Source organism: Hymenobacter canadensis, assembly GCF_027359925.1.
Classification (GTDB): domain Bacteria; phylum Bacteroidota; class Bacteroidia; order Cytophagales; family Hymenobacteraceae; genus Hymenobacter; species Hymenobacter canadensis.
The window spans coordinates 1093813-1151483 of record NZ_CP114767.1 but is presented as its reverse complement, the minus strand read 5'-3'; the positions used below and the strand labels follow the sequence as shown (position 1 = coordinate 1151483).

Annotated in this window: 54 protein-coding genes (2 of these 54 only partly in view); 35 read left to right on the top strand and 19 right to left on the bottom strand. The window is 61.0% G+C overall.

The annotated features are described in order from the left end of the window. On the top strand, positions 1-847 hold the 3' portion of the coding sequence (locus O3303_RS04955; protein WP_269560961.1) for an ABC-F family ATP-binding cassette domain-containing protein. The gene continues 776 nt to the left of window position 1, outside the view; only the last 847 of its 1623 coding nucleotides appear in the window; the start codon falls outside the window, past its left edge; its stop codon occupies positions 845-847. 17 nt (positions 848-864) lie between these two features. After that, entirely contained in the window at positions 865-1698 is an 834-nt protein-coding gene (locus tag O3303_RS04950) for a hypothetical protein (RefSeq protein ID WP_269560960.1), read from the top strand. Between the two features lie 114 nt (positions 1699-1812). Here the strand turns inward: O3303_RS04950 and O3303_RS04945 are convergent, their stop codons facing one another. After that, positions 1813-1983: a lmo0937 family membrane protein gene (locus O3303_RS04945; RefSeq protein WP_269560959.1), complete on the bottom strand. Its 171-nt coding sequence runs from the start codon at positions 1981-1983 to the stop codon at positions 1813-1815. A gap of 354 nt (positions 1984-2337) precedes the next feature. On the opposite strand from O3303_RS04945, the gene O3303_RS04940 reads away from it, so the two are divergent. Both O3303_RS04940 and msrA read left to right on the top strand, forming a co-directional pair. Next, positions 2338-3228 (top strand): 3-hydroxybutyryl-CoA dehydrogenase, encoded by an 891-nt coding sequence (locus tag O3303_RS04940; protein WP_269560958.1) that lies wholly within the window; start codon positions 2338-2340, stop codon positions 3226-3228. A 238-nt stretch (positions 3229-3466) separates the two neighbouring features. After that, complete coding sequence (gene msrA / locus O3303_RS04935) at positions 3467-4009, top strand: peptide-methionine (S)-S-oxide reductase MsrA (RefSeq protein WP_269560957.1); 543 nt, start codon at positions 3467-3469, stop codon at positions 4007-4009. An 87-nt stretch (positions 4010-4096) separates the two neighbouring features. On the opposite strand, the gene O3303_RS04930 is transcribed toward msrA, so the two are convergent. Both O3303_RS04930 and O3303_RS04925 read right to left on the bottom strand, forming a co-directional pair. Then, positions 4097-4894, bottom strand: coding sequence for a hypothetical protein (locus O3303_RS04930; protein ID WP_269560956.1), 798 nt, complete (start codon positions 4892-4894; stop codon positions 4097-4099). Between the two features lie 150 nt (positions 4895-5044). Continuing rightward, entirely contained in the window at positions 5045-5869 is an 825-nt protein-coding gene (locus O3303_RS04925; protein WP_269560955.1) for a 2,3,4,5-tetrahydropyridine-2,6-dicarboxylate N-succinyltransferase, read from the bottom strand. 153 nt (positions 5870-6022) lie between these two features. On the opposite strand from O3303_RS04925, the gene O3303_RS04920 reads away from it, so the two are divergent. From O3303_RS04920 to O3303_RS04900, 5 genes are all read left to right on the top strand, one after another. Beyond that, positions 6023-7168 carry a glycosyltransferase family protein gene (locus O3303_RS04920; protein WP_269560954.1) on the top strand — a complete coding sequence of 382 codons (1146 nt, stop codon included), beginning with the start codon at positions 6023-6025 and terminating at the stop codon, positions 7166-7168. A 94-nt stretch (positions 7169-7262) separates the two neighbouring features. Then, the gene (locus O3303_RS04915; RefSeq protein ID WP_269560953.1) at positions 7263-8273 is read left to right on the top strand and encodes a 3-oxoacyl-ACP synthase III family protein; all 1011 of its coding nucleotides are present in this window, start codon (positions 7263-7265) and stop codon (positions 8271-8273) included. Between the two features lie 136 nt (positions 8274-8409). Further along, the gene (locus O3303_RS04910; protein ID WP_269560952.1) at positions 8410-9069 is read left to right on the top strand and encodes a metal-dependent transcriptional regulator; all 660 of its coding nucleotides are present in this window, start codon (positions 8410-8412) and stop codon (positions 9067-9069) included. Between the two features lie 91 nt (positions 9070-9160). Continuing rightward, positions 9161-10552, top strand: a complete 1392-nt coding sequence (gene mnmE, locus O3303_RS04905; protein WP_269560951.1) for a tRNA uridine-5-carboxymethylaminomethyl(34) synthesis GTPase MnmE — start codon at positions 9161-9163, stop codon at positions 10550-10552. Positions 10553-10784: 232 nt separating this feature from the next. Next, positions 10785-12077 carry a citrate synthase gene (locus O3303_RS04900; protein WP_269560950.1) on the top strand — a complete coding sequence of 431 codons (1293 nt, stop codon included), beginning with the start codon at positions 10785-10787 and terminating at the stop codon, positions 12075-12077. Between the two features lie 84 nt (positions 12078-12161). Here the strand turns inward: O3303_RS04900 and O3303_RS04895 are convergent, their stop codons facing one another. The 7 genes from O3303_RS04895 to lepA all read right to left on the bottom strand — a co-directional run bounded on the left by O3303_RS04895 (position 12162) and on the right by lepA (position 19353). Continuing rightward, entirely contained in the window at positions 12162-12521 is a 360-nt protein-coding gene (locus O3303_RS04895; RefSeq protein ID WP_269560949.1) for a hypothetical protein, read from the bottom strand. A gap of 302 nt (positions 12522-12823) precedes the next feature. Continuing rightward, positions 12824-13186, bottom strand: a complete 363-nt coding sequence (locus tag O3303_RS04890) for a hypothetical protein (RefSeq protein ID WP_269560948.1) — start codon at positions 13184-13186, stop codon at positions 12824-12826. A gap of 302 nt (positions 13187-13488) precedes the next feature. Next, on the bottom strand, positions 13489-15429 hold the full coding sequence (locus tag O3303_RS04885) for an OmpA family protein (protein WP_269560947.1): 1941 nt from the start codon (positions 15427-15429) through the stop codon (positions 13489-13491). 11 nt (positions 15430-15440) lie between these two features. After that, positions 15441-16022, bottom strand: coding sequence for a 7-carboxy-7-deazaguanine synthase QueE (locus O3303_RS04880; protein ID WP_269561877.1), 582 nt, complete (start codon positions 16020-16022; stop codon positions 15441-15443). A gap of 314 nt (positions 16023-16336) precedes the next feature. Next, positions 16337-17248, bottom strand: a complete 912-nt coding sequence (locus O3303_RS04875) for a bifunctional 5,10-methylenetetrahydrofolate dehydrogenase/5,10-methenyltetrahydrofolate cyclohydrolase (protein WP_269560946.1) — start codon at positions 17246-17248, stop codon at positions 16337-16339. 12 nt (positions 17249-17260) lie between these two features. Continuing rightward, positions 17261-17452, bottom strand: a complete 192-nt coding sequence (locus O3303_RS04870; protein ID WP_269560945.1) for a hypothetical protein — start codon at positions 17450-17452, stop codon at positions 17261-17263. A gap of 113 nt (positions 17453-17565) precedes the next feature. Beyond that, complete coding sequence (lepA, locus tag O3303_RS04865) at positions 17566-19353, bottom strand: translation elongation factor 4 (RefSeq protein WP_269560944.1); 1788 nt, start codon at positions 19351-19353, stop codon at positions 17566-17568. 288 nt (positions 19354-19641) lie between these two features. On the opposite strand from lepA, the gene O3303_RS04860 reads away from it, so the two are divergent. From O3303_RS04860 to O3303_RS04830, 7 genes are all read left to right on the top strand, one after another. After that, positions 19642-20049 (top strand): GlcG/HbpS family heme-binding protein, encoded by a 408-nt coding sequence (locus O3303_RS04860; protein ID WP_269560943.1) that lies wholly within the window; start codon positions 19642-19644, stop codon positions 20047-20049. A 67-nt stretch (positions 20050-20116) separates the two neighbouring features. Further along, complete coding sequence (fdhA, locus tag O3303_RS04855; protein ID WP_269560942.1) at positions 20117-21349, top strand: formaldehyde dehydrogenase, glutathione-independent; 1233 nt, start codon at positions 20117-20119, stop codon at positions 21347-21349. Between the two features lie 136 nt (positions 21350-21485). Next, positions 21486-22337, top strand: coding sequence for a hypothetical protein (locus tag O3303_RS04850; protein ID WP_269560941.1), 852 nt, complete (start codon positions 21486-21488; stop codon positions 22335-22337). Positions 22338-22423: 86 nt separating this feature from the next. Continuing rightward, the gene (locus O3303_RS04845; RefSeq protein WP_269560940.1) at positions 22424-23287 is read left to right on the top strand and encodes a carboxypeptidase-like regulatory domain-containing protein; all 864 of its coding nucleotides are present in this window, start codon (positions 22424-22426) and stop codon (positions 23285-23287) included. Positions 23288-23364: 77 nt separating this feature from the next. Beyond that, a complete protein-coding gene (locus tag O3303_RS04840) occupies positions 23365-24240 on the top strand; it encodes a carboxypeptidase-like regulatory domain-containing protein (protein ID WP_269560939.1) in 876 nt (291 codons plus the stop codon). A gap of 141 nt (positions 24241-24381) precedes the next feature. Beyond that, complete coding sequence (locus O3303_RS04835) at positions 24382-27867, top strand: methylmalonyl-CoA mutase family protein (RefSeq protein ID WP_269560938.1); 3486 nt, start codon at positions 24382-24384, stop codon at positions 27865-27867. Positions 27868-27993: 126 nt separating this feature from the next. Beyond that, on the top strand, positions 27994-29235 hold the full coding sequence (locus O3303_RS04830; RefSeq protein WP_269560937.1) for an ImmA/IrrE family metallo-endopeptidase: 1242 nt from the start codon (positions 27994-27996) through the stop codon (positions 29233-29235). Positions 29236-29355: 120 nt separating this feature from the next. Here the strand turns inward: O3303_RS04830 and O3303_RS04825 are convergent, their stop codons facing one another. Beyond that, entirely contained in the window at positions 29356-30027 is a 672-nt protein-coding gene (locus O3303_RS04825) for a hypothetical protein (RefSeq protein ID WP_269560936.1), read from the bottom strand. A 495-nt stretch (positions 30028-30522) separates the two neighbouring features. On the opposite strand from O3303_RS04825, the gene O3303_RS04820 reads away from it, so the two are divergent. The 3 genes from O3303_RS04820 to O3303_RS04810 all read left to right on the top strand — a co-directional run bounded on the left by O3303_RS04820 (position 30523) and on the right by O3303_RS04810 (position 33270). After that, positions 30523-30723, top strand: a complete 201-nt coding sequence (locus O3303_RS04820) for a hypothetical protein (protein ID WP_269560935.1) — start codon at positions 30523-30525, stop codon at positions 30721-30723. Positions 30724-30861: 138 nt separating this feature from the next. Further along, positions 30862-32685, top strand: coding sequence for a peptidoglycan D,D-transpeptidase FtsI family protein (locus O3303_RS04815; RefSeq protein WP_269560934.1), 1824 nt, complete (start codon positions 30862-30864; stop codon positions 32683-32685). Between the two features lie 99 nt (positions 32686-32784). After that, positions 32785-33270 (top strand): hypothetical protein, encoded by a 486-nt coding sequence (locus tag O3303_RS04810; protein WP_269560933.1) that lies wholly within the window; start codon positions 32785-32787, stop codon positions 33268-33270. A gap of 79 nt (positions 33271-33349) precedes the next feature. On the opposite strand, the gene O3303_RS04805 is transcribed toward O3303_RS04810, so the two are convergent. Together O3303_RS04805 and O3303_RS04800 are read right to left on the bottom strand one after the other, a co-directional pair. After that, a complete protein-coding gene (locus O3303_RS04805) occupies positions 33350-33721 on the bottom strand; it encodes a hypothetical protein (protein ID WP_269560932.1) in 372 nt (123 codons plus the stop codon). Next, complete coding sequence (locus O3303_RS04800) at positions 33708-34205, bottom strand: DoxX family protein (RefSeq protein ID WP_269560931.1); 498 nt, start codon at positions 34203-34205, stop codon at positions 33708-33710. The genes O3303_RS04805 and O3303_RS04800 overlap by 14 nt, the downstream gene beginning before the upstream one ends. Positions 34206-34451: 246 nt before the next feature. Between O3303_RS04800 and O3303_RS04795 the strand changes: the two genes are divergently transcribed. The 4 genes from O3303_RS04795 (at position 34452) to O3303_RS04780 (ending at position 38303) form a co-directional block, all read left to right on the top strand. After that, positions 34452-35522, top strand: coding sequence for a serine hydrolase domain-containing protein (locus O3303_RS04795; protein WP_269560930.1), 1071 nt, complete (start codon positions 34452-34454; stop codon positions 35520-35522). A 325-nt stretch (positions 35523-35847) separates the two neighbouring features. Then, positions 35848-36210 carry a hypothetical protein gene (locus tag O3303_RS04790; RefSeq protein WP_269560929.1) on the top strand — a complete coding sequence of 121 codons (363 nt, stop codon included), beginning with the start codon at positions 35848-35850 and terminating at the stop codon, positions 36208-36210. 40 nt (positions 36211-36250) lie between these two features. After that, the gene (locus O3303_RS04785; protein WP_269560928.1) at positions 36251-37126 is read left to right on the top strand and encodes an aldo/keto reductase; all 876 of its coding nucleotides are present in this window, start codon (positions 36251-36253) and stop codon (positions 37124-37126) included. Between the two features lie 67 nt (positions 37127-37193). Beyond that, positions 37194-38303 carry an OmpA family protein gene (locus O3303_RS04780; protein WP_269560927.1) on the top strand — a complete coding sequence of 370 codons (1110 nt, stop codon included), beginning with the start codon at positions 37194-37196 and terminating at the stop codon, positions 38301-38303. A gap of 115 nt (positions 38304-38418) precedes the next feature. On the opposite strand, the gene O3303_RS04775 is transcribed toward O3303_RS04780, so the two are convergent. Next, positions 38419-38931, bottom strand: a complete 513-nt coding sequence (locus tag O3303_RS04775) for a hypothetical protein (protein WP_269560926.1) — start codon at positions 38929-38931, stop codon at positions 38419-38421. Positions 38932-39218: 287 nt separating this feature from the next. Between O3303_RS04775 and O3303_RS04770 the strand changes: the two genes are divergently transcribed. The 7 genes from O3303_RS04770 (at position 39219) to O3303_RS04740 (ending at position 46533) form a co-directional block, all read left to right on the top strand. After that, a complete protein-coding gene (locus O3303_RS04770; protein ID WP_269560925.1) occupies positions 39219-40184 on the top strand; it encodes an alpha/beta hydrolase in 966 nt (321 codons plus the stop codon). Positions 40185-40331: 147 nt separating this feature from the next. Continuing rightward, positions 40332-40466, top strand: coding sequence for a hypothetical protein (locus O3303_RS04765; RefSeq protein WP_269560924.1), 135 nt, complete (start codon positions 40332-40334; stop codon positions 40464-40466). A gap of 256 nt (positions 40467-40722) precedes the next feature. Then, positions 40723-41361: a BamJ family beta-barrel-assembly machinery protein gene (bamJ, locus tag O3303_RS04760; protein ID WP_269560923.1), complete on the top strand. Its 639-nt coding sequence runs from the start codon at positions 40723-40725 to the stop codon at positions 41359-41361. 95 nt (positions 41362-41456) lie between these two features. Then, the gene (locus tag O3303_RS04755) at positions 41457-42008 is read left to right on the top strand and encodes a hypothetical protein (RefSeq protein ID WP_269560922.1); all 552 of its coding nucleotides are present in this window, start codon (positions 41457-41459) and stop codon (positions 42006-42008) included. 121 nt (positions 42009-42129) lie between these two features. Further along, positions 42130-44064, top strand: a complete 1935-nt coding sequence (locus O3303_RS04750; protein WP_269560921.1) for a KUP/HAK/KT family potassium transporter — start codon at positions 42130-42132, stop codon at positions 44062-44064. Between the two features lie 188 nt (positions 44065-44252). After that, positions 44253-45818, top strand: a complete 1566-nt coding sequence (locus tag O3303_RS04745; protein WP_269560920.1) for a S8 family peptidase — start codon at positions 44253-44255, stop codon at positions 45816-45818. 169 nt (positions 45819-45987) lie between these two features. Next, entirely contained in the window at positions 45988-46533 is a 546-nt protein-coding gene (locus O3303_RS04740; RefSeq protein ID WP_269560919.1) for a hypothetical protein, read from the top strand. A 165-nt stretch (positions 46534-46698) separates the two neighbouring features. On the opposite strand, the gene O3303_RS04735 is transcribed toward O3303_RS04740, so the two are convergent. Then, on the bottom strand, positions 46699-48501 hold the full coding sequence (locus O3303_RS04735; RefSeq protein ID WP_269560918.1) for a M61 family metallopeptidase: 1803 nt from the start codon (positions 48499-48501) through the stop codon (positions 46699-46701). A 138-nt stretch (positions 48502-48639) separates the two neighbouring features. On the opposite strand from O3303_RS04735, the gene O3303_RS04730 reads away from it, so the two are divergent. The 4 genes from O3303_RS04730 to O3303_RS04715 all read left to right on the top strand — a co-directional run bounded on the left by O3303_RS04730 (position 48640) and on the right by O3303_RS04715 (position 51639). Further along, positions 48640-49212 carry a C40 family peptidase gene (locus O3303_RS04730; RefSeq protein WP_269560917.1) on the top strand — a complete coding sequence of 191 codons (573 nt, stop codon included), beginning with the start codon at positions 48640-48642 and terminating at the stop codon, positions 49210-49212. Between the two features lie 629 nt (positions 49213-49841). Beyond that, positions 49842-50282: a DUF2147 domain-containing protein gene (locus O3303_RS04725; protein ID WP_269560916.1), complete on the top strand. Its 441-nt coding sequence runs from the start codon at positions 49842-49844 to the stop codon at positions 50280-50282. 134 nt (positions 50283-50416) lie between these two features. Continuing rightward, positions 50417-50851, top strand: a complete 435-nt coding sequence (locus O3303_RS04720; RefSeq protein WP_269560915.1) for a DUF2147 domain-containing protein — start codon at positions 50417-50419, stop codon at positions 50849-50851. A gap of 155 nt (positions 50852-51006) precedes the next feature. Further along, a complete protein-coding gene (locus O3303_RS04715) occupies positions 51007-51639 on the top strand; it encodes a hypothetical protein (protein ID WP_269560914.1) in 633 nt (210 codons plus the stop codon). Positions 51640-51722: 83 nt separating this feature from the next. Here the strand turns inward: O3303_RS04715 and O3303_RS04710 are convergent, their stop codons facing one another. Then, complete coding sequence (locus tag O3303_RS04710) at positions 51723-53729, bottom strand: M1 family metallopeptidase (RefSeq protein ID WP_269560913.1); 2007 nt, start codon at positions 53727-53729, stop codon at positions 51723-51725. A 149-nt stretch (positions 53730-53878) separates the two neighbouring features. On the opposite strand from O3303_RS04710, the gene O3303_RS04705 reads away from it, so the two are divergent. Beyond that, positions 53879-56146 (top strand): T9SS type B sorting domain-containing protein, encoded by a 2268-nt coding sequence (locus O3303_RS04705; RefSeq protein WP_269560912.1) that lies wholly within the window; start codon positions 53879-53881, stop codon positions 56144-56146. Between the two features lie 149 nt (positions 56147-56295). Here O3303_RS04705 and O3303_RS04700 read toward each other — a convergent pair whose 3' ends face one another. From O3303_RS04700 to O3303_RS04690, 3 genes are all read right to left on the bottom strand, one after another. After that, on the bottom strand, positions 56296-56940 hold the full coding sequence (locus tag O3303_RS04700) for a cytochrome c oxidase subunit 3 (protein ID WP_269560911.1): 645 nt from the start codon (positions 56938-56940) through the stop codon (positions 56296-56298). Between the two features lie 225 nt (positions 56941-57165). Further along, positions 57166-57510 carry a hypothetical protein gene (locus O3303_RS04695; RefSeq protein WP_269560910.1) on the bottom strand — a complete coding sequence of 115 codons (345 nt, stop codon included), beginning with the start codon at positions 57508-57510 and terminating at the stop codon, positions 57166-57168. Next, positions 57503-57671: the 3' portion of a hypothetical protein gene (locus O3303_RS04690; protein WP_269560909.1), read on the bottom strand. It continues 77 nt past the right edge of the window; 169 of the gene's 246 nt are visible here — the last part of the coding sequence; the start codon falls outside the window, past its right edge; the stop codon is at positions 57503-57505. The genes O3303_RS04695 and O3303_RS04690 overlap by 8 nt, the downstream gene beginning before the upstream one ends.

The following is a 57671-nucleotide window of genomic DNA, read 5'->3' as shown; positions in this document are numbered from 1 at the left end:
GGACAAGCGCAAGGAGCTGGAAGAGTTTGTGCGCCGCTTTTCGGCCAACGCCTCCAAGAGCAAGCAGGCTACCTCGCGCCAGAAGCTGCTGCAAAAGCTGACGTTGGAAGAAATCAAGCCCAGTTCGCGCAAGTACCCCTACATTGCCTTCAAGCCCGAGCGCGAAGCCGGCAACCAGTTGCTGACCATAGAAAACCTAAGCAAGTCGGTAGACGGGCAGGTGGTGTTCCGCAACGCCAGCTTCTCGCTGGACAAGAAGGATAAGGTGGCCATCGTCAGCCGCGACGACCGGGCGCCTTCGCTACTGTTCGACATTCTGTTCGAGCAGATCCGGCCTGATACCGGCGACTTCAAGTGGGGCACTACCATCACGCCGAGCTACTTCCCCAAGGAAAACTCCGAATTCTTCGACACCGATCTGAACCTGGTGGACTGGCTGCGCCAGTACAGCACCGAAAAGGACGAATCGTTCATCCGGGGCTTTTTGGGCCGCATGCTGTTCTCGGGCGAGGAGTCGCAGAAGAAGAGCAACGTGCTGAGCGGGGGCGAGAAAGTGCGCTGCATGCTCTCCAAAATGATGATGGAATCGGGCAATGTACTGGTTCTGGATGACCCGACGAACCATCTGGACCTGGAAAGCATTACGGCTCTGAACAACAGCCTGCGCGACTACCAGGGCACGCTGCTGTTCGTATCGCACGATTTGCAGTTCATCGAAACCATTGCCAACCGTATCATTGAGCTCACGCCCGACGGCATCATCGACCGGCGCATGAACTACGAAGAATACCTGGCCGATGAGCAGATCAAGGCTTTGCGCCAGCGCAAATATCAACTCGTATCCTAATAGCGTTACCTTCCGGTATGAACGTTTCTTTCCGTTTTCTGCTTGCCGCGGCCCTCACCACGGGGGCCGGGCTGGCGCTGGCCCCCACCGCCTCCGCCCAGCGCACCGACAGCACTTCTACCGTGAAGCCGCAGCTGAACACGGCCCCGCCCGGTACGGCGCCCCGCCCATCCACGCCGGCCCCGCGCCCGCAGGAGCAGGCGGTGCCCGTACCGGCGCCGGCGCCTACCAACGCCCCACTGCCCGCCCAGCAGCCCTCGTCGGATAGCCCGTCGGGGTTGGATTTTCCGGCCGGCAGCCGCGCCAGCGAGCAGCCGAAGCCGTTGCGCAGGTATTTCCTGTACTCCAACTTTGGCTTGGGCTACAGCAGCAACCCCTACAGCGGCGGGCAGTTCAGTGCCAGTCTGAGCCCTTCCATCGGCTACCGGGTAAACGAGAAGCTATCTGTGGGTCCGGGCATCAGCTACGCCTACAACAACATCTCCTTTCCCCAGGATTTCCAGGCCGTGGGGCTGCCCAGCAACATTAGCTTGCACAGCATTGGCATAAAGGCCTTTTTGCAATACAAGCTGTTCGACCAGTTCTTCTTCCACGCCGAATACGAGGTGACCAAAGCCCAGAGCTATGACATCTACCAGACTGGCGCGCAACAGCTTGAAATCGTGAAAACCAACCGCACGATGAAAACGCCCCTGGCCGGCGCTGGCTACCGCAGCCAGATCAGCGACCGGATAGCGGCCGACATTGTGCTGCTGTACAACTTCAATAACGGCTACGACACGCAGGGTTACCCCCTGTCGCCGTATGGGCAGCCGGTTATTCGGTTCAGCTTTCTGTACGACCTAAAATAGCCACTGGCTTTCCGTAGCTGAAGCACCAACAAAAAAGGGCCTCCCAACTTAATGGGAGGCCCTTTTAAGGTTTTCAGACTATCGTTCAACCTACCAGCGGTAGGCTGCGCGTAGCTAGACTACGCGGCCGCCGCGAATAACGCGCAGCAGGATGGCGATGATGGCGATAACCAGCAGAATGTGAATCAGGTTGTTGCCAGCCATGCCGGTGCCCAGAACGCCGAAGAAGCCCAGTGCCCAGATGAGAATGAGGATTACGGCGATGATGTACAGCAAATTGCCCATGATGATTGGATTGAGTTGGTGGAGAGAGTTTGGAAGTTTTTTCGACCTGTAATGCAGTAGGGATGCAGTAGCAGGCTGATTTGCGGATTTGTACGCGGGGGTTATCAAAAGGATATAATCTTGTTAGAAAAATCCGAAACCGCTATTACTGATATCATCAAAAACCCGCCTACTGACCCGGAAAGGGCATTTTACCAGCGCAAACTTTTTAGCGTTCCGTCTGTTAATGCACCGCCCTGGCCGCTCCGCGCCGCCGTTTCGATTGGACCAGGCGCGTTTTTCAGAGTAGCTTTGCAGCTGGCAGGCACTACGGCCTCCCCCCGCTCCTTTCCCACCCTTTCCTTCCTGTTTAGTATGATCAACGTCGCCGTTATTGGCTCGGGCACCATGGGCAATGGCATTGCTCACGTATTCGCTCAGCACGGTTTCCCGGTTGCCCTCATCGACATCAGCCAGCCGGCCCTCGATAAAGCCTTGGGCACCATCGCCAAAAACCTGGACCGCCAGGTAGCCAAAGGCAGCCTCAGCGAAGAAGACAAAACGGCCACTGTCGGCCGCATCCGCACGTTCACGAGCATTGCCGAAGGTGTGCGCGACGTGCAGCTGGTGGTGGAAGCCGCCACCGAAAACGTCGACCTCAAACTCAACATTTTCCGGCAGCTCGACGAGCACGCACCGCAGGACGCCATTCTGGCCTCCAACACCTCCTCGATTTCCATCACCAAGATTGCGGCCGTCACGCAGCGGCCCGACAAAGTGATTGGCATGCACTTCATGAACCCGGTGCCGGTGATGAAGCTGGTGGAGGTTATCCGGGGCTACGCTACTTCCGACGAGGTGACGGCGCGCATCATGGACCTGTCGCGGCAGCTCAGCAAAACGCCGACCGAGGTAAACGACTACCCCGGCTTCGTGGCCAACCGCATCCTGATGCCCATGATCAATGAGGCCATCATCAGTCTGCACGAAGGCGTGGCGGGCGTAGAGGAAATTGACACGGTGATGAAGCTGGGCATGGCCCACCCCATGGGCCCGCTGCAGCTGGCCGACTTCATCGGGCTGGACGTGTGCTTGGCCATCATGCGCGTGCTGCACGACGGGCTGGGCAACCCCAAATACGCCCCGTGCCCGCTGTTGGTGAACATGGTGATGGCCGGCCGCCTCGGCGTGAAATCGGGCGAGGGCTTCTACAGCTGGGGCCACGGCACCAAGGACCTGGTAGTGGCCGAGCGCTTCCGCAAGTAGATCTGCCACGCGGCCGCCTTGGAACTAGCTCCCGAACTGCCCCTCAGTTACCTGAGGGGCAGTTTTGCTTTCAAGCCGCGGCGAGAAGGGCGGGCTCAGGCAGCAGCCCTTTATGGCCGACGGAAAACAAACTTTTTTGGCCGGAAAAAGCTTTTAAGCGTACGAAGCATTTAGCTGCCCCGTGCTTTGCGCCGGCAGCTTACGTGCATCTTCCTCTCTTAACTACGACAATAAACGAATGGAAAAGGCAACTTTCGGAGCCGGCTGTTTCTGGTGCGTCGAGGCCGTGTTTCAGGACCTCGAAGGCGTGGAAAAAGCAGTATCCGGTTATTCCAACGGGCGCATCGCCAACCCTACCTACCGCGAAGTATGCAGCGGGCTGACCGGCCACGCCGAAGTAATCCAGCTTACCTACGACCCGGCGGTTATCAGCTTCGAGCAGCTGCTGGAGATATTCTGGAAAACCCACGACCCTACCACCCTCAACCGCCAGGGCGCCGATGCCGGCACGCAGTACCGCTCCGGCGTGTACTACCACAACGACGAGCAGAAGCACCTCGCCGAGGAATACAAGCAGAAGCTCAACGAAGCTAAGGCCTTCGACCAGCCCATCGTGACGGAGATTGAGCCCCTCAAGAGCTTTTACCCGGCCGAAGACTACCACCAGAACTACTACAAGCAAAACGGCCGCGAGCCTTACTGCCAGTTTGTGGTGCGGCCCAAAGTAGACAAAGTGCGCGCCGTGTTCGGCGACATGCTACGCAAAGGCGCGCTGCAATAACCTGCATCCGGCCTTCAGCAAAACGCCCCGACTTACATGTGTAAGTCGGGGCGTTTTGCTGAAGGCCATCAAGCCAAGCCGCTGGCTTTAGCGGGCGCGGTTGATGGCAAATGGGCCGTTTTCTTGGCCCAGCAGGTAATACATGGCCACTTTGGCCACTTCGGCGCGGGTGGCAGGTGCCCCGGTATACTCCACTACACGGCCGTTTTTCATCATGATGAAGCCAGTCTGTTCGCCCGGAAAAGCGCCATCAGCGCCCACCTCGGGCACTGGCGTGAGGAATTTGTGCGCCGCAATCCGGATCGTGCTTTCGTCTTCAGGCAGCGTGAAGGTCGTGTCTTCCTGCCGGGGCTTGAAGCCGAACGTGGCCGAGTAGGAATAGTGCGGGTTGTGCACCCAGTCGCCGTTGAACACATAGTACTCATCGGTGCCGACGCGCAGAAACTCCCGCACCGAGCAGTTGATGGCGAAGCGTGGCGCCCGGCGGTCCTGCAGGTTTTCCAGGATCAGGCGGGTGCGCGTTGGGTCAGCTACGTCGGTGAGGGGCTGGGTGAGGCGGGCGGCCGTGGCTACCTCGCAGCCGGCATACAGGTTGAGCAGCTGCTGGCGCCACTCGTTGAGGCCGCCCAGCTGGCGCGTATCGCCCACGTTGAGCTCGGGCAGGTTGTAGGTGTAGGGGCCCGTCACGGCCACGCCGTTGGCCAGGCCGGCAAACCACTCCACCAGGTAGCAGGGCTGCACGGCCCCATCTACCCACGGCAGATCCATGTTGAAAACCACTTTAGTCTGCACCTCGGCGGCGGGCTTATCGTACTCGGCAGCAATGTAATTCCGGATTTCATCGCGGGCTTCCGCCGCCGATACCGGCCCAGATTTCGTGTTCATTCGTTGTGGGGAAGTGTGGGATGGTAGAGGAATGTCTGTCATTCTGAGCTTGCGAAGGATCTTATACTGCTAGGCTTACTCCCGGTCAATCATCGTTCAGACATGACAGGATCCTTCGCAAGCTCAGGATGACAGTTCCGTAAATAACGCTTAAACCGCCACGTTGTGCTCGCGCAGCGCGTCGTTGAGGCTGGTTTTGAGGTCGGTGCTGGGCTTGCGCTGCCCGATGATGAGGGCGCAGGGCACCTGGTAGTCGCCGGCGGCGAAATGCTTGGTGTAGGAACCCGGAATGACCACCGAGCGGGCCGGCACCATGCCTTTGTACTCGACAGGCTCCGGGCCCGTCACGTCGATAATTTTAGTGCTGCCGGTGATGGTCACGCCCGCCCCGATTACGGCCTCCCGGCCCACAAAGCAGCCCTCTACCAGAATGCTGCGCGAACCCACAAAGGCGCCGTCCTCGATGATAACTGGCGCGGCCTGCACCGGCTCCAGCACCCCGCCGATGCCCACACCGCCGCTCAGGTGCACGCCTGCGCCAATCTGCGCGCAGGAGCCGACCGTGGCCCAGGTGTCGACCATCGTACCCTCGCCTACCCACGCGCCAATGTTCACGTAGCTGGGCATCAGGATAACGCCGGGGGCCAGATAGGAGCCGTAGCGCGCTACGGCGGGCGGCACTACCCGCACGCCCTGCTGCTCGTAGTTGGTTTTGAGGCGCATTTTGTCGCGAAACTCAAACGGGCCTACTTCGATGGTTTCCATCTGGCGGATGGGGAAATACAGGATGACGGCTTTCTTCACCCAGTCGTTCACCAGCCAGCCGCCTTCCTGGTCGGCGGCGGGCTGCGCCACCCGCAAGCGGCCCTTATCCAACTCCTCGATAACGTGCTGGATGGCTTCGGTGGTAGTGGCATTCGTGAGCAGGCTCCGGTCGTTCCAGGCTGCTTCGATGGTTTGCTGCAGGTCGGTCATTCTTACTGAAGTGTTGAGTTATTGGATTGCTGGATGGGCAAATGGCCATGTCGTTGGGCAAGCAGGCAGAGCGCTTAACAAAGCCGCCAGCCACCAAACAATACTGCCCTTGCTAAACCATTCACCTACAAACTTACCATCTTCGCTGCCACAATGCCGCATCCGTTGCCTCCAACCGTCATTTTACTGGCCTCGGTACTCAAGCCCCTGGACGATACCCGCATGTTCGGGAAGTTCGGGCGCACCCTGGCCGGCCGGCCGGACACGGTGGTGCACGTAGCGGGCCGCGAGGCGCCACGCCCGGCCAGCGCCCCGGCTAACCTTCACACCCATAAGCTTTTGCGCGGCACCCGCCTGAGCCTGGACCGGCTGCGGGCCCAGGTACGGTACTGGCAGCTGCTGCGGCAGCTACAGCCCCAACTGGTGGTGGTGCACGCCCCGGAGCTGCTCCCGCTCACGCTGCTCTGGCAGGCACTGGGCCGCCGCCGCCACTTTCTCTACGACGTACGCGAAAACTACGCCCTCAACATCCGCACCCAGCGCGTGTACTCGGCCTGGCTGCGTGGGCTGCTGGCCGGGGCTGTGCGGGCCCTGGAAACCGTAGCGGCCCGCCGCGCCGCCCGCGTGCTACTGGCCGAGCGCAGCTACGCCGCCGAGCTGCCCTTTGCCCGGCCCGAACACACGGTGGTGCTGGAAAATAAGTACCAGCCCCAACCCGGCGAAAACCTATCAGCCCAGGCCCGCCTGTTGCCGGAACTCGGCCAGCCACTGCGGCTGCTCTACTCGGGCACCATTTCTGAGCTGAACGGCGTGTTTGAGGCGGTGGAATTTGCCCAGCGCCTGCGCCAGCACTGGCCGGGCATGCAGCTTACCATCATCGGGTTTTGCCAGCAGCCGGCCGTGCTGGCCCGCCTGCGTGCGTTGGTGGCCGCGCAGCCAGGCCTCGTGCTGGTCGGCGGCGACGAGCCGGTGCCGCACGCCCGTATCGTGGCCGAAATCCGGCGCAGCCACCTGGGGTTGCTGCCCTACCGGCCGCACCCCAGCTCGGCGCACTGCATTCCTACCAAGCTCTACGAGTATCTGGCGCACGGCCTGCCCCTGCTGCTGCCGCCCAACCCCTTGTGGCAGCAGGTGGCCGCCCCGCACGAGGCCGCAGTAGTCGTTGACTTTGCCGCTGTTTCCGAAGAATTGGCAGCGGAAATCAGCAACCGCCAATTTTACCCGAATGGCCCGCCCGCCGCCGCCCTGTGGGCTTCCGAGGCCATAAAATTAGGCGCAGTGGTGGATTCTATTCGGTAACTGCCGACCTTTGCCGGCCGTTAGAGAGCGGACAGCCTTCTTTTTCTTACTTTCGGCACCTCCTGCCCCGTTTCTCTGCCTAATTCCCTTCCTCATGTCTACTCTCCGACATTCTGAAATTGCCGGCGTCGGCCACTACGTACCCGAGCGGGTCGTAACCAATGCCGAACTCACCGAACTCATGGAAACCACCGACGAGTGGATTCAGGAACGCACCGGCATTCGGGAGCGCCGCTGGTTTGAGGAAGGCAAAGACACCACGGCCAACATGGGCGCCAACGCGGCCCGCAAGGCCCTGGAAATGGCCGGCCTCACGCCCGACGATGTGCAGATGATTGTGTTTGCCACTCTGTCGCCGGACTACTTTTTCCCAGGCTCGGGCGTGCTGCTGCAGCGCGAGCTAGGCATCGTGGCCCCCATTCCGGCCTTCGACGTGCGCAACCAGTGCTCCGGCTTCGTGTACGCCCTGAGCATGGCCGACCAGTTTATCAAAACCGGCATGTACGATACGGTACTGGTAGTGGGCTCCGAGATTCACTCCTCGGGCCTCGATATTACCACCCGCGGCCGGGGCGTGTCGGTTATTTTCGGGGATGGCGCCGGCGCGGTAGTAATGCGGCCCAGCACCCGCGAGGGCCACGGCATTCTCAGCACCCACCTGCACTCCCAAGGCGAGCACGCCGAGGAGCTGATTGTGAAGGAGCCCGGCTCCAACCGCAACAAACGCGTGGAATACGTCATGGCTAATGAGCTCGACATGTATCCCTACATGAACGGCCAGAACGTGTTCAAGCACGCCGTCGTGCGCTTCCCGCAGGTTATCCGCGAGGCCCTCGACGCCAACGGCTACGAGTCCAAGGACATCGACATGCTGATTCCGCACCAGGCCAACCTACGCATCACGCAGTACGTGCAGCAGAAAATGGGCCTCACCGACGACAAAATCTTCAGCAACATCCAGCGCTACGGCAACACCACCGCCGCCAGCGTGCCCATTGCGCTGAGCGAGGCCGTGCAGGAAGGCCGCATCAAGCGCGGCGACCTGGTGTGTCTGGCCGCCTTCGGCTCCGGCTTCACCTGGGCCTCGGCTCTGATTAAGTGGTAGCTTTTTTAGAGGTAAGACAATAGAAGTGAGAAGTGAGACTGGTGTACGGAGCGGCTGCTTCTGCCTAGTCTCACTTTTTTCTGTTTGATTTCCTTCTTCATTTAACTTCTCACTTCTCTATACTCACTTCTATTGCATGCCCAGCTTCACCGAGGAAAACTACCTGAAAGCCGTGTATAAGCTGGCGGAAGCAGCGCCGGGCTTCGATGTGAGCACCAATAGCATTGCCGAGGTGCTGCAGACCCGCCCGGCCTCCGTCACGGATATGCTGCGCCGCCTCGGCGAAAAGGGCCTGCTGCACTACCAGCGCTACAAGGGTGTGTCGCTCACGGCCGAGGGCCGGCAGCTGGCGCTGCTCACCATTCGCAAGCACCGGTTATGGGAAGTGTTTCTGGTGCAGAAGCTGGGCTTCAACTGGGATGAGGTGCACGAGGTAGCCGAACAGATGGAGCACATCGACTCCCCGCTGCTCGTGCGCCGCCTCGACGAGTTCCTGGGCTTCCCGCGCCTCGACCCGCACGGCGACCCTATCCCGACCGAAGACGGCGCCATGCTACGCCCCGCCCACCGCCTCGTGGCCGACCTGCTGCCCGGCGAGCAGGGCCCGGTGGTGGCCGTCAAGAATACGTCGGTGGCCTTCCTGCAGTATCTGGACAAGGCCGGCCTCAAGCTGGGCTCCTATATTGAAGTACTGGACAAAGTGGAGTTTGATAATTCTTTGGAAGTCAGAATAAACAACACAAATACCACCATGCTTTCTGCGGAGGTAAGCCGCAATCTTTTCGTAGCCGGCTAAGTTTCAAGTTGGTTGCCGACAGCCTGCCCGCCCCCGGATTTCTGCCCGGCGCGGGTTGCGTACCTTTGCGTCCGAACTAGCTCTTTTGCCCGTGGCCGTAGCCCATCCTCCCGCGCTTTCTGATACCATCATTGCCCTCTCGACTCCACCCGGTGCGGGGGCTATTGCCGTGTTGCGCCTCTCGGGCCCGGACGCTATTTCCCTCACCGACGGCGCCTTTGCCGGCAAGCGTCTGCGCGACCAGCCGGGCCACACGCTGCACTACGGCACCATCCGCGACGCCGACCGGATCCTGGACGAAGTGGTGGTATCGCTGTTCCGGGGCCCGCATTCCTACACCCGCGAGGATGTGGTGGAAATTAGCTGTCACGGCTCCGACTACATTGTGCAGGAAGTGCTGCGCCTCTTCACGCGGCGTGGCGCCCGGCTGGCCGAGGCCGGCGAGTTCACCAAACGCGCCTTCCTGCACGGTGCCTTCGACCTCGCCCAGGCCGAGGCCGTGGCCGACCTGATTGCCGCCGACTCCCAGCTCTCGCACCAGGTGGCCATGCAGCAGATGCGCGGCGGCTTCTCGCGGGAGTTGAAGGATCTGAGGGGCCGCCTCGTGCAGTTTGCCGCCCTGCTGGAGCTGGAGCTGGACTTCGGCGAAGAAGACGTGGAGTTTGCCGACCGCACCGGGCTGGTAGCGCTGCTCCAAGAAGTGCAGGCGCTGGTGCGCCGCCTGCTCCGCTCGTTTGAGCTCGGCAACGTCATCAAGAACGGCGTCACCACGGTTATTGCCGGGCGGCCCAATGCCGGCAAGAGCACGCTGCTCAACGCCCTGCTCAACGAGGAGCGCGCCATTGTATCGGCCATTGCCGGCACCACCCGCGACCTGATCGAAGATGAGGTCAGCATCGACGGCATCCGGTTCCGGTTTGTGGATACGGCCGGCCTGCGCACCACCACCGACGTGGTGGAATCCATGGGTGTCGAGCGCACAATGAAGCGGGTTCTGCAGGCTGCCTTGGTCGTATATCTATTTGATATTACGTCTACTACCCCTGATCAGCTTCAAGCAGAGATTCAAGCCCTTGGCTTGGCCCCGGGCGTGCCGGTGCTGGCCGTAGGCAACAAGCTCGATACCGCCTCAGACCCGGAGCTGGAGGCCTTCCAGGACCGCCCAGGTACCGTGCTCATTGCCGCCAGCCGCGGCGACGGCCTCGACGAGCTGCAACAGGCGCTGCTGCAGCTGGTGCGCGGCGAAGGCCTCGACCGGCTGGGCAGCAGCACCATCGTCACGAACCTGCGCCATGCCCGCAGCCTGGAGGCCGCCAATTCGGCGCTCAACGCCGTGCTGACGGGCCTGGCGACGGGCGCCGGCACCGAGCTGCTGGCCGCCGACCTGCGCCACGCCCTGGCGGCCCTGGGCGAAATCACCGGCGAAATTTCTTCCGACGATTTGCTGACCAGTATTTTCACCCAGTTCTGCATCGGTAAATAAGGCGGAGCCAGTATCTTGCAGGCGAATTTTCGCTGGCAGACACATTTAATCCGCATTAAATTGCAGGTTAGCGTGCTACCTGTACGGCCGGACTGCTTTTCTTTGCGGATACATTCATTCTCAAACAACCCAGGGGCACGGTTTGTAGTAGCAGTACTCAAACAAGCTCAAGCTTTCCGACTACCCGGTAATTCTTTAGCTTCGCCCCCGAACCACCCTCTAATCCTCCTTTATGGCAGAGTCTGCTGAATTGATCCTCGACGGGAAATCCTATTCCCTTCCCGTCATCGAAGGCACCGAACACGAAAAAGCATTCGACATCGGCAAGTTGCGCGACCAGACTGGCTACGTAACCCTCGACTCGGGCTACAAGAACACCGGAGCCACGAAAAGCGCCATCACGTTCCTGGATGGTGAGGAAGGCATTCTGCGCTACCGGGGCTATCCGATTGAGCAGCTCGCCGAGAAATCCAGCTTCCTGGAAGTCGCCTACCTGCTCATCTACGGCGCGCTGCCCACCCAGGTCCAGCTCGACGACTTCCAGCACCAGATTACCAAGCATACACTCGTGCACGAGGATGTGCGCAAGATTTTCGACGGCTTCCCGTCGGCGGCCCACCCGATGGCCATTCTGAGCAGCCTGATCTGCTCGCTCACCGCTTTCTACCCCGAAAGCGTATCGCCCGACCTGAGCAAGGAAGAAATCGACCTCAACGTTATCCGCTTGATGGCCAAGATTTCGACCATTGCGGCCTGGACGTACAAGAACAACATGGGTCACCCGCTGAACTACCCGCGCAACGACCTCGACTACTGCTCCAACTTCCTGTACATGATGTTCAGCTTCCCTACGGAGAAGTATGACATCAATCCGGTGGTAGTTAGCGCCCTCAACAAGCTGCTCATCCTGCACGCCGACCACGAGCAGAACTGCTCCACCTCGACGGTACGCCTGGTAGGCTCGGCCAACGCCAGCCTGTATGGCTCGGTTTCGGCCGGCATCAACGCGCTGTGGGGCCCGCTGCACGGCGGTGCCAACCAGGAAGTGGTGGAGATGCTTGAGTCCATTCAGCGCGACGGTGGCGACACCAAGAAGTGGATCGATAAAGCCAAAGACTCGAACGACTCGTTCCGCCTGATGGGCTTCGGCCACCGCGTGTATAAGAACTTCGACCCGCGGGCAACCATCATCAAGAAAGCCGCCGACGAAGTGCTGAAAGCGCTGGGTCTGGAAGAAAGCCCCCTGCTGAAAATCGCGCAGGAATTGGAGCAAGCAGCCCTCACCGACGAGTACTTCGTTAAGCGTAAGCTGTATCCGAACGTTGACTTCTACTCCGGCATCATCTACCGCGCCATCGGCATCCCAACCGAGATGTTCACGGTGATGTTTGCCCTGGGCCGCCTGCCCGGCTGGATTGCCCAGTGGAAAGAGATGCGCGAAAACAAAGAGCCTATCGGCCGTCCTCGCCAGATCTATACCGGCGAACTGGAGCGCGACTATCAGCCCATCGCGCAGCGTAGCTAGCAGCAAACTGCACTAGAACAAGAAGAAGGCCCACTCTCGGTTGAGAGTGGGCCTTCTTCTTGTTCTACTAATCCGGAAAGCAGCTTAGCGGCTGCCAAAGGCCATGAGGTCGGCTTTGGCTTGGGTGTAGGCCACCATCTGGCGGGGCCACAGAATCGTGGCGAGGTCCCATTCGTAGCGCGCCTGCACTTCGGCCATCTGCTGGTCGAGGGCGGTGGCATCGGTAGCAAAACGGGTCTGAATGGCTTGCACTTCGCCGAGCAGGCGCAGGTTCAGTTGGCGCACTTTCACATATTGTCCCTCATTCAGCGGCGTCACACGGGCCATTTGCTTGGTGAGTGTAGTAGCACGCGCCGTCAGTTTCTGCTGATCACCAGGACCAGCCTTAGCTACTCCACTGACCATCAAAAACACAAGTAGAAGAAATGCGGAAAGGTTTTTCATGGGAGTTGAGGGTTTGGTTTGGGGTTGAACAGAAGAAACTACAGCCGCCTGTTGGCCAAGCTATGATGTTGGCCGATTGCAGTAGCTCACCAATGAATATATAGATTATTAAATGAATATCAACATATTTTAGCGATTTATTTACAAATCAGCTGTAATAGAACTATGCCGGCTTGCTACATAGCCCTGGCCCCCTTTTCTGATGGCTTTTGGGAAGCAGCTGACACCCGAGTTCCCGGCTTCATATTGCTTCATAGAAAAGCTCGCATCGACGGGCTTTTCTATGAAGCAATATGAAGCTTTTAGCGTGGTGCAGGCGCACTAAGCGCCGTCATGCTGGAGCGCGACTGCTGGAACACGGCCAGCTGTGCGGGGCGCATCAGGGCGGTCAGCGCCATTTCGTAGCGGGCCTGGGCTACGGCCAGCCGCTCGTCCATAATAGCTGGGTCGGCAGCGAAGCGGGTTTTCAGGTCTTCCATTTCCGAGAACATCCGGATGTTGAGCTGCTTCACCCGCAGATACTGCCCTTCATCGAGGTGAGCCTTCTCTGCCTGAATGCGGGTGAGTGCCGTGGCGCGGGCCACCAGGGCGGCGTCGCCATTCGATTTGGCCTGGGCTACGAAGAACAGGGCCACCGCCAAGCCAGTGAGAAAAACGTGTTTCATGCTACTAGGGGTTTGGAAAGTGAATGAAGAAAAAGTCGATTCGTTACCTGCACTCAGCAGTAGGGGAGAGGCGTCTGAGCCGTCAGGATAGCCAAATGTACAATTAAAATTTAATAATACAAATTATTTTTATAACTATTCTAATTTCAAGCTTTCCTACCTCGTATTCCCACCACTGATTATCAGCCACTTAAAATCCTGCCGGAAAGAAATAGTACAAACAAAAAAAGTCCGACAGCCAGTGCTGTCGGACTTTCATGTCCCTGTTTCGGGGGCTTCTCCTCTCCTGCCGGTTGCCGCTTTTAGAGAATCCGGAGCTCGATGCGCCGGTTCTGCTGGCGGTGGCCTTCGGTGTCGTTGGCTACCAACGGTTTACTCTCACCGTAGCCTTTGAAGCGCAGGCGGTTCACTTTAACGCCCTGACTGATAAGGTAGCTGTAGACCGATTTGGCGCGGTTCTGCGAAAGAACCAAGTTGTCGTCATCAGAGCCGACATCGTCGGTGTGGCCGATGATTTCCACCTGTACTTCCGGATACTGCTTCATGAAGCCCACCAGCCGGTTGAGTTCGGTGCGCGACTTCGGCTTGAGCGCGTACTCACGGGTGTCGAAGAACAGGTTGTTGAGCACGATGCTGCGGCCGGAGCGCACCGGCTCCAGGTAGATATCCAGCACCAGCGGATCGAAGCTGCGCTTGTCGCTGTAGTCGAAGCTGAGGCTGCTCATCAGGTATTTGTTGGCCGCCGCGTACATGGCGTACTGGCGGCCTTCGTTCAGCACCACCGTATAGTCGCCATTTTCGGAGTCGGACGTGACGTACTGGGTCAGCTCGTCGGTGTTCAGGTCGTAGAGCTGCACGTCGGCCTGAATGGGCTTTTTGGTGACGGCGTCGAAGACGCGGCCCTGGGTGTAGGTGCTGGTTTCGCGGGCCCGCACCTGCTGGGGCACCTCAAAGCTGAACAGCTCTACCGGGCGGTCCTGCTCTTTGCGCACGCCCGGCTCGGCGGCCCGGGAGCGGGAGCAGAAGCCCCGGCGGTTATCGGAAGAGATGAACAAGGATGCCTCATTCTCGTGTGTATTAAGCGGATAGCCCAGATTTGTGGGCTCACTCCAGGCCGTGGCGCTCTGCATTTCGCAACGGTACACATCCAGCCCGCCCATGCCCACCAGTCCATCCGTGACGTAGTATAGCGTGGTGCTGCTGGCGTGGATGAACGGAGCCATGTCTTTGCCGGGCGTATTCACGGGGCGTCCCAGGTTGCGGGCCGGCGTCCAGTTGCCATTGGCATCCACGGTAGTCACGTAGATGTCTTCCTGCCCCTGCCCGCCCCGGCGCGTGGAGGTGAAATACAGCGTGCGGCCATCGGCCGAAAGCGTAGGCTGCGAATCCCACTCCACCGAGTTGACGGTGCGGCCCAGGTTCTGGGGCTTGCTCCAGTTGTTGCCGGTGCGGCGCGAGATATACAGGTCGCAGTTGCCTACGGAGTTGGGCCGGTCGCAGGAGGCAAATACCAGCGTCTTGCCGTCGCCGGAAATGGTGCCCGCGCCTTCGTTGTAGGGCGTGTTGATGAAGGGCGAAATGGAGGCCGGGTCGCCGATGCTGCCGTCCTTGTTCATCTTCGACACAAACAGATCCTCGCCGCTTTCAGAAGTGGCCCGGCCCGTGAAGACCAGAAAACGGTTGTCGGCGGTGAGGGCCGGAAAATATTGAAACCGGAAGGTATTTAGTGGGGCTCCCAGCCGCTCCGGCTGCACGCCAACAGGGTTGGCTATGGCCTTGGCGGCAAACTCACAGTTGAGCAGCTGGCGCTGGGCCCGGGAAGCAAAGCGCTGGCCCTTGGGCCCGGTCTTGAGCAGGCGGCGGTAGCTTTCGGCGGCCGTCTGGTACTCGCCGAAGCTCATGGCCAGTTCGCCCAACGTGTAGTAGTCGTTGGCGCGGTTGGCGTCGGCGGGCAGCTTGGCCAGTCCGTCGCGGTAGGCTTCGAAGGCCGGGCGGTTGTCGCCCATGGCTTTCAGCAGCGAGCCCCGCAACACATAGGGCTCCCCCAACGACGGAAACTTCTGGTTGAGCACCGTCAGGGTTTCGATGGCCTTGGTGAAGTTGCGCTCCTTGGCCTGGATCTGCGCCTTGTCCCAGAGGCTGCGGGCCTTCGTATTGGCCGTGGCCAGAGTGGCTTGGGCCGAAGCCCCCAGCGGGAGCAGCATACTGGCCAGCATCGGCACGGCAAACAATATTCGGCGCATAGAGCGGGATACTACGGGATATCGAGGAATTTATGCGTCTGTAACGATACCTGCCACTGTGGATTGTCTTTCACATAGTCCACGATAAGCGGCATCATCTGCGAAGCCTTGCTCCACTCTGGCTGTAGATACAGCCGACAGTCGGGGCCTACCTGCGCGGCGTGCTCTTCGGCCCAGGCAAAGTCCGACTTATTGAAAACGATAATTTTAAGCTCGTGTGCCTGCTGCAGGGTTTCGGGCAACGGGGCCTTGAACTTCTTCGGCGACACGCAGATCCAGTCCCACTTGCCACTGAGCGGGTAGGCGCCGGAGGTTTCAATCCAGTTCTGGCAGCCGGCGGCGTGCAGGGCCGCCGTCAGCGGGCCCAACTGGTGCATCAGGGGCTCACCGCCGGTGATAACGACGTTGCGGCCCGCGTGGGCCGTCGCCGCGGCCACCATGTCGGTGATGGAAACGCGCGGGTGCTTGTCGGCGTCCCAGGAGTCCTTTACGTCGCACCAGACGCATCCCACGTCGCAGCCGCCCAGGCGCAGGAAATAGGCGGCGCGGCCCGTGTTGTAGCCCTCGCCCTGAATGGTATAAAACTGCTCCATGAGGGGCAGCGCGGTGGCCGGAACCTCAGTGTTGCCTGAGGCCGCCGATACAAGAGAAAGTTCGTGCAGCAAAATGGGTAGAAAACAGGTAAAGCCGGGCCGCCGGCAGGCACTCCGAATCAACGCTGATTCGACCCCTTCTCCGTCGGCCCGACTTTAAAAGTAGTACAACGCCCCGAAATTCAAAAGTCCGGGGCTGGTTTTATTGGATTTTACGGATGAGTTGCTCGTTGTTAGTTGGTAGTTGTCAGTATTTGATGAGGTGCTTTTGCAAACAAACCTGCCACTAACAACGGATAACTACCAACTGACAACTACTTCGGGTACACCTCCCCTTTCGCGGCCCGCAGCGTGTTGAGCAGCAGCATGGCAATGGTCATCGGCCCAACGCCACCCGGTACAGGCGTGATGTAGGACGTGAGCGGGGCCACTTCGGCAAAGTTCACGTCGCCCTTCAGCGCCCAACCCGACTTCTTGTCGGCGTCCTCCACACGGGTAGTGCCCACATCGATTACCACCGCCCCAGGCTTCACCATATCGGCCGTCACGAACTCCGGGCGGCCCAGGGCGGCTACCAGGATGTCGGCGGTGCGGGTGATGTCGGCTAGGTTCTGGGTGCGCGAGTGGCATAAAGTCACGGTGCAGTTACCGGGCTCTAAATTCTTGGCCAGCAGTATACTAACCGGCGTACCCACAATGTTACTACGCCCGATTACCACGCAGTGCTTGCCGTCCGTCGGCAGCTTGTAGCGGCGCAGCAGCTCCACGATACCCGAGGGCGTGGCGGGCAGCAGCGCCGGCAAGCCGGCCACCATCCGCCCGATGTTCATCGGGTGGAAACCGTCCACGTCCTTCTCCGGCCGCACCGCCTCAATCACCTTATTGGTGTCGATGTGGCGCGGCAGCGGCAGCTGCACGATGAAGCCGTCAATGCTCTCGTCCTCGTTCAGCTCCTGCACCTTGGCCAGCAGTTCGGCCTCCGTGATGGTGTCTTCGTAGCGCAGCAGTGTGCTCTCGAAGCCTACCCGCTCGCAGGCCAGCACCTTATTGCGCACGTAGGTTTCCGAGCCGCCGTCGTGGCCGACCAGAATGGCGGCCAGATGGGGCGTCTTCTGGCCGGCGGCTTTGCGCTGGGCTACTTCGGCGGCAATTTCTTCCTTGATGGCCTCGGCGGTTTGCTTGCCGTCGATGAGGCGGTAGGTGGTGGCGTCGGGGGCAGTGGTCATGGGGTTTGGCAGTTAAGCAGGGTCTTGAGCTTGGTCAGAGGTTTTCTTGCTTTCGTGGGCGGCAATGGCAGCGGTGCCAGCGGCCTGCAGGGCGGCTTCCATCGTTGGCCAGTCGTCTCTCCACCGGAACTTACGCTCCTGGCCTTTGATGATCTTTTCCAGTTGCTCCTGGCTCGTACAGTTCTTGAGAAGGGTTGAGGACATGTCTTAGAATGAGTAAATCATAGCACGCCGTGTCAAGAAGTGTATGAGGTGAGAAATGGGTTGTCGGTGTGAGCCCAAAAAAAACGCGCCCCGATGGGGCGCGTTCCACTTGGTTAATCGATTTTGAGGACGGCCAGGAAGGCCTCCTGCGGAATTTCTACGGAGCCCACCTGGCGCATCCGCTTCTTGCCTTCTTTCTGCTTTTCGAGCAGCTTGCGCTTGCGGCTGATGTCGCCGCCGTAGCACTTGGCAATTACGTTTTTGCGCAGGGCCTTCACGGTTTCCCGCGAAATGATTTTCTGCCCGATGCTGGCCTGGATGGCAATTTCGAACTGCTGGCGCGGGAGCAGCTCGCGGAGCTTTTCGCAGAGGCGACGGCCCCACTCGTAGCTCTTGGAGCGGTGCACGATGGCCGACAGCGCATCGACCTTCTCCCCGTTCAGCATAATATCCAGCTTCACCATGTCCGACTCGCGGAAGCCGATCAGCTCGTAGTCGAGCGAGGCGTAGCCGCGCGAAATGGTCTTGAGCTTGTCGAAGAAGTCGAACACGATTTCCGACAGCGGCAACTCAAACGACAGCTCCACCCGCTCGGAAGTCAGGTAGCTCTGGCCCTTGATGATGCCACGCTTCTCCATGCACAGCGTGATGATGGGCCCCACGTAATCAGCGGCCGTGATGATCTGGGCCTTGATGTAGGGCTCCTCAATCAGCTTGATCATGTTCGGCTCGGGCATCTCGCTCGGAGCGTTGATAACCAGGCGCTGATCCTTGGTGCCGGTGGCGTGGAACTGCACCGAGGGCACGGTGGTAATCACCGTCATGTTGAACTCGCGCTCCAGGCGCTCCTGCACGATTTCCATGTGTAGCATGCCCAAGAAGCCGCAGCGGAAGCCGAAGCCCAGGGCCACCGACGTTTCGGGCTCCCACACCAAAGAGGCGTCGTTGAGCTGAAGCTTTTCCATGCAGGAACGCAGCTCCTCATACTCGGTGGTTTCTACCGGGTAGATACCAGCGAATACCATCGGCTTCACGTCGGCGAAGCCTTGGATGGCTTCGGTGGTAGGCCGCGCTACGTGCGTGATGGTGTCACCGACCTTCACTTCGCGGGCTTCCTTAATGCCCGAAATGAGGTAGCCCACATTGCCGGCCCCGATTTCGAGGCGTGGCTCCTGGTTGAGGCCCAGGATACCGATTTCGTCGGCGCCGTATTCCTTGCCGGTAGCCATGAAACGGAGCTTGTCGCCCTTCTTCATGGTGCCGTTCTTGATGCGGAACAGGACTTCGATGCCGCGGTAGGAGTTGAAAACAGAGTCGAAAATCAGGGCCTGCAGCGGCGCATCCGGGTCGCCTTTGGGGGCGGGCACCCGCTCGCAGATGGCGTTCAGGATGGCTTCGATACCGATACCCGACTTGCCCGAAGCGGGGATGATTTCGTCCCGGTCGCAGCCGATGAGGTCCACAATTTCGTCGCTGACCTCCTCCGGCATGGAGTGCGGCAGGTCGATTTTGTTGAGGACCGGAATGATGGTCAGGTCGGAGCCGATGGCCAGGTACAGGTTGGAAATCGTCTGGGCCTCGATGCCCTGCGACGAGTCCACGATCAGCAAAGCACCTTCGCAGGCCGCAATGGAGCGCGAAACTTCGTAGCTGAAATCGACGTGGCCGGGCGTGTCAATCAGGTTGAGCGTGTAGATTTCCCCTTTGTAGGGGTACTGCATCTGAATGGCGTGGCTCTTGATGGTGATGCCCCGCTCCCGCTCCAGGTCCATGTTATCGAGCAGCTGCGCTTGCATGTCGCGCTTGGAGACAGTGCTGGTAAATTCCAGCAGGCGGTCGGCCAGCGTGCTCTTGCCGTGGTCGATGTGGGCGATGATGCAGAAATTGCGGATGTTCTTCACTAGAGGCGGTTTTTTCCGAGGGCGAAGATACGGCAAACGGCTTGCAAAAGCTAATAACCTCCCCTGCCGGCCCCGTTTCGGCACCCGGCCACGGCTTGGCGGTGGCCTTGCAAAACCGGGTGTTCGGCACATCACCGACTAACGCCGTTGGCACCGGGGTAAGATTTGCTGTACAATCGTCGCAAAAGTGGGTACTGATCGTCGCAACCCGGCGAGGCAAGTTGGCCAAATAGTCGTGAATTACGTTGTTGGTACATCGTTTCCTCACTTTCCACTTTCCCACAACCCATGAGCATCACCCTCGAACAAGCCCAGGCCGCCATCAAAGCCGCCCACGAAAAATCCCTGGAAATGGGCGTAAAGATGAACATTGCCGTGGTAGACGCCGGCGCTAACCTGACGGCCTTCGCCCGCATGGACGACGCCTGGCTCGGCTCGCTGGACATCTCCATTAAGAAGGCCAAAACGGCCCGCTACTTCGACATGCCCACCGGCACCATCGGGGGCCTCTCCCAGCCCGGCGGCTCACTGTTCGGCATCGAGCACTCCAACCTGGGTCTCATCACTTTTCCCGGCGGCATTCCGATTAAGAACGCCGAGGGCAAAATCATCGGCGCCATCGGCGTGTCGGGCGACTCGGTAGAGAACGACCACACCGTGGCCGAAGCTGGGGTACAGGCCGTGGAAGGCCGCTAAAGAATACCCGCCTGCTCCTGTTTCAGGGGCGGGCTTTTTTTATCTCTCCACTTACATTCCTACTCACATGGCTGATAACAGAGGCGTTGTTTATACCGGCCCCGGCAAAGTCGAGGTGCAAAACATTGCGTTTCCGGAACTGAAGAACCCGAAAGGCAAGAAAATCACGCACGGCGTGGTGTTGAAAGTGGTGTCCACCAATATCTGTGGTTCCGACCAGCACATGGTGCGCGGCCGGACCACGGCCCCGTCGGGGTTGGTGCTGGGCCACGAAATCACGGGCGAGGTGATTGAAATGGGGGCCGACGTGGAGTTCCTCAAGAAGGGTGATTTGGTGTCGGTGCCGTTCAACGTGGCCTGTGGCCGCTGCCGCACCTGCCGCGAGATGAAAACAGGCATCTGCCTGACCGTGAACGAAGGCCGCGCCGGTGGCGCCTACGGCTACGTGGACATGGGCGGCTGGATTGGCGGCCAGGCCGAGTACGTCATGGTGCCCTACGCCGACTTCAACCTGCTGCGTTTCCCCGACAAAGACCAGGCGATGGAGAAAATCCGGGACCTGACCATGCTCAGCGACATTTTCCCAACTGGTTTCCACGGCGCCGTGAAGGCTGGCGTAGGCCCGGGCGCGACGGTGTACGTGGCCGGAGCCGGCCCGGTAGGTTTGGCCGCTGCCGCTTCGGCGCAGCTGCTGGGTGCCGCCGTGGTGATTGTAGGTGACATGAATAAGGCCCGTCTGGCCCACGCCCGCTCCTTCGGCTGCGAAACCGTTGACCTGACGCTGGACGCCACCCTCACCGAGCAAATCACCCAGATTCTGGGCGTGCCGGAAATCGACTGCGCCATCGACTGCGTGGGCTTCGAGGCCAGCGGCCACGGCACCGACTCCAAGACGGAAGTGCCGGCCGCCGTGCTCAACTCGCTCATGGAAATCACGCGGGCGGGCGGCTCCATCGGCATCCCCGGCCTGTATGTGACCGAGGACCCGGGCTCGAAGGACGAAGCCGCGCAGAAAGGCAGCCTGTCCATCCGCTTCGGGCTGGGCTGGGCCAAGAGCCACTCCCTGCACACCGGCCAGACGCCCGTGCTCAGCTACAACCGCCAGCTGATGCAGGCCATTCTGTACGACAAGGTGCAGATTGCCAAAGCCGTGAACGTGGAAGTCATCAGCCTCGACGACGCCCCGCGCGGCTACGAGGAATTTGACAGCGGCGTGGCCAAGAAGTTCGTTATCAACCCCCACAACATGATTCCGGACATCAAGCCCAAAGCCAAGAAGAAGGACAAGGAGCCGGCGTAACGTCAGAGCTGCTTGCCCTCAGCACCAACGGCCGGGCCGCCCTACAGGGTGGTCCGGCCGTTTCGCGTTCCGGCTTCAGTAGATGCCACGCATCCGGCGGCAAGTTTCTACTTTTAGTGCCCGCCTTTCCTATTCTATGGATACCTCATCCTCTTCCAGTCACCCTCTCGCGCAGTCGGATACCGGCAAAGCCACGCTGGCGGCCGCCAACGCCACCATCCTCTACCTGCTGGCGTATCTGCTGCTTCAGGGCCTTTATCAGCTCTCCACTATATGTATGGCCGCGCGACTGGGCATCCGGGGCGTGTGGCAGCTTGGCCGCGTGCAGTTTCAACTGGCAGATGCAGAGTGGTGGCAGACGGCCGTGGTGGCGGTGTACGGTATTGGGCCGGTGGTGTGCGGCGGGGCGGCGCTGGTGGCGCTGGCGTGGTTCTGGAAACGGGCGCGGCTGCAGCGGGGCCTGCTCAAGCAGTTTCTGCTGTGGGTGATGCTGCACGGCTGCAACCTGTCACTGGGCGTGCTGGCCGCCGATACGCTTACGCAGTCGGGGGCGTGGTACGTGCCGAGCTGGCTGTTCCGGGCCGGCAACGGGCTGAACGTGGGGGTGGCCATCCTGGCCGCCGCGGCGCAGATTGGCCTGGGGTTTCTGGCGGCGCGGGTGTTTCTGCAAAGCCACGACTCCATCACGCTGATGCAGCACCACAACCGCCGCCGCCTGCTGCTGGCTACCGTGGTGGTGCCGTGGGTGGTAGGCTCCCTCCTGCTGGCAGCTTTCTACTTTCCCGACCAAACCCTCACCGAGCAGCTCCACGCCGTGCTGCTGCTGTTGCTGCTGGGCCCGATGGGCATGGCCAGCAGCACTGAGTTTTTTGAGGGCACCATTGCGCAACCGGGCCGGCCGCGGCTGGCGCTGGGGTTGCTGCTGCTACTGGCCGGGGCGCTGGTAGTGGGCCGGCTGGTATTGAGCCATGGCGTCCATTTCGGCTGAAACATAACCGAGCCTTCCACACACCATTTTTCCTTACTACTGCTTTAGTTATCCTGGCCCGCCCGTGGCGGGCCAAGTGCTTACTTATGATTCGGACGTTATTGTTTATTGGGGCGCTGGGCGCCTGCTCTCCTTTTGCGAAGGCCCAAACTATTCCCCTGCAGGTGGTGGAAGGCCAGGTGCTGAACGACCAGACCGACGAGCCGGTACCGTTTGCCACGTTGGGCGTGGTGGGCCGTAGCCTGGGCACCGTCGCCGATGAGCAGGGCCGCTACCTGCTCCGCCTCCCGCCCGGCCTGACCGACACGCTCGTGGTAACCAGCGTGGGGTTTCTGCGCACGGCTGTGGCGCCCGCCGCGCTGCTGGGCGGCCAGCGGGTGGTGCGGGTACGGCCGCAGGCCGTGGCGCTCAGCGGAGCCGTGGTGGAGCACTCCAGGGTGCACCCGGCCCTGCTGGGCCGCAGCACATCCACCGGCGACGTGCTCTGGACGGCCGGCTCCAGCGGCAAGGAGACCGTGGACGATGAATGGGGCTGGGAAGTAGGCACGCTGCTGCGGCCCACCCGGCGCGCCTACCTGGAGGAGTTTCACGTCTTCCTCGCCACCAATACCTACCAGCTGCTGCGCTTCCGCCTGAATCTGTACGCTGTGGAAAACGGTCGGCCGGGCCGGGCGCTGCTCACCAAAGACATCCAGCTCAGCTGCGAGAACAAGGCCCGCGGCTGGCTCACAGTTGACCTGCGCCCCTACGCGCTGGAACTGGCTGCCGAGCCGGTAGCGGCTACTATTCAGTGGCTGCAAAGTGAGAAAACCGACCCCGAGGACAAGTACTTTTCCGTCCCCGTCACGCGCCAGAACAAGCAGGTGATGGTGGAGCGCGAGAACAGCCAGGCCGCCTGGACGCTGCACGCCCTGCAGCCGAGCCTGTATTTTACGGTGCTGGAGGATTAGGCTGCAGTCAGATGCAACGGAGTAGCCAGTGAACGGCCTCTATTTATGCAACCGATACCCTTATCCATTCTGCCTCTATGAATTCTTTGATTTGCGCTTCGCGCATGTGCTTGTTTTGCCTCGCTATACCTGTGGGAGCGGCGGCTCAGTCTTCTGAACAAGGCCTGATCAGCACCCCAAGCGGAACTCCGGTGGCTTACGCTTCTGTGGGAGTGCTGGGCAAACCCATCGGTACAGTGGCCAATGCGCAGGGCGCATTTTCGCTTGCCCCGTTCACGGCCGCCGCCCCTACCGATACAGTGGTTGTCTCCTGCGTCGGGTACCAGTCGCGGAAGGTGCTGGCCGCGGCCTTCAGTCGGCAGCCGGTTGTGCAGCTACAGCCGCAGGCCCACGCGCTGCAAGAAGTTAAGGTAAGTGCCAAAAGCTGGAAACGACACCGCATTGGCCGGGACGGTGCCTGGGGCATCACCTTCTACAACTTTCATCTGAATGTTGATAAAGATCCTGCTCAGAAGCTGGGCCGGGAAGTAGGCACCATTCTGCACGTTGCGCCCGGCAGCTACCTGGAAGATGCCTATGTGCATTTCGGGCAGAATGACTTCCAAAACCTGCGCTTCCGGCTTAATGTGCGCGCACTGGATGTCCAGGATCATCCGGCGGCCAGCTTGCTAACCCGGGATATTCTGTTCACGGTAGCCAACCATGCTACCGGATGGCAGCACATCGACCTTAAACCCTATGAAGTGAATGTGGCGCAGCAAAAGCGGGTGGCCATCACCTTGGAATGGCTGGGGGGCGACCCCGACGTGAAAAAAGACTGGTATTGCCTGACCATCCCGGCGGCTTTGTCAACTACCCACCGTATGGTTTTCCGCGACAAGTCCGAAGACCAGTGGAAAGTACAACCTGTCAATGTGAGCCTGTACGTCACGGCACTGAGTCCCAAAGGCTAGTGCCATTCTTAGTTGCTTAAACTGGAGGATAATAAATCAGCCAAGCACTTAGCTTAGTTTCTCCTGAAAGCCCCGACGCTACCGCGCCGGGGCTTTTTGCGTACCTTCGCTACCCCAAATTCCACCCAACATCCCCGCGCTATGTCCGTAGCTCCTGCCGCTCCTTATAAGCCCCAGAACCATATCCGCATCGTCACCGCCGCCGCGCTCTTCGACGGGCACGATGCCGCCATCAACATCATGCGCCGCATCATCCAGAGCAGCGGCGCCGAAGTCATCCACCTGGGCCACAACCGCTCAGTGCAGGAAATCGTGGACTGCGCTATCCAGGAAGATGCCCAGGCCATTGCCATCACCAGCTACCAGGGCGGCCACAATGAGTACTTCAAGTACATGTTCGACCTGCTCAAGGAGCGCGGCGCGGGCCATGTACGCCTGTTCGGCGGCGGCGGCGGCGTGATCCTGCCCACCGAAATTGCCGACCTCGAGCAGTACGGCATCGAGCGCATTTACTCGCCCGACAACGGCCGCGCCATGGGCCTGCAGGGCATGATCAACGACCTGCTCCAGCGCTGCGACTTCCCCACCGGCCAGAACCTGAACGGTGAAGTCACCCACCTCAAGGAAAAGGACGCCCGCAGCATCGGCCGCCTCATCTCCGCCGCCGAGAACTTCCCCGAGGAGTTTGAGAAGGTGCGCCAGGCATTAGTTGCTAGTTATCAGTTGTCAGTTGTTAGTGAAAACGGCAATCAACAGAACGACCTGACAACTGACAACCAACAACTGACCACTAAAACCCCAATCCTGGGCATCACCGGCACCGGCGGCGCGGGCAAGTCCAGCCTCGTAGATGAGCTGGTGCGGCGCTTCCTGATGGACTTCCCCGAGAAGACCATTGCCATCATCTCCGTCGACCCCAGCAAGCGCAAGACCGGCGGGGCCCTGCTCGGCGACCGGATCCGGATGAACTCCATCAACTCGCCGCGGGTGTACATGCGCAGCCTGGCTACGCGCCAGAGCAACCTGGCCCTGAGCAAGTACGTGCAGGACGCCGTGGACGTGGTGCGCGCCGCCGAGTTCGACCTGATCATCCTCGAAACCTCCGGCATCGGGCAAAGTGACACCGAAATCATCGAGCACTCCGACGCCAGCCTGTATGTGATGACGCCCGAGTACGGCGCGGCCACCCAGCTGGAGAAAATCGACATGCTCGACTTCGCCGACGTCATTGCCCTCAACAAGTTCGACAAGCGCGGCGCCCTCGACGCCCTGCGCGACGTGCGCAAGCAGTACCAGCGCAACCACGGCCACTGGGACCAGCCCCTCGATGACATGCCCGTGTTCGGCACCATCGCCAGCCAGTTCAATGACCCGGGCATGAACCGGCTGTACCGCGCCATCCTGCGTACCGTAGAAGACCGGACCGGCGTGCCCTTCGCCTCCCACCTCGAAACCTCGAAGGAAGACTCCGAGAAGATCTACATCATCCCGCCGCACCGCACCCGTTACCTTTCCGAAATCGCCGAAACCAACCGCCAATATGACCAGTGGGTTCTTAAACAGGCTGACACCGCTCAGCAGCTCTACGGCATCCGACAAGCCGTCGGAGCCGTCCAAAGTCTCGGAAACGCATCAGCTGGCGGACCTGGCAGCGGGAACGGCAGCGCTGGAATCACACCCGGAAGCCTCGTGGCCGGCCTGGAGAGCACCTTCGAGGAGGTCAAACTCCGGCTGGACGGGCAGAACTGGAAACTCCTGGAAACCTGGCCGGCTAAAGTAGCCGCCTACAAGGCCCCGGAGTTCGTGTTCAAGGTGCGCGACAAGGAAATCCGCATCCAGACCCACACCACCAGCCTGAGTAACCAGCAGATTCCCAAAGTCAGCCTGCCGCGCTACACCGCCTGGGGTGATTTGCTGCGCTGGCAGCTCCAGGAGAACGTGCCCGGCGAGTTTCCCTACACCGCCGGCGTGTTCCCCTTCAAGCGCGAGGGGGAAGATCCGACGCGCATGTTTGCCGGCGAAGGCGGCCCCGAGCGCACCAACCGCCGCTTCCACTACGTGAGCATGGGCCTGCCTGCCAAGCGCCTGAGCACGGCCTTCGACTCGGTGACGCTCTACGGCGAAGACCCCGACGTGCGGCCCGACATCTACGGCAAAATCGGTAACGCCGGCGTGAGCATCGCCTGCCTCGACGACGCCAAGAAGCTCTACTCGGGCTTCAACCTGGCCAACCCCAGCACCTCGGTGTCGATGACCATCAACGGTCCCGCCGCCACGCTGGCCGCCTTCTTCATGAACGCCGCCATCGACCAGCAGTGCGAATTCTACATTAAGGAGAACGGCCTGGAAGCCGAGGTAAACCAGAAAATTGACGCCCTCTACCAAGGCCAGACCCGCCCCCGCTACCAGGGCGAGCTGCCCGCCGGCAACGACGGCCTGGGCCTGCTGCTACTCGGCGTGACCGGCGACCAAGTGCTGCCCGCCGACGTGTACGAAACCATCAAGAAGCGCACCCTCAGCCAGGTGCGCGGCACCGTGCAGGCCGACATCCTCAAAGAAGACCAGGCCCAGAACACCTGCATCTTCAGCACCGAATTCGCCCTGCGCCTGATGGGCGACGTGCAGGAATACTTCATCAAGGAGAAGGTCCGCAACTTCTACTCGGTGTCCATTTCCGGCTACCACATTGCCGAAGCCGGGGCCAACCCGCTCACCCAGCTGGCCCTGACGCTCTCCAATGGCTTCACCTTCGTGGAGTACTACGTGAGCCGGGGCATGAGCGTGAACGACTTCGCGCCCAACCTCTCGTTCTTCTTCTCCAACGGCATCGACCCCGAGTACGCCGTTATCGGCCGCGTGGCGCGCCGCATCTGGGCCAAGGCCATGAAGCTGAAGTACGGCGCCGACGCCCGCAGCCAGATGCTGAAGTACCACATTCAGACCAGCGGCCGGAGCCTGCACGCCCAGGAAATCGACTTCAACGATATCCGCACCACCTTGCAGGCCCTCTACGCCATCTACGACAACTGCAACTCCCTGCACACCAACGCCTACGACGAGGCCATTACCACGCCCACCGAGGAATCGGTGCGCCGGGCCATGGCCATCCAGCTCATCATCAACCGGGAGCTGGGTTTGGCCAAAAACGAAAACCCGCTCCAGGGCTCCTTCATCATCGAGGAGCTGACCGACCTGGTGGAAGAGGCCGTGCTGCTGGAGTTTGACCGCATCACCGAGCGCGGCGGCGTGCTGGGCGCCATGGAAACCATGTACCAGCGCGGCAAGATTCAGGAGGAAAGCATGCACTACGAGATGCTCAAGCACACCGGCGAGTATCCCATCATCGGCGTGAACACCTTCCTCTCCTCCAAAGGCTCGCCCACGGTGGTGCCCGCCGAGGTTATCCGCGCCACCGACGAGGAAAAGCAGTACCAGATTGAGATGCTCAACATCCTGCACACCCGCAACGCCGACCAGACCGAAGCCCGCCTCAAGCAGCTCCAGCAAGTCGCCATTGCCAACGGCAACCTCTTCGCCGAGCTGATGGAAACCGTGAAGTTCTGCTCATTGGGCCAGATTACGAATGCGCTGTTCGAGGTTGGTGGGCAGTATAGAAGGAATATGTAATATTTAGATATTCTGGCTGAATCAAGCCATTTGATAAGAATGGTTTTATACACGAATTGACACCTGTCAGCCGCGTATAGAACCATTCTCTTTTATATTAGCTACCACTTGTAGAAACCTGGCATTATGAATACTACCGCAAAAGGGGATGCTTTTGAAGAAAGGGCTTTACGCGTCGTTGAAACTATGATAGAGGAAAAAAGAATTGCTGTTATGGCTGACGCATATAAAATAAAAAACAAAGAACCATATTATTCACATGACAGAAAAGGAAATATTATTTTCGATTTAACAATAGAAGTTCAACCTCCTGGCGCTGACAAATACTCTCTTATTTATATAATAGAGTGCAAAGACTATAAAACACCTATATCAATAGACAGGCTCGAAGCTTTTTGCAAGAAGATTGAGCAAGTAGCCCCTAGAAATTCTAAGGCAATATTTATAACTACAAGTAGATTTCAAAAGTCTGCTCACAATTTTGCTGAGTCACAAGGCATAATGCTTATTAGTGTAGACACAAGCAATCATTACAACGTTATATTGTTCAATAAATTAAAGACAAATACAATTATAGAATTTTACAATAAAAATAAAGCCAATCTAGACCAAGGAGAACAATACTTAGAAAAGGAAATAGACTCAACACTAATCAAAGCATTTCAAAATATAAAGGGTATCGAAAACAATATTATAAATTACTCAAAAAAAGATATAAAACTAATAGCCAACGAAGTTTTGAACCATATAGACCCAGGAATACTAGAAGGCGAAAGAATTTTATGCATAGACGACTTGATCAAATACACAAATAAAATTTTAGGCCTCAAGATAAAAAACACTAACGATGCAGCTACATTCGGATGCTTTGATGTCAGTAATCAAACCATCCAGGTCAACCATAACTTGTATAAATCAAAAAGATACAAATTTGTTTTAGCTCATGAGATTGGCCATAGCGTAATCCATGACGGAACAATAATTGAAAGCGAGCTAATCAACACATTACCTGATTCAGAGTACAATTTTAAAACGAACAAACACAGCTTAAAAAATGAAAAGCAATGGATCGAATGGCAAGCAAACTACTTCGCAGCCTGTTTAACAATGCCAGAGGTGCCTCTTATGGCTATGCTATTACAATATCAAAGAAAGTTTGGTGTAAGAGAAGGTCACCTGTACGTAGATGATCAATCTGGTAGTATTAGGGATTTTGTAAAAATTATCAATGCTATGTCTATACGCCTTGAATTATCTAAAACTTCTATAATAAATAGATTAAAAGAGCTTGGTAAATTCACTGACAATTCTAGAACAAGGTCCATCGGACAGGTAATGCATGATTACCAAAGTCAATTAGTTATATAACGACCCATCTGATACAAGTTACGGCTAGACCTAAATTCGTACCAGCACAAAACACAAACCGGCCCGCTCCCCAACTAAGGAAGCGGGCCGGTCGCATTTCCTTGACACTACTTATACAAGCTACACCACCCCACTACCTTTTCCGCCCGTCGTTACCAGCTTGCGGGCTTGGGTGTAGCCTTTATACAGCTCCCGGTCCAGCAGCTTAAAGGCTTTCATGTCGGCGTCCAGCTGGCGCACCTCGTCCATCAGGGCATCCACCAGCTCTTCCAGCGCGGCCCCGGCCACTACCCGCTCGTTGATGGTTTTGCGCGTGGCGGGCTGCGCCGTTTTAAAGGTTGCCAGCGCGTCGCGCAGCGGCTGGAGGGCTTTAGCTGTGAGCCCCTGCTTGGCCAGCTCCGGCACCACCTCGGGGCGGGCGGCACTGGTCAGCACCGACTCTACTACCGCCGCGAAGGCCAGAGGCCGCAACTTCCGCAGCTGCTTGCTGCTCAGCGTCACCGAGGCCAGCAGGTCGTTGTCCTGCAGGCGGGTGGCAATGCGGCTGAGCGGGCCCAGCAAAGCCGGCAGTAGCTCCAGCAACATCTTCTTGGCTGTTTTGGCGTCGCCCGTTAGGTTTTTGGTGCGCTTGGCCGTGCCGGCCCGGGCGCCGTCCACCTGCGCGTAGTGCTCCGCTACCTCGTCGGCCTGTTCAGCGGCTACCTCGCTGGCCTCCAGATCCTCTTTGTTTTCCGTCACGAAATCCACCACCTGCCCACACATCACTAACTGGTCTTCTCTTGCCTTATCCATAGAACTATATACATAGCAGAACCGCTCTGCCTGGCGTGATAAGCCCTTGCTTACCGAAACCAATGTATCCGAATTACCCAACAATACCAACCACCCAAATACCCCTCCTATTCCTCCAAAAACCCCTCCTGAGCAAAGCAAAACACCCTCTGACTAAGACGAAACACCTCCCGACCAAAGCGAAACACCCTCTGCCTAATCGATAACACCTCCCGAGCGATAGAAAACACCTCCTGACTAAAGCGAAACACCCTCTGAGCGAAGCAAAACACGTCCTGACTACCCGTAAACACCTCCCAACAAACACGTAACCCATCCTGACTGAAGCAAAACACCTCCTGCTTAAGGCGCAACACCCTGTCTTCCTCTTGAACCTGCCCATGGGCAAGGGCTTCCTGCCATCTGATTACACGGGGTAGTAAGAGCCTGAGGCCCGCCCGTCCGAACTTTCGCCCCGGCCCCGGGTTAGCAGCCTGAACTTTCTCCTGCTGCTTCATGGCCCGGCGCAACTCCCCCAACGACATCCAACAGCTCGCCGACCTGAACCAGTTGAGCGAAATCGTGGTCGATAAGCGACTGGGCAAGCGGGCCGAGGCCAAGAAGAGCCGCCGCAACCGGCACTACGAAAAGCAGTTCATCAAAAACGCCCTCACCGCCGGCCTCAACGACGACGAAAGCCCGATTCCGCTGGCCTGAGTTCCGATACTGCCCTACCGCGCACCAGTCCCGGGCCCCTGGTAACACCAGCACATTTGCCGGCCAGTCGGCCGGGCCCCGCCCCCCGTTCACCGAAAACCGCGCCGCCGAAGCCCGGCAATTGGCTAGCTTTACCCCATGCGCACTGCTCTCTTTCGGTGGAAAACCGGCCTGCTGGCTCTGCTGGCCGGTCTGGCCGCCTGCTCCTCTCCCGACTCCCAACCCGGCCTCCCCACCGCTCCCGACGTGCGCGTGCGCTACACAGCCCGCCGCGTGGTGCTGCCCCAGGTGCCGGAGCGCGGCCGCATCCTCGACCGGCACGACTCGGTGCTGGTGGCTACCCGCCCGCTGTTTCTGCTGCAGCTGCCGCGCCGCTACCCGCTCGATACGCTGGCGCTGGGTGAGCTGCTGGGCTGGGACTCCACCACCGTGCGGCGCCGCATCCAGGACGCCCTGCCTTACCCGGGCGCCGGCCCCGGCAGCTACCCCGGCCTGCTGCGCCTGAGCGCCGCTGAAATACAGCGCGTGCGCCAGGATAGTGCCGCCTGGCCCCAGCTGAAACTGGTGGAGCAGCGGCGGCGGGTGTATACGTCCCCGGCCGCCGCCCATGCGCTGGGCTACCTCAGCGCCGAGGCCCAGAGCTTCTACCGGCAGGCCCGCCGCACCGGGCGGGGCCGCTTCTACCGCCTGCGCAACGGCGGCGTGGAAAGCTACTACAACGGCCTGCTCAACGGCCACCGCGGCTACTTGCACCCGCTGCTCGACAAGCAGGGCCGCCAGCACGGCAGCTGGGCCAAGGACACCGCCTTTCAGCAGGGCCAGGATCTGCACCTCACCCTGGATGTGAAGCTACAGACCTACGCCGAGAAGCTGCTGGGCGGCCGCAAAGGCTACCTCGTGGCCCTCGACCCCCGCACCGGCGAAATCCTGGCCTACGTCTCGGGCCCCGTGTACCCGGCCAGCGCCGTGGCGGCCCCCGACCAGGCCGGGGTGCGGGCCGAGCTGCTGGAGCACGAGGATATGCCCCTGCTGAACCGGCCCGCCATGCTAGCCAACCCGCCCGGCTCGGTGTTCAAGCTGGTGAATGCGGCCGTAGCGTTGCAGCTGGGCGCCATCAGCCCCACCACCGCCTTCCGCTGCGACCAGAGCCTGGTGAGCTGCGTGCACCACCACCGGCCGGCCACCAGCCTCACGTTGGGCCTCAAGTACAGCTGCAACCCCTACTTCTACCAGGTGATGCAGGGCGTCATCAACCACGTGCCCGACTCGCTGGTGCAGGACACCGTAGCGGCCCGCCACGTCAACCTGACGCAGTGGCGGCGCTACGTGCGCTCCTTCGGCCTCGACTCGGTGCTGGGCGTGGATTTGCCCCGGGAGGCCCCTGGCTTCCTGCCCACGGCCTCCTACTACGACAAAACCCGGGGCAGCCGCCGCTGGACCTACCGCTCCATCTACTCGCTCAGCATCGGCCAGGGCGAAATCAACCTGACGGGCTTGCAGATGGCCAACATGGCGGCCATTGTAGCCAACCGGGGCTGGTACTACCCGCCCCACCTGGTGCGCGGCGTGGGCGCGGGCGGCCCGCTGCCCCGCTTCCGCCAGAAGCGCCACACCCTCATCGACAGCGCCCACTTCGCGGCCCTGGTGCCCGGCATGGTGGCCGTAATGGAGCGCGGCGGCACCGCCGACGCCTCCAGCCTCGCCGACGTGGGCATCACGGTAGCCGGCAAAACCGGCACCGTCGAAAACGACGAGGGCGACGACCACGCCGCCTTCGTCGGCTTCGCCCCGGCCGACAACCCCAAAATTGCCGTGGCCGTGTACCTGGAAAACGGCGGCTTCGGGGCCACCGCCGCCGCCCCCTGCGCCGTGCTGGTGATGGAAAAATACCTGCGCGGCAGTATCGCCCCCAAGCGCAAAAACTGGGAACGGCGCATCATGAGCCGGGCCCGACGGGAGTAGCGCTGATCCAGAGTTGACCAAAGCATCAAAACGTAAATCCTACGGATGACAATCCGGGCATCCGCTACCTTGCAGTATCTTTTTGCTCTCTACTTTATCATGAAACAACCTCTTCCCTTGTTGAAATCAGTCAAATTAGTAACCATCCTGCTACTGGCTATGTCGCTAAGTGCCTGCGACACATTGTTTGGGAAAGAAATTGCCCGCCTACCCATCAATGCCCTCAGTACGCCGGGGAACGAGGCATTTCGCGAAGTGAGCCTGCCGCTAAAAAAAGACGATGCCATTGCCATTTGGTCGGATATGGATCTGTCTTATCAGGGCGAGGCGCCCGTCCGGTTTCAAGTGCTTATCCTGAAGAATGGTGCTGCATTCCAGCAGGCTGAACTAGACCCCACCGACAAAAACGTGAGCGTTGGCGAAGTGAAGACGACCATTAATGGTAAAACTAAGTGGAGCTTTTCGGGCAAGAACAGCGAAGTCACGATTCCGGAAAATGCTACCTACACCTTCAAAGCCCGGCTGGTGGCGGCCGACAATCCAACGCTAAAAATCACGAAGGCGGAATTGGTGCTGAAGAAGTGAAACGCTGCTTTGGCGGGGCGAAGAAACAAGCAGCCCCGAGCCACCCCAATTGGGTAACGGCATACTTTGCTGGCAATCCTCACGGCCGCACGTTGAACCGGGCGCGGTACACGGTGGTGTCGCCGGGGCCGAACTCGACGCGGCGGTTATCAGCGTCCTTGAACTCAAACTCGCCGTTGACGGTGAACTTCACTTCCGTGAGGAGGTAGCCGGTGTGAGTCGTCACGACGGCGCGGTAGAGGCTGCTGTCGGGGTTGGCGGGCGTGAGGGGCAGGTCCTGGTTCCAGCTCAGGGGTTTGTCGCGGCCGCGCAGGCCCACCTGGCGCACGTTGGGCAGGTCGCGCACATCGAGCAGGTACACCACGGTTTTGTCGTGGGCGGGCTGCACGCAGCCGGGCAGCAGCAGGCTGCCGAGGGTGAGTAGCAGGAGCAGCAGGCTAGGCGTTTTCATGGCGGCGGGGTTTAGCGAGGAGATAATCAATTCCGAAGCGGCCGGAGCCCAGCACCAGCGCGGGCAGCGCGGCCCACAGGAAGCCGGCGGCGGGCAGCATGTTCCACATGCCCTGCTGCAGTTGCTGCATAAAAATGGCCACCAGCATGGTGCAAATAATCAGGAAGGCCGACACCCGGGTGCCCAGGCCCAGCAGCAGCAGCAGTCCGCCCACTGCCTCGCTGGCGGCTCCCATCCAGGCGAAGAAAGCCGGAAACAGCGCGAAGATGCCGCCGTAATTGGCCACGTCGCCAGGGAACCAGAAGGCCACCTCGAACAGCCCCAGGTTGCTGTCGGCCGGCGACCAGGGCAGCCCGAATTTGTCAGACCCGAACTCGGCGGTCAGCAGGTAGCCGCACACCACGCGGGGCAGCAGCAGCACGGCATCCTGCCACCAGTGCGGCAACACAAGAGGTTCGAGAAGGGGGCGGAGGATGCGGAGCATGTCAGCGGGGGTTGGAAGTGAATGAAATAACGCGTCGGAGTTTCCCAGACCAAATTAGCCGGGAAGTAAGACAAAGCACGGCAACTCCCCGGTGCCCGGTGCCCCAATTCATATATTGACACCCCAACCAAGCCGATATAGGACCTTTTTCGCGCATTTGCGCCGGTTGGGGCCGGTTCTGCCCCGGCATTGGGCATCGTCAGCCGCCCGGAATTCGGGCCGTACTTATCGTATCTACTCCTGATTATGACTGCTTTATTCTGGTATCGGATGCTGGTGGTGGGGTTGCTGCTGCTGCCCGTTGGGAGCTACGCTCAACGCTCCATTGCCCGGCTGCTGCGGGCCGAATACGAGGCCGGCCACTTCAGCGGGACGGTACTGGTGGCCCACGAGGACCGGCCCGTCACCCGCCTCAGCTACGGCTTGGCCAACCGGCAGTTCGCCGTTGCTATCGGCCCCGACACCCGCTTTCCCATTGCGTCGCTGTCGAAGACGTTCACGGCCATTCTGGTGCTGCAGCTGGTCGAGCAAAACCGGCTTCGCCTCACGGACAAGGCCGGCGCGTACCTGCCGGAGCTGCCGGCCAGCTGTCAGGATATCACCCTGCTGGACCTGCTCACTCATCACTCGGGCCTGCAGAATGAGCCCAAGGAGGCCTACGCCGCCCCGTACTCGCCGGCCCAGTACGTCAGCCGCTTTGTGCGCCGCGACGAAGCCCGCCGGCCCGGCACGTTTCACTACAACAACGTGGATTACGTGGTGCTGACGCGGGTGCTGGAAGTGGTGACGCAGCAGCCGTTTGCCCGCCTGCTGCAAGCCCGCATCCTGACGCCGCTCCGGATGCACGACTCGGGCGTGGTGCAGGAAGAGCGGGTGATACCGCGCCTGGCCTACGGCTACCACAACTACACCTTCGGGGCCGGCACCGCCCGCGACACGCTCCGCAACGATGCGCCCCGCTACCTCTCCAACTATGCCGGGGCCGGGGCCATCTACTCCACCGCCGCCGATCTGCTACGGCTGGTGGAAGCCCTGCGCCACCACACGCTGCTGTCGGCCGCTACCACGGCCGCGCTGGTGCGGCAGCCTCAGCAGTCGGCTTTCATCGACTACGCCCGCGGCTACCCCACCATCGGCTTTTACTACAACGACAAAACCCTGCCTCAACCCGTGCTGGAACGGCGCGGCAGCATCGAGGGCTTCAACTCCGTCCTGCTCACCGACCCGGAATTCCGCCATGTCGTACTTGTGCTGACCAACACCGACGCCGCCGACCTGGAAGTGCTGGCCGATAAGATCTATAAGGCGGCTCGTTGAGAAGCTGTCAGTAGCGCGAACTGTGTAGTTCGCGCCTCCGCGCCGTTTGGTTGATTGTCGTTCCGGGGCGCGAACTACACAGTTCGCGCTACTGCCTCTACTCGCATGAAACGAAGCCACAGCGTAACATTGCTCCTCACAACCACTTCAGCACATGGCAATCTGGCAATATCCGTTAACCGTTCTGCCCCGGGCGGGCGTAGTCGCCCACTTTGGCTACCTACCCGAGCGGCTCCCGCCGAGCCGGTCTTCCGAAACTAAACCAGTTGCTTTACACGACTGGTGGGCGGGGCAGCGCGTAGCGGCTGCCCCGTTAGCCGCAGTTATGGATGCCCTGCTGCCCCGCGCCGAATGGGGCGACTCGCGCGACGTGTTTTGGAAAGTGGAAGATGATGAAACCGACCCGGACCACGACTGCCATTTAGGCCTTGACGCCGAAGGAAACTTTGTAGAAGAATTCCAGTTCAGAACCGACCTGCGTGCGCCCGCTCAGGCCGCGCCTTTTCTGAAAGCCACTCTTACCCAATGTCAGCAGCAAGACCTCGTGTTGCTGGATGCCACCGGGACACTGCTGCCGCCGCAGCTGTCGGAGCTACTGCCGTTTATCGAACAGTCGCGGGCCGTGCGGTTTCTGACGAATCCCCAGGCATTTCTGGAACAAGTGCTGCGGGAGCAACCGGGCTCCTAACCCAGACAATCCTTCTACCCTTCCCCTCATCCCTTCCTCTATGACGTCCACCATCACCATTGCCCCGCACTCTGCCCACCCGCTCACCGTGGCGCGGCTGGGCTACGGCACCATGCGCCTCACCGGGCCCGACATCTGGGGTGAGCCGGCCAACCGCCCCGAGGCCCTGCAGATTCTGCGCGAAGCCGTGGACGCGGGCGTTACCTTCCTCGACACGGCCGACTACTACGGCGAGGACGTGACTAACCGCCTGCTGCGTGAGGCCCTACACCCCTACCCGGCCAACCTGGTGATCTGCACCAAAGTAGGCGCCACCCGCCGCCCCGATAAAAGCTGGGTGCCCTACAACCGCCCCGAGCAGCTGCGGGCCAGCATCGACAACAACCTGCGCACCCTGGGCCAGGAGCAGATTCAGCTGGTGCACCTACGCCTGATGGGCCACGGCCCGGTGCCGCTCGACGAGCAGCTGGGCGTCATGTTTGAGCTGCAGCGCGAGGGCAAGGTGCTGCACGTGGGCCTGAGCAACGTCACGCGGGCCGAGCTGGAAGCGGGGCTGCAGCAGGGCCCCATTGCCACCGTCGAGAACATGTACGGCCACGCCCAGCGCACCACCCTGGCGCACGCCCACGGCACCAACCCCGGCGGCGCGGAAGTGCTGGATCTGTGCGAGCAGCACGGCATCCCGCTTATTCCGTTCTTCTCGCTGCTGCACGCTTTGCCCCAGGCTGATCCCCGCGTGGCCGAAGTAGCCCGCCGCCACGGCGTCACGGAGGCCCAGCTCAACATTGCCTGGCTGCTGCACAAGTCGCCCTGGCTGCTGCCGATTCCGGGTACCTCCCGGCTGGCTCACCTGCACGAGAACCTGGCCGCTGCCGCTATCCGGTTGAGTGCCGAGGAAATGGCGTATCTGGAGTAGCGGGCCGGTTGCAACCTCCCGCCGCCAGGACCGACTCTTTTCGGCGAATCTGATTTTACTTCGTGGCATGAAACGCAGCTTTTGGTTGGTGGTGCTGGCTCTGCTGAGCCTGGCTTCCGCGCAGGCCCAATCCCTGACGGGCGAATGGCAGGGCGTAGAAACTGATACCGGGGAGCCCGGGGCCGTGTGGCCGGCGGTGCTTCGGCTGCAGAAAAGCTCCGGCACCAACGTATTTGGGGTGCTGTATCAGGAAGTGGGCGCGGAGCCCGGCGTGTCAGTTACGTTTCAGATGGCCGGTACGCGCACGGCTGGCGGGCTGCGGCTGGAACACGTGCGCAAGCTCACCGAAACCGGCCGCACCACCTTCTCCTACTGGTGCGAAGGCGCCATCAGCTTCACCTACGACCCCGCCCTGGAGAAGCTAACCGGCCGCGCCACCTACGCCCCCCGCGGCGACTGCGACACCGGCACCCTCACCTTCTACCGCATCCGGCTGAAATCGGCGGCCACCGTGCCGGCCGGCGTCGAAACCACCCTGCGCGTGTCGGGCCGCAACGTGCTGTGGTACACCGATGCCAGCCTTAAACAGCCCGTAGCTACCGGCAACGTTTACCGCACCACCCTCACCAAAGCCACCACCTTCTACCTACGCCAGAGCTACTACCCCACCCGCCAGAGCACGGCCGTGCCCATCACTATTCAGGTGACTGGCACGCCCCCGGCGGGCCCAGTAGCCAAAGTAGCACCACTAGCGCCCCGCCCCCTTGCCGCCATCCTCCCCGATACTGCCCGGCCGGTGCCCGGCACAACGGCTGCGCCCATCGTACCAGCGCCCATGGTAACGGCTGCCCCTATGGTTCTGCCCACCGTACTGTTCCGGCTGGGCACGGCCGAGCTGCTACCCGAAGCGCTGCCGGCGCTGCTGCAGCTGGCTGCCGAGCTGCTGCAGCGCCCCACTCTGCGCCTGCGCGTGGCCGGCCACACCGACCGCATCGGGGAGCCACAGAAAAACCAAATCCTGAGCGAGCAGCGGGCTGAGGCCGTGCAGCAGCGCCTGGTGCAGCTGGGCGTGGCCGCAGCGCGCATCAGCACCATCGGCTACGGCGACGCCCGCCCACTCTACCCCTCGCCCGACGCCCGCAACCGCCGCGTGGAAGTGTCGGCCGAAGCGGAGTGATGCAGTTGGGCGCAAGAGCCCCTGCCGGGTAGGGCCAGCTTATAAAGGAAAAGTGGCCGCCTCTGAGCTCAGAGGCGGCCACTTGCTTTTGCAGACAATTCCTGACGCTGGCGTCTTACTTGGCCGGCACCGGCTGGGCGGCTGGCTGGCGGCGCTGCTCTTCCTTCTGGTAGAAAGCCAGCTCCTGCTGATAGGGTGCGTAGTTCCAGTCGGGGCGGGCGGTGGCGGCCGTGCGGGCGGCGGTAGTCAGGGCCGTCAGTTGCTCTGGGGTCAGCACCGAGGCGGTGGAGTCGGCCAGCAGGGCCTGGTGGCGCTGCTCCAGCAGGGCTTCCAGGGCCAGAATCTCGGGGCCGCCCTTGCCTTTGAATGTGGCTTCGGTCGTGCGTTTGCGCTGAACGTTCTCCCCGTGGTAGGTGAACAGCGTAACGCCCCGGCCCAGCGTTGGCGTGGCGGCAGCTCCTTCGGCTTTTGGGGCGGCATCTTTTGGGGCGGCGGCCTTCGCCTTTTTCTGGCGGGCAGCCAGCGTAGCCACCGACACCGCGGCCCGAGTTCCGCCCATTATCAGCCCGATCTGGGCCTGCGCCTGCTGGATGGTGAGCACGGCCGCGAGGGTAAGAATGTACTTCATAATCGAAAGTGAGGGGTAAGGTAAAGTGGGCGCAATCTACGGAAGAATTCACCTCAGCAACTATTCGAAACGCCAGGCGAAGCACTGAAATCCAGCGGCACCAGCGGCGTACCAAGCAGAAGCTGCCCCAGGCTCTTACTCCCCAATGTGGCGCGCCCAAACCCTAACGAACCGGTTCCTGCCAGCCGTCCGGTGCAGCCCGGCGGTAAGCCGTAGCTTAGGGGCACGATCTTCCCCGACTTTTCACTGCCTGCCACATGTCGCGCTTCGCCTGTTCCTGTTCTCTATTGATACTGCTGCTGGCCGGAACTCTGGGGCCGCAGCACTCCGGGGCCCAGCAGCCGGCAGCCCCGCGCGACACCTCGTTCACCACTTACAGCGCCTACACCAAGGCCAAAGTGCAGCACCCCTACATCAGCATAGCCCGGCCGCCGGTGCCAGCCACCATCCGGAGCCAGATGAACCTCACGTACTGCACCGAAGGCGGGCGGGCACTGCAGCTGGACGTGTTCTACCCGCACGGCAAACGGCGCCAACGGTTTCCGGGCGTGCTCATCGTGCATGGCGGCGGCTGGCGCTCCGGCGACCGGAGCCAGCACGTGCCCCTGGCCCAGCAGCTGGCGGCGCAGGGCTTTGTGGCCGTCACGGCCGAGTACCGCCTGAGTCCGGAAGCGCCCTACCCGGCCGCCGTGCAGGACTTGAAAACCGCGCTGCGGTGGCTGCGCGCCCACGCCCGCCCATACAGCCTCGACACGAGCCGCGTGGCCGTGTGGGGCTTCTCGGCGGGCGGCCAACTGGCGGCCCTGGTAGGCACCACCAACGGCGACCCGCTCTACGAAGCCGGCTCCTGCTTCCGGAGCCGCTCCAGCAGCGTGCAGGCCATTGTGGATGTGGACGGAATCCTGGCGTTCCTGCACCCGGAATCGGGCGAGGGCGACGACAGCCGGAACCTCTCGGCCGCTACGCAGTGGTTTGGCAGCAACAAGCTCACCCGCCCCGAGCTGTGGCGGCAGGGCTCGGCCCTCAGCCACCTCAGCCCCGCCACCCCACCCATGCTGTTCATCAACAGCGGCGTGGCCCGCATGCACGCCGGCCGCGACGACATGATGCGCCAGCTCATGGGGCTGCACATCTACACCGAGCTGCACTATTTCCCGGAAGCGCCGCACCCGTTTCCGTTGTTTCATCCGTGGTTCACGCCCACGCTGGACTACACCGTCGGCTTTCTGAACAAAGTATTTCCGCAGCCCTGAGCCCTGAGAGCGGAGCGGCGGCGGCCAGGCAGCTTCCCGGCTGCACGCAGGGCAACAAAAATATGATGCTTGCATAACAATTTATCAACATGGCTGTCTTACCTTTGCAGCCATCAAGCTGATTTGCATTTACATACAACCATTGCCATGACAAAGCGCAACACCGCCCTTTCTTCGCTGCTGGTACTCGGAAGCCTCGGCTCGCTGAGCTACTTGGCCGCGCAGGTTCTGGATCTGAACCTGTTTTTTGACCTTCGTGACGAAGAGGAGCTGCACTTCTAAGCCGCCACTTTTCCCGTGCTTTTGCCCGAACCCTGCCCACCGGCGGGGTTCGTTTGCGTTAGGGCCACGAACAATCCCTGATTCAGAATCAGGAGCTTAGCAGATTAGCTGCAAAAAACCACATCCATTCCCAACTGTTTTCGGTACTTCACAGTCCGGAAGCCTGCTGTGGGCTCCGGGTATCTCTCATCGGCTGTGCTTCCGGCCGGGCGGCGTAGTGCCGCATCGGGCCGGAATTAGCCAAAACCACTGATTTATGAACCTGAGTAGCCTCAAAGAGCAGATCAGCTACATCATCGGGCGCGACATGGCCCGCAATTTCTCCCAGCAGGGCCTGGACCTGGACGTTGATATTCTGGCGGCCAGCATGAAGGAAGGCCTGAGCGGCGAGCCAAGCCGCCTCAGCCAGGAGCAGATCCAGGAAGCCATGATGCAGCTGCAGCAGCAGATGGGCGGCCCCGAAGGAGACGACGACGACGACACCTCAAACGACGCAACCATGAACAACAACAAAGCAGAAGGCGAGGCTTTCCTGGCCGAAAACAAAAGCAAGCCCGGCATCACGACGCTGCCCAGCGGCCTGCAGTACGAAGTGCTGACCGAAGGCAGCGGCCGCAAGCCCGGCCCTACCTCGCAGGTAACCACCCACTACCACGGCACGCTGCTCAACGGCAACGTATTCGACAGCTCCTACCAGCGCGGCCAGCCGGCTACGTTTGGCGTAAACCAGGTAATTGCGGGCTGGACAGAAGCCCTGCAGCTGATGCCCGAAGGCTCGAAGTGGCGCCTCTACATCCCGTCGGATATGGCCTACGGCAAGCGTGGCGCCGGCCGCGACATCGGCCCCGACTCGGCGCTCATCTTCGACGTAGAGCTGCTGAAAGTCAACAACTAGTGTAACCGGTTTTTCGCCCGGCTGCTGTGGCAGCTGCCGCCCCATTCGGGGTGCGCGGCTCTGTGGTAGCCGGGCGAACTTGTTTTAGCCCTGCCGTGTCTGAATCCCCCACTGAAGACTTCTCTGCCGATTCGGCCGCGCCGCACCAGCCGGCCTACTCGCCGCAGCCCGCGCCGCCGCCACCGCCGCTGCCCACCCTGCGCAGCGACGACGGCCGCCTGGTGCTCACCGACGACTCGCTGCAAGTGAACGGGCAGCGCTATGCGCTGCTGGAGCTGGAAGCCGTGGAGGTGCAGCATGTGCGGTGGTTGCTGTGGTTTTTGCTGGGGGGCTTCACGCTGGCCGGCTTCCTGCTGGGGCTGCTGCAGAACTGGCTGCGCACCATGCCGGCCGCCCTGGGCCTCACGGTGGGGGCCCTGCTGCTGGCCTGGGGCCAGCGCGGCACCAACCGACTGCGCCTGCACCGCCTGGGACGCGAAACGGCCCACTTCGCGCTGCCCGGCGAACTATTCGGCTGGCAGAAGCTGGTATCGGAAGCCAACCGCCGCATTCAGCGCCGCCATGATGAAGCCGCCCGTGCCGCCGCTGAGGCGCTGTGGGCCGCGCAGGCCGCCCTGTTACCGCCGGAAAGGCCGACAATGGAATAGGCGCCACCCGTTTCTTTTGTACCCCGGCTTTCTTTACGCGGATTGCGTAAGGCCACGTTTGCGCGCCTTCCCCTACCTTTGGGCGCTTTTCCCGGCACTATTTCCTTCTCTTATTCCACACATGGACGCCAAACATTCGCACACGGCCATTTCCACGGCGGGTCTGCTCATTGCCCTCGGCATTATTTACGGGGACATCGGCACATCGCCGCTCTACGTAATGAAGGCCATTGTGCCGGAGCAGATTACGCCCATGCTGGTTCTCGGAGGCATTTCCTGCGTCTTCTGGACCCTGACTCTGCAGACCACCATCAAGTATGTGATGCTCACGCTCAACGCCGACAACAACGGCGAAGGGGGCATTTTCTCGCTCTACGCCCTGGTGCGGCGGCGGGGCGCCTGGCTGTCGGCCGTGGCCATCATCGGCGGCTCGGCCCTGCTGGCCGACGGCGTGATTACGCCGCCCATTTCGGTATCGTCGGCTATTGAAGGCCTGGAGGCCGTGTACCCGAATATCCCGACGGTGCCCATCGTCATTGGCATTATTGCGGGGCTGTTCCTGCTGCAAAGCTTCGGCACCCAGATTGTGGGCAAGGCCTTCGGGCCCATCATGTTCATCTGGTTTTCGATGCTGGCTGCCTTGGGCGTGAGCGGCATTCTGCAGCATCCGGAAATCCTGCAGGCCCTCAACCCCTACTACGCCTACGATTTGCTGGTGAACTACCCGGGCGGCTTCTGGCTGCTGGGGGCCGTGTTCCTGTGCACCACCGGGGCCGAAGCCCTCTACTCCGACCTGGGCCACTGCGGCAAAGGCAACATCCGCATCAGCTGGGTGTTCGTGAAAACCTGCCTGGTGCTCAACTACATGGGCCAGGGCGGCTGGCTGCTCGCGCATCAGGGCGAGATGCTCAACAAGCGCAACCCGTTCTATGAGCTGATGCCCGAGTGGTTTCTGCTCATCGGTATCGGCATTGCAACCATTGCGGCCATCATTGCCTCGCAGGCGCTTATCACGGGCTCGTTTACGCTGGTGGCAGAAGCCATTCGCCTGAATATGTGGCCCAAAGTGAAGCTCAACTACCCCACCGACGTGAAGGGCCAGCTGTTTGTGCCCAGCATGAACCGGCTGCTGCTGCTGGGCTGCGTGGCGGTGGTGCTGTACTTCAGGAAGTCGGAAAACATGGAAGCGGCGTACGGCCTGGCCATCACCCTGACCATGCTCATGACCACCATTCTGCTCACTATCTGGCTGCGCACCAAGCGGGTGCCGCTGGCGGCTATTGCGCTGTTTGTGCTGGTGTATGGAGCCATTGAGGGGTCGTTCCTGATTGCCAACCTCATCAAGTTCCCACACGGCGGCTGGGTGTCGCTGGCCATTGGCGCCACGCTGATGACCGTGATGTACGTGTGGCTGCGGGCCTTCTACATCAAGCGCCGCCTCACGGAGTTCGTGAAGATCGAGCCGTATATGGATGCCCTCCGGGAGCTGTCCAACGACGATACGGTGCCGAAATATTCCACTCACCTGGTGTTTATGACGTCGGCGGAGCGAGCTTCGGAAATCGAGAGCAAGATCATCTACTCCATCTTCCAGAAGCGCCCCAAGCGGGCCGATATCTACTGGTTTGTGCACGTAGACACCACCGACGAGCCGTATACCATGGAATACAAAGTAGTGGAGCTGGCCAACGACGATGCTTTCCGCATCACGTTCCGGCTGGGTTTCCGGGTGGAGCAGCGCATCAACCTGTACTTCCGCAAAGTGGTGGAAGACCTGGTGCGCAACAAGGAAGTGGACATCACCTCGCGCTACGAATCCCTGAGCAAGCAGCACGTTACCGGCGACTTCCGCTTCGTGGTGCTGGAGAAGTTCCTGTCGGTGGAAAACGAGTTTCCGTGGGTGGAGAAGCTGGTCATGCAGGCCTACTTCTACATCAAGCAGTTCATTGCGTCGGAAGACAAATACTTCGGTCTTGATACTAGCTCCGTGAAAGTGGAGAAGGTGCCGCTCGTCATCACGCCCGTCCGCGACGTAGCGCTCAAGCGTATCTCCTAGCGTCCGGCCACCGCTGCCGCCTTTCAGTCGAAAGCGCCTCACTACCAGCTAGTGAGGCGCTTTTGCGTTTCCGCAGCCTAGTCTGAGGCGCCTCAAAAAATTAGGCTAGCCGAATACTTGCATTTAATGAAGATTTTTCTTCCCTTCAGACCTCGTTCTTTTTCCACAACCAAAATTCCCTCAAGCGTATGCGTACTTCTATCCTGTCCGGCGCGGTGCTGGCGGCCCTGCTGCTGGCAGCCTGCCAGCGCCAGCCCGACGAGCAGCCTGCTCCCCAGTCCGAAGCCGAGCCCACCGCGGCCCTAACCACCCAGCAGCTCGACGACCAGATCATGGCGCGGCTGCGCGAAACCGGCAAGTTCGACTGGAACCAGGCCAGCGCCCACACCGTGTGGAGCGCCCTGCGCCGCTCCGACTACGTGCTGTCGGTAGGCTACCAGCCAGCCAGCTTCTCTGGCCAGCTACCCGCCGATGCTGCTAGCAACGCAGTCTGGCAGCAGGCCCGCGCCCAAGTGCTGGACCTCATCTTGGCCGAAGAGCAGAAAGTCCATCCGGAGCTGACTGCCGCTGACTTGGTTGCTTATGATGAAACCGTGCTGCCTACGCTCGACGTGACGGTGCGGGAGCTAAGCACCATCAAGGCGCTGCGGGCCTCGGGGCTGGTGCGCTACGCCGAGCCCATGGGCTACGAGCCGAACCGCCCCACGGCCAACAAAGGTGCGGCGGTGCTAAGCAGCAGCGGCTGCGGCAGCAACACCGCCACTGCCGGCCTCGTAGCCGGCGCCGACTACACCGTGCTCAGCAACGGCAGCAAGTCGTCGTGGAACCAGGCCGACCAGTACCACGGCGTGCGCACCGCTTGGGGCCAGAGCACCGGCCGGGGCGTGAAGGTGGTCATCATCGACTCGGGCAGCTCGGATGCGCAGGAAAACCTCGGCTCGGCCTTTAACCAGGGTCTTAGTTCGGGCCGCTCCATTGAGCGCCTCGTGACAATGCCGCGCAATACCCTGTTCGGCATTCCGTACGGCGACCAGGAAACGCCCAACGATGGCTGCGGCCACGGCACCAGCATGGCCGGCGCCTGCGCCGCCCCACGCGGCACCGACGGCGCTGCCGTGGGTATGGCCTACAACGCCAACCTGATTACGGTGCGCGCCGCCGAAGACGTGTTTCTGGATGCCAGCCGCGAAGTGAAAGGCGTGTCTGATGCCTTCATTCTGGCCGGCAACCGCGCCACCGTACGCATCATCAGCATGAGCATGGGCCGCCTGACCAGCTCCGGCCAGATGGCCGACGCCATCCGCTACGCTTACGGCCGCGGCAAGCTGATTTTCTGCGCCGCCGGTACTTCCTTCGACTGGAGCGCCGGGGTGGTGGGCGTTATCTACCCCGCCTCCCTGCCCGAAGCCGTGGCCATCACGGGCGTAAAAGACAACCTCACCACCCGCTGCGACGAGTGCCACGTGGGCTCCGACGTGGAATTTACAGTAGTGATGCAGCGCACCAGCGTCGACCGGCGGCCGCTCACGCTGGCCATGTCCGGCGATGCGCCCAGCACCGTGGGCGGCTCCAGCGTGGCCACGGCCAGCATGGCCGGCCTCACGGCGCTGGTGTGGGCGCGCTACCCCACCGAAACCCGCGCCCAGATCATGAGCCGGCTGGTGGCAGCCAGTTCCAACCGCAGCGCCCGCAGCAGCAGCTTCGGCTGGGGCCGCGTGAACGTGGCCACGGCCGTGGGAGTGCAGCCGCTGTAAGCATCCTGCGTTAAAGAGAAAATCGTCCCGTCTGAGCTTCAGGCGGGACGATTTTCTTTTGCTATGCCCCTCTGAAACGGCAGGCTTCCAATTTTTGCGGGGCCATCTTTGCCCGGCAGGGGGTAAAATGTAGACCCGCTGATTACCTCATTCTCTCCCAGTCGTCGCCATGAATCGTCTGTTTCTGCTGTTGCTGCTCTTTACGTTGGGCTGCACTACCACCGCTACCACTTCGCAGCCGGCACCGGACTTTTTCAGCCGCCTGAGTGCGCTGTGCAGCAAATCGTACCGCGGGAAAGTGGTGTTTCCGGCCGATGGCAAAGACCCGTTTGCGGGCAAGCTGCTGACGATGCGCGTGCAAAGTTGCTCGGACACCGAAATCCGGGTGCCGTTTCAGGTGGGCGAGGATAAGTCGCGGACGTGGGTGTTTACGCGGGCATCCCAAGGCCTGCAGCTCAAGCACGACCACCGACACCCCGACGGCACGCCCGACTCCATCACCCAGTACGGCGGCTACGCCAAGCCCGGCGGCACCCCTTCCCGCCAGAGCTTCCCGGCCGACGACTACACCGCCAAGCTGTTGCCCGCTGCCGCCACCAACGAGTGGGAAACCGTTATCAGCGACGACCAGAAAACATTCAGCTACCTGCTCCGGCGCGGCGGCCAGCTCCGTTTCCAGGCCGATTTCGACCTGACGCAGCCTCTTGCTCAGTAAAGTTCATTGCCTATCTGTACTGCCTGGGCCGGTTTCAGCAAGTTCTAAATGCAAAAAAAGCCCCGTCTGGAAGTTAGACGGGGCTTTGGTTTTACCTGGATGCAGGCCATTAGGCTGGCGCGGACACAGTGCTAAAAACACGTGCGCCAGGTGAAGTGCAGCTGATTAGCGTACCGTCAGCCACTTGGCCAGCACCGTTTTCTGGTCGGCGGAGGGGTTTTCCATCCGCTCGATGCGGTAGCGCTGCATGGTGCTGGCCAGCAGCGGAAAGCGCAGCTCCTGCAGCTGGCCGTCGCGCGACACCAGCATTTTCACCTCCGAGCCTGCGGCGCGGCTGCTCAGTTGCTGAGTGGGGTCCGTGGTGAGGCGGGCGCCGTCGAGGGCCAGGATTTCGTCGTTCACGTTCAGGCCGCCCTGCCAGGCGCTGCCTTCGCGGCTGGTGCTGGTCACGGTGTACTTGCCGTTGGCACTGCTGATGCTGGCGCCCAGGGTCGGCTCGCCGGTGGCTGGCGTTACGGCCAGCTTCAGGCCGGCGTAGCCGAGGGCGGTGGCGTAGGGCAGGGTTTCGGTGCCGTAGACGTAGCGGCGGAAGAAGTCGTCGTAGCGGCGGCCAGCAATTTTGGCCACGGCCGCTTGGTACTCCTCGTCGGTGAAGCCGCGCTTTTTCTGCACGTAGTACTCGTCGTAGAGGTAGCGCATCACGTCGTCGAGGTGCTTCTGGCCCTTGGTTTCGTTGATGATCATCAGGTCCAGCACGGCCCCGATCAGCTCGCCCTTGTCGTAGTAGCTGATGCCGGTGTTGCTGGAGTTTTCGTTGGGCCGGTAGCCCTTGATCCAGGCGTCGAAGCTGCTTTCAGCGGCCGACTGCTGCTTGTTGCCGGGCGTGTTTTCCACGCGGGTGATGCCGTTGCTGGTGCTAGCCAGGTAGTCGTCCACGCTCACGAAGCCGGCGCGCTGCACTATCAGGTCGCCGAAGTAGCTGGTGCCGCCTTCGCTCACCCACAGCATGTGCGTGTAGTTTTCGTTGTCGTAGTCGAACGGACCGAGGGTCACGGGGCGGATCCGCTTCACGTTCCAGAGGTGGAAATACTCGTGCGCCACCAAGCCCAGGAAGCCCTTGTAGCCGGCATCAGAAGCATAGGCATTGCGCGACACCGACAGCGTGGTGGAGAACAGGTGCTCCAGGCCACCCGTACCCCGGTCGATGTTGTGCACAATGAACACGTAGCGGTCCAGCGGATTCTTGCCCACCACGCGGTGCGCTTCCTCGCACACCTTTTTCATGTCGGCCAGCAATTTGGCTTCGTCCAGCTTGGGGGCCTGCCCGAACATGGCCACCGTGTGCGGCGTGCCGTTGGCCTCAAAGCTTAGCACCTTCTGGTTGCCGATTTCAATGGGCGAATCGGCCAGCTCGTCGTAGCTCTCCGAACGGAAGGTATTGGGGGCACCGGCCGGCTTGAGACTGGTCGAAACCTGGGTCCAGCCGGTGGCGGGCTTCACTTCCAGGGTGCTGGACAGTTGCTGGTTTTCAGCCGGATACATGAACACACTGGTGCCGTTTACGTAGCCGTGGGCGGCATCCAGGAAGCTGGTACGCACGCTCAGCTCGTAGGCGTACACCTTGTAGCGCACCGTGAAGCTGCTGGCTTTGGGGTGGTACACGCGCCAGGTGTTCTTGGAAATCTTCTCGGTGCGCAGGTTCTCGCTGCCCGCTTGGGCCGTGAAGCCTTCTACGTGGCGGGCAAACTCGCGCACCAGGTATGAGCCAGGCGCCCAGACCGGCATTTTCAGGTCGGTGTACGGCTTGCCGAAGCCGCTCAGGCTGGTTTCGACTTCAAAATAATGGGTTTGGGGTGCCGGCATCGCCAGCGTGTAGCGCAGCACCGGGGCGGCCATGGCCGGGCCAAACTGGCTCAGCAGCAGCCCCAGCACCAGCGCCAGCAGCACTCGGGTACGGGAATGGGTCATGAAAAGGGAAATGAGTGAGATGGTATCGTTGGGGCAAAGAACGGCGAAAAACGTACAGGGCTGCAAGCCGCCGGCCAGCCGTGCGGAAACCACCCCGGTAGCTCCACCGTTAGGGAAGCCACCAACCTTGCTTCTGCTATGCGCTACGTCTGGATTTCCTTTGTCGCGCTGGCGGCCCTGCTGGTAGGCGTTTTCGCCTGGCCATCCCGCTTGGCGTCTACTCCCCACTCCGACAGCCAGACGGCCCTGCCAACGCACCGGGTAGCGCTGGTAACCAGCACCCGCCCCACGCCCACCGCCGACAGCGTCGTGACGTTTGCCATGCGCCAGCTGGGCACCAACTACTGCTACGCCGGCAACACCCCCGCCACCGGCTTCGACTGCTCGGGGTTTGTGCAGTATGTGTTTCAGGAGTTCAAGGTGGCGATGCCGCACTCCACGGCGCTGCTTATTGCCGTAGGCCGGCCCGTAGCGCGGGAGCAGGCCCGCCGCGGCGATATTGTGGTGTTTACGGGCACAGCGGCCACGTCTGCTACGCCCGGCCACGCTGGCATTGTGGTATCCGGGCCAGGCCAACCGCTGCGGTTTATTCACTCTTCCTCGGCGCGCCGCGAGTCCGGCGTCAAAATCAGCCAGGTAGAAGGCACCGACTATGAGCGGCGCTTTATGCAAATACGCCGGGTTTTGCAGAGTAATGGAGCAGCTGAGTAAGGTATCCGGACAAAATGCAGCCTACTTCTATACGCTGTAAAAGAGCGATGCCCGGCCGCCTATGCAGTCCTCACAAGAGAGGCTGCTGGGCGGACCGGGCATCTAATCCTTCAAATCTTACCAAGCGACGAGTCTGGGGTACAGCCCCGCCATCCTTTGTGTAAGACCTTGCCAGAATGCGGGAAAAAGCCAAATAGGGCGTTTTTCCGCGCGAAAGCTGTTGTTAAGCGCGTTCGGCGGTGAGGCGAACTACATTCGACAGGCTTGGCAGGATTTGTTTGGGACTACTAGACATTTTGTACCTCCTTTCTTTACGTTCGACATAACCCCGGCCGCGCCTCCCAGCACCTTAGGGCTGCTTGGGCGGGGCTGTAGCACTCACTACGGAAGGTAAAGTTATAAGCCTGCCGGATGGTTCAAAATAAAAACCCCTTTTTTTAGGACCTCAACGACGTTTCAGCGCCAGCATCCTGATGATCAGGCGCTTTGTTTCACTGACGGATCTGTGTGAAAGCCTGGCCTCAAACTTGCCTTCAGGCAGATCAGCATTTTTGCCTTGCCCGAACGCTGGCATGCAGGAGTTTTCTCCTATCTTTTCACACCCATACCCAAATCCCTTATTTCACATCATGAAAAAATTCCTGTTCCTTGCTCTCGCCTTCCTGTTCGGGGCCATCGGGTTGGCTTCAGCACAAACCCTCTCTCCTTTGGGCACATGGACCAACTCGGAGAAAAAGGCGACGTTCGAAATCTACAAATGCGGCAACAAGCTCTGCGGTAAGATCGTCAGCCTGACCGTACCCAACGACCCTAAAACCGGCAAGCCCAAAACCGACACCGTTAACCCCGATCCGAAATTGCGCACCCGGCCGCGGCTGGGCATGGTGTTCATGCAAGGCTTCGAGTACGACGACGACAACAAGTGGGATGACGGCAAGATCTACGACCCCGAAAGCGGCAAAACGTACTCCTGCTACATGAAGATGCTCAACGCCAATTCGATGGAAGTGAAAGGCTATATCGGCTTCTCCATGATTGGCAAATCGCAGAGCTGGACCCGCGTGAAATAGGCGCATCTGCCGTTGATTGCGTATACTTGGCGACGCTTCCGCACTGCGGGGGCGTCGCTTTTTTGTGGCCTGCTCCTGCAGCTCTCTTGCAGCAGCAGGCAGCAGACTCCCTTTCCTCTAAGCTTCTTTTGCGCTTGAAATACCTGCTGCTGAGTCTGATGATGTTGCTGCTAACGCTGCGGCCCGCCGCGGCCCAAACGCCGCCGCTGGGCGTGTGGGCCGACGATACCGGCGACTCGCACATTGAGCTGTACCGCTGCGGCGAGCAGTTGTGCGGGCGTTTGGTGTGGCTGCGCGCCCCCACTGATGCCAACGGCAAGCCCCGCCTTGATGAGAAGCACCCTACCCCCGAGCGACGCACCCAACTCCTGCAGAACCTGACGGTGCTGCAGAACCTGCGCTACAACGCCGAAACCGACCGCTGGGAAGACGGCGAAATCTACGACCCCGAAAACGGCCGCACCTACTCGTGTTACGTGGCGGCAGCCGGCAAAGACCGGCTGGAAGTGAAAGGCTACATCGGTTTCTCGCTGATTGGCAAAGCACACTACTGGCAGCGCGTGAAATAGCCGCCGCCGCAGCTAGTGGTCTGAAGGGCAGATTCCTGATGGAGTCTGCCTTTTGTTTTTGGACTGAAATTCTCTTTTCACTGGCCGCCAACCCGTCTTTTCCCTCGAAACCATTTACGGCGGTGGGTGTTCTTTCCTCATACTCCCATACCGCTTTGCTCGATTTTCTTAAACAGTTGTTTTCCCCGGAGGCTGCTTCCAAAACCCCGGACTGGCAGCCACTGCACCGCACGCCGGCGCAGGAGCGCATCCGTGCCCGCTGGCTGGAGCAACAGGTGTATCTGAACTGGGCCGGCCCTTATTTCAAAGCCTACCACTACAGCAAGGCTGGCATCACGGGGCAGCAGTTTCGGGTGCAGCTGCTGGACGAGGCCGGCCGCCACGGCGCGGTACTGCTCTACGACCCCAGCATGGGGCCCGGCAACTTCCGTCACTTCTTCGACCTGCTGCGCGACAGGGTGCAGGCGTTGGGCTACAACGTCTCGGCCTCCGACCAGCGCACGCTGCACCATGAGCGCTACTCTGAAACTGTGGAGAAGTACTTCCTGAAGCCGTTGCCCAACGATTGCACCGCTACGGGCCGCTGCAACCAGCTCTACGGCAACGTGACGGTGGATCTGGTGCGTGTGAACGGGCAGCCGGGGTTCATCCGCTTCGTCAGCAACCCCTATCAGGATACCATTTTCACCCTGCCCCATAGCTTCGATGAGTTGATGGCCGCCGTGCTGGATATGCCGCCCGCTCCGCCGGAGGTGCAGGCCCTGATCCAGGACTATTGGAAAGACTAAGCCGGTATTCGAAAGCTTCAAACACAAAAAAGCGTCCCGTCTATCCAGACGGGACGCTTTTTTGTGACTAACCTGTTTTTAGGTTACTCGCGCACAAAACGGGCCGCCGACACGCTGCCAGTGGCCGTGGTGAGGCGCAGGTGGTAGAGGCCGGCAGCCAGCGTGCGGGTGTCCAGCTGGGCATGCTGTGGGTCTACGGTCTGGCGCAGGAGTACGCGGCCGGTAGCATCGGTTACTTCGGCCGTGGCGCGGGTGGTTAGGTTGGGCAGGCGGAGGGTTTCGCGGCAGGGGTTGGGGTACACGCTCAGGCGGGCAGCCCGGGCCGCAGCCGTGGCCAGCACCAAGGCGTTGTCGCGGAGGATGGTAGGAGTTACCTGCAGCACCCACTGGTCGGGATCCACGAAAACAGCGGTAACGGTTTTGTTGGTAGGCACACTGAATGAGGATATGGCCTGCCCATGACGCACCCGCAGGGCCTGGCTGGTATTGTCGCTGAAAACAAGGCGATAATCCAGCTCCACGTCAAAGAAAGGTGTGACGGCAGGCATGCTCACCGTCTGGGTGTTGCGGATAAATACATCAGGGCCTACCTGATTCCAGCGCACATTGAAAATCGGGTAGCCTTCGCCCGCGTACCACTGGTCGAAGAAATACTGCAGCGGGCGGCCGGCTTCGGCCTCGAAAATGCGCTGCAGGTCGATGGTGCGGGCCGTGCGGCCGCTGTAGGTGCTCTGGTAGGTGCGCAGGGCCCGGAAGAATTTCACGTCATCGTTGAGCAGATAGCGCAGCATATGAATCACGGCCGCGCCTTTCTTGTAGCTGAGGCGCGAGCTGAAAATGCGGCCCACGTTGGTGGTATCGGCCACGCGGAGGCTGCCGCCGGGCTGCTGGCGGGCCGTGGTCTGGGCATTGGCTATCCAGGTGCGGGCACTGGTGGCCGACGAAAACCGGTCGAGCGACAGGTATTCGCCGTAGGAGGCAAAGCCTTCGTTCAGCCAGATATCCTCCCACGAAGCGCAGGTCACGTTGTCGCCGAACCACTGGTGGAACAGCTCGTGCGCCGTCAGCGTGAAGCTGAAGCCGTCCTGGGTGGTCATGGTCTGGTGCTCCATACCGCCTCCGATGGGGGCCATGCTGTGGCCGTACTTCTCGCTGGCAAACGGGTAGAGGCCCACCAGCTCGGAGAAATTCTCCAGGAAGCCGGGCGTCCGGTCGATTTCGGTGCGGTAGAAGTTCAGGGCCGCCTGGTTGTAGACGTAGTTGACGATGGGAATGCGCGGGCCGCCCACGGGATTGGCGTAGTTCACATACTCCAGATAAGGCGCCACGGCCACCGACACGAGGTAGTAGTCGATGGGCTTGGCGCGGTGCTTCCACTCGTAGCGGCTCTTGCCGGTGGGCAGCGGCGTCACGCGTTCCAGCATACCGTTGGAGCCTACTTTGTTGATGCTGCTTGTCGTCACCCACACGTCCAGGGAGTCGGCCTTATCGGTCAGCACCTGCTTGCAGGGCCACCACTCGTGGGCCGAAAACGGCTCGGATAGGCTCCAGGTCACGTTTACGCCGTAGGTGGTTTGCAGCCGGGTATTCAGGGCGTTGCCGATAGCGGCGCTGTTGCCGTTGGGCGCCGTGCCGCGGTAATACACCACGGTGCTGAAGAGTGTATTGGCCGGCACAGCCTGCGGCAGCAGCACGGTCACGTCGGAATCAGCGCGACGGATGCCGTTGGCGCGGCGCCCGTTCACCACCACTGAGTCGATGGTGAAGGTGGAATACAGCTCAAACGCCACCGAGTCGAGGGGCTGGGCGAGGGTGCGGGCCAGCATGCGCACGTTGCCGCCCACGTTGCGCGAGTTGTTTTCCAGCGCAATATCCAGCTTGTAGTACTTCACATCGTAGCGGTCCATCTTGCGGCGGTGCGGCACGGTGGCGGCGGGGCCGCGCAGCGCGGTGCGGGTGTGCGCCTGGCTGCACAGCAGGGCGGCATCATCCGTGAGGGCTGGGCGGGCGGGCGCAGGGTCCGGGGTCTGGGCCTGCAGGCCCGGAGCCAGCAAGAGCAGCCCCGTCAGGAAAGAGTAGAAACGCAGCATGAAAACGCAAATGGGTGAGGAAAGAAAGAGGGCGAATTACGCACCCAAGATACAAAGCCGGCCGCACACACCTGCCGCCGGTTGGGTGAGGGTTTCGGGGCGTCGTCGTATATTCGGGAGGTATCCGCGCCCGACTATTTCCCCCTTCTATGCCACGTCTTCTACCCTACTGCTACGCCCTGACTGGCCCGGCCCACCGCCTGCTGCTGGCGTTGTTGCTGCTGCTGGCACTTCCGGCCCGCGCCACCCACATCGTGGGCGGCGAAATGGACCTGCAGTATCTGCAGAACGCCACCTACCAGCTCACGCTCAACCTATATTTCGATGCAGTCAATGGCAGCTCCGGGGCGCTTGACAATGACCTGACGGTTAGCATATTTGAGAAGGGTACCGACCGGCGCATGCAGAACCTTACGCTGCCGCTGGGCGCCAACACGCTGGTGAACTACACCAGCCCGGCCTGCGCGCTGCCCACGTCCCTGGTGACGCGCAAGCTCGTGTACTCGGGCCGGCTGGAGCTGCCAGCCAACGTGTACACCAACCCGGCCGGCTACTACGCGGCCGTGGAGCGCTGCTGCCGCAACAGCGGCATCCGCAACATCCAGGACCCGGCCGATGCGGGCCAGACGTTCTACCTGGAGTTTCCGCCCGTGGTGCGCAACGGGCAGCCCTTCCGCGACTCCACGCCCCGCATCTTCCCGCCACTCGGCGACTATGCCTGCTTGGGGGAGCTGTTTTACTACGATTTCGGGGGCCAGGATGCCGACGGCGACTCGCTGGTGTATGAGTTGGCCACGCCGCTGAACGGGCACTCCACCCCCGGCCTGCCCAAGCCGCCCGTCGCCGACCCGCAGCCCTACCAAGAGGTGCGCTGGAGTGCCGGCCTGAGTGCGCTCAACCAGATTCCCGGCGCCCCCACCCTCAGCATCAACCGCCAGACCGGCCGCCTGCAGGTGCGCCCCACCGATGAGGGCCTGTTTGTGTTCGGCATCCGCTGCGCGGAATATCGGCGGGGCGTGAAGATTGGCGAGGCGAGGCGCGATTTTCAACTCAAAGTCATCCGGTGCGCCCAGAACGCCGCGCCCACTATGCGCGTGACGCTGCCCAGCGGTACGGGCACTTTCCGGCCCGGCCGCGACACGCTGCACCTGCGCCCGGGTTTCAGCCGCTGCATCACGCTCAAAGTGTCCGACCCCGATTCGCCCTCGCGCCTCACCATGTCGCTGCGGCCCGTGAACTTCACGGCCGGGCAGCTGCCCACCATCAGCACCACCCAGGGCACGGTGCGCAGCCCCGGCGCGCCCGACACGCTGGTGTCGCAGCTGTGCTTTCCGGCCTGCTTCAACACGCGCGGCCGGGTGTATTTACTGGATTTGATTGTGGCCGACAACGGCTGCAGCCTGCCCAAGCGCGACACCGTGCGGCTCGCCTTCACGGCCGTGCCGGACCCCAACAGCCCGCCCACCATCAGCAGCACAGCGGCCCTGCCCCTGCGCGCCCGCATCGGCGACCTGATAACCTTCGACGTAACGGGCCTCGATGCTGATAACGACCCGATGACACTGAGCATGGCCGGGCGCGGCTTTACGCCCGCCGACCTGGGCGTCACGTTCGTGCAGCAGGCCAACGGCAACCAGCTGCAGGGCCGCTTCACGTGGCGCGTGGACTGCCGGGCCGCCGCCCGCACTTCCTACGAGTTCGACTTTACGGCCAGCGCCGGGCCCTGCTCCGAGCCCACGGCCGTCGGCCTACGCATTCCCATCCAGATCGACTACGCCAATACGCCGCCGGTGCTGGTTTCCAGCCTGCCCAACCCCAGCACTACCGGCCCCATTGATGCGCCGGTGCGGGTGCGGCGCCTGATCGGGAATGCCTACGAGGCCACCTTCACCGGCACCGACGCCGACACCGATCCGCTGGTGCTGTCGGCTACCGGCAACGGATTCGACTTGGCGGCGGCAGGCATGAGCTTCCGGCCGCAGAACGGCAACGGCCGCGCCACCGCCACCTTCCGCTGGGACCCCAACTGCACCGGCCTCAAGCTGCCCGACGGCGCGTTGGAAGTAACGTTCCGGCTGCAGGAAACCACCTGCCGCCCTGAGCCCCGCTCCCGCGTGGTGCGCTTCGAGCTGATCAACCCCGATACGGTGGCCTTCACGCCGCCCAACATCTTCACGCCCAACAACGACCCCAACCGCCTCAACGAGTTCTTCCAACTGGAGAACCTGCCGCCCGACTTCTGCGACTCCCGTTTCGCCGACATCAAGATTTTCTCGCGCTGGGGCAACCTGGTATTCCGCAGCACCGACCGTAACTTCCGCTGGGATGGGGGCCAGTTGGCGCCTGGCACCTACTTCTACCTCATCGAATTCACGGACGGCCGCAAGTTCAAAGGCCCCGTCACGCTGGCGCGGTAGAGTAACTGAGTAGGGGAGTAACTGGGTAGATCGTCCAGATGATTGAACGACCACTCAGCTACTCCCCTATTCAGTTACTCTCGAATGCAAAAGCTTGAGCGGCGCGTGACAGGTTGACCTACTCAGCTACTCCCTTACTCAGTTACTCTCTAATACATAAACACGAACACGACGAACAGCAGCACCCACAGCGCGTCGATGAAGTGCCAGTAGGTGCCCAGCATCCGGAGCTGCAGGCGGCGATAGGGGTTGCGGATGAACACCAGACTGCGCACGGCGTCGCGGGAGGCGTGCACGGTGCGCAGCAGCAGCGCCAGCAGAAACAGCATGCCACCCAGCAGGTGCAGCACGTGCAGCGCCGAAATCAGGTAGACGTAGGTGCCGCTGGCTTTGCCTTCGAAAAACACGCCCTGCAGCATCAGCTCGCGCCAGCCCAGCACCTGCAGCCCCGCGAAGATGCTGCCCAGCAGCAGCGTGGCCCCGAGGCAGCGCGCCAGCCCGTTCACATCGTCGGCGCGGTATAGGCGCGGGGCCTGTGCCACCACGTAGCTGCTAAGCAGCAGCACGATGGTGCTGATGGAAAAGAATTTGGGAAACTGCTGAATTCCGGCCGGCAGCTGGGTGGCCGAGCGGGTGCTGATGTAGGCGCCCGTCAGGAACAGGAACAGCACGCCTATTCCCACCAAACCCAGGTACAGCATCATCTGCAGCGGCGGCACCCGCTCCATGCGTTGGAAGGAGGTGGCCGGCTGGTTGGCGCCCACCTTGTCTTTACGTTCTTTGTCGGAGTTCATGCGCGGCAGCGGAAGTGGCAATGGTTGTAGGGCAAACCATTCCAACCGCCTTTAGTTCCGGTATAATGGCGCTGCCCAGGCTTTCAGCCTTCTTCCAAGATACGTAAAACCCCCACTCTCCGACAAGCAGGATTCGGGGTATTTTAGGGCTCAGAGAATAGGGCTTGGTGCTTGGGTTGTCCAGCTAAATGAACTACCCAAGCACCAAGCCCTATTTCCTGAGCTCTAATTTTTAAAGAAGGACCCGATTTTGCCCAGCACGGCGTTGAGCGTGATTTTGGGGCTGCGGCCCGTGCCGAACGTGACGTAGGTTTTGCCCGCTACCCGCAAATCCAGCACCAGCCCCAGCCGCAGGGCCAGGTCGTTGAGCTGCTGCAGCGGATCGGGGGCACGGGGGTCTTTGGGTTTGGGCGGTGCGTTGGGGTCTTTGGGCGGGCCGCTGGTGAGCTTGTCGAGCACCCGTTGGCTGGGCACGTTGATAATCAGGTAAGTGCCCGAAGCCGCTACCTGCACGTCGTCGCCATCCAGCGAAATCACCAGTTGCGCCTCTATTTCGAGGCCGCTAGCCAACGGACGTGGGCGTTGCGGGTGGCAGGGCGGCATCAGCCGGCTTTTCGCCGCGGGTGCGGATGCGCAACGAGCCATTGAGGCGCCAGGTGGCAGCCGGCGCGGCGGGGTTCTGGGGGTTAGGCACCTGCAGCTCCATCTGGTCGAAGGCCAGGGCCAGCTCT

Coding starts and splice junctions, on each gene's coding strand:
- O3303_RS04775 (WP_269560926.1), bottom strand. CDS start 38,931: ATGAAGTACATTCTTACCCTCGCGGCCGTGCTCACCATCCAGCAGGCG.
- O3303_RS04895 (WP_269560949.1), bottom strand. CDS start 12,521: ATGAAAAACCTTTCCGCATTTCTTCTACTTGTGTTTTTGATGGTCAGT.
- O3303_RS04910 (WP_269560952.1), top strand. CDS start 8,410: ATGCCCAGCTTCACCGAGGAAAACTACCTGAAAGCCGTGTATAAGCTG.
- O3303_RS04945 (WP_269560959.1), bottom strand. CDS start 1,983: ATGGGCAATTTGCTGTACATCATCGCCGTAATCCTCATTCTCATCTGG.
- O3303_RS04805 (WP_269560932.1), bottom strand. CDS start 33,721: ATGAAAACGCCTAGCCTGCTGCTCCTGCTACTCACCCTCGGCAGCCTG.
- O3303_RS04860 (WP_269560943.1), top strand. CDS start 19,642: ATGAGCATCACCCTCGAACAAGCCCAGGCCGCCATCAAAGCCGCCCAC.
- O3303_RS04800 (WP_269560931.1), bottom strand. CDS start 34,205: ATGCTCCGCATCCTCCGCCCCCTTCTCGAACCTCTTGTGTTGCCGCAC.
- O3303_RS04705 (WP_269560912.1), top strand. CDS start 53,879: ATGCCACGTCTTCTACCCTACTGCTACGCCCTGACTGGCCCGGCCCAC.
- fdhA (WP_269560942.1), top strand. CDS start 20,117: ATGGCTGATAACAGAGGCGTTGTTTATACCGGCCCCGGCAAAGTCGAG.
- O3303_RS04925 (WP_269560955.1), bottom strand. CDS start 5,869: ATGACCGACCTGCAGCAAACCATCGAAGCAGCCTGGAACGACCGGAGC.
- msrA (WP_269560957.1), top strand. CDS start 3,467: ATGGAAAAGGCAACTTTCGGAGCCGGCTGTTTCTGGTGCGTCGAGGCC.
- O3303_RS04890 (WP_269560948.1), bottom strand. CDS start 13,186: ATGAAACACGTTTTTCTCACTGGCTTGGCGGTGGCCCTGTTCTTCGTA.
- O3303_RS04835 (WP_269560938.1), top strand. CDS start 24,382: ATGTCCGTAGCTCCTGCCGCTCCTTATAAGCCCCAGAACCATATCCGC.
- O3303_RS04710 (WP_269560913.1), bottom strand. CDS start 53,729: ATGCTGCGTTTCTACTCTTTCCTGACGGGGCTGCTCTTGCTGGCTCCG.
- O3303_RS04725 (WP_269560916.1), top strand. CDS start 49,842: ATGAAAAAATTCCTGTTCCTTGCTCTCGCCTTCCTGTTCGGGGCCATC.
- O3303_RS04900 (WP_269560950.1), top strand. CDS start 10,785: ATGGCAGAGTCTGCTGAATTGATCCTCGACGGGAAATCCTATTCCCTT.
- O3303_RS04870 (WP_269560945.1), bottom strand. CDS start 17,452: ATGTCCTCAACCCTTCTCAAGAACTGTACGAGCCAGGAGCAACTGGAA.
- O3303_RS04920 (WP_269560954.1), top strand. CDS start 6,023: ATGCCGCATCCGTTGCCTCCAACCGTCATTTTACTGGCCTCGGTACTC.
- bamJ (WP_269560923.1), top strand. CDS start 40,723: ATGAACCTGAGTAGCCTCAAAGAGCAGATCAGCTACATCATCGGGCGC.
- O3303_RS04780 (WP_269560927.1), top strand. CDS start 37,194: ATGAAACGCAGCTTTTGGTTGGTGGTGCTGGCTCTGCTGAGCCTGGCT.
- O3303_RS04845 (WP_269560940.1), top strand. CDS start 22,424: ATGATTCGGACGTTATTGTTTATTGGGGCGCTGGGCGCCTGCTCTCCT.
- O3303_RS04825 (WP_269560936.1), bottom strand. CDS start 30,027: ATGGATAAGGCAAGAGAAGACCAGTTAGTGATGTGTGGGCAGGTGGTG.
- O3303_RS04735 (WP_269560918.1), bottom strand. CDS start 48,501: ATGACCCATTCCCGTACCCGAGTGCTGCTGGCGCTGGTGCTGGGGCTG.
- O3303_RS04880 (WP_269561877.1), bottom strand. CDS start 16,022: ATGGAGCAGTTTTATACCATTCAGGGCGAGGGCTACAACACGGGCCGC.
- O3303_RS04815 (WP_269560934.1), top strand. CDS start 30,862: ATGCGCACTGCTCTCTTTCGGTGGAAAACCGGCCTGCTGGCTCTGCTG.
- O3303_RS04790 (WP_269560929.1), top strand. CDS start 35,848: ATGGATGCCCTGCTGCCCCGCGCCGAATGGGGCGACTCGCGCGACGTG.
- O3303_RS04700 (WP_269560911.1), bottom strand. CDS start 56,940: ATGAACTCCGACAAAGAACGTAAAGACAAGGTGGGCGCCAACCAGCCG.
- O3303_RS04765 (WP_269560924.1), top strand. CDS start 40,332: ATGACAAAGCGCAACACCGCCCTTTCTTCGCTGCTGGTACTCGGAAGC.
- O3303_RS04730 (WP_269560917.1), top strand. CDS start 48,640: ATGCGCTACGTCTGGATTTCCTTTGTCGCGCTGGCGGCCCTGCTGGTA.
- O3303_RS04810 (WP_269560933.1), top strand. CDS start 32,785: ATGAAACAACCTCTTCCCTTGTTGAAATCAGTCAAATTAGTAACCATC.
- O3303_RS04820 (WP_269560935.1), top strand. CDS start 30,523: ATGGCCCGGCGCAACTCCCCCAACGACATCCAACAGCTCGCCGACCTG.
- O3303_RS04750 (WP_269560921.1), top strand. CDS start 42,130: ATGGACGCCAAACATTCGCACACGGCCATTTCCACGGCGGGTCTGCTC.
- O3303_RS04850 (WP_269560941.1), top strand. CDS start 21,486: ATGGATACCTCATCCTCTTCCAGTCACCCTCTCGCGCAGTCGGATACC.
- O3303_RS04830 (WP_269560937.1), top strand. CDS start 27,994: ATGAATACTACCGCAAAAGGGGATGCTTTTGAAGAAAGGGCTTTACGC.
- O3303_RS04745 (WP_269560920.1), top strand. CDS start 44,253: ATGCGTACTTCTATCCTGTCCGGCGCGGTGCTGGCGGCCCTGCTGCTG.
- O3303_RS04785 (WP_269560928.1), top strand. CDS start 36,251: ATGACGTCCACCATCACCATTGCCCCGCACTCTGCCCACCCGCTCACC.
- O3303_RS04740 (WP_269560919.1), top strand. CDS start 45,988: ATGAATCGTCTGTTTCTGCTGTTGCTGCTCTTTACGTTGGGCTGCACT.
- O3303_RS04930 (WP_269560956.1), bottom strand. CDS start 4,894: ATGAACACGAAATCTGGGCCGGTATCGGCGGCGGAAGCCCGCGATGAA.
- O3303_RS04840 (WP_269560939.1), top strand. CDS start 23,365: ATGAATTCTTTGATTTGCGCTTCGCGCATGTGCTTGTTTTGCCTCGCT.
- O3303_RS04950 (WP_269560960.1), top strand. CDS start 865: ATGAACGTTTCTTTCCGTTTTCTGCTTGCCGCGGCCCTCACCACGGGG.
- O3303_RS04885 (WP_269560947.1), bottom strand. CDS start 15,429: ATGCGCCGAATATTGTTTGCCGTGCCGATGCTGGCCAGTATGCTGCTC.
- O3303_RS04875 (WP_269560946.1), bottom strand. CDS start 17,248: ATGACCACTGCCCCCGACGCCACCACCTACCGCCTCATCGACGGCAAG.
- O3303_RS04940 (WP_269560958.1), top strand. CDS start 2,338: ATGATCAACGTCGCCGTTATTGGCTCGGGCACCATGGGCAATGGCATT.
- O3303_RS04915 (WP_269560953.1), top strand. CDS start 7,263: ATGTCTACTCTCCGACATTCTGAAATTGCCGGCGTCGGCCACTACGTA.
- O3303_RS04795 (WP_269560930.1), top strand. CDS start 34,452: ATGACTGCTTTATTCTGGTATCGGATGCTGGTGGTGGGGTTGCTGCTG.